This is a genomic window from Kribbella amoyensis, assembly GCF_007828865.1.
Taxonomy (GTDB): domain Bacteria; phylum Actinomycetota; class Actinomycetes; order Propionibacteriales; family Kribbellaceae; genus Kribbella; species Kribbella amoyensis.
This window is the reverse complement of the sequence record NZ_VIVK01000001.1, coordinates 4,018,898-4,073,068: the sequence shown is the minus strand read 5'-3', so window position 1 is coordinate 4,073,068 and position 54,171 is coordinate 4,018,898. Positions and strand designations below refer to the sequence as shown.

At 69.6% G+C, this 54,171-nt stretch carries 62 protein-coding genes, 2 tRNA genes and 1 pseudogene (2 of these 65 only partly in view); 24 read left to right on the top strand and 41 right to left on the bottom strand.

Annotated features, from left to right (window positions below):
• On the bottom strand, positions 1–396 hold the 5' portion of the coding sequence (gene tig, locus FB561_RS19320) for a trigger factor (protein ID WP_145808578.1). The gene continues 993 nt to the left of window position 1, outside the view; the window shows 396 of its 1,389 coding nt (coding positions 1–396); the start codon lies at positions 394–396; its stop codon lies off the left edge, out of view.
• A 78-nt stretch (positions 397–474) separates the two neighbouring features.
• Positions 475–547 (bottom strand) — tRNA-Pro (locus tag FB561_RS19315).
• A 122-nt stretch (positions 548–669) separates the two neighbouring features.
• Between FB561_RS19315 and FB561_RS19310 the strand changes: the two genes are divergently transcribed.
• Together FB561_RS19310 and FB561_RS19305 are read left to right on the top strand one after the other, a co-directional pair.
• Positions 670–743 (top strand) — tRNA-Gly (locus FB561_RS19310).
• Positions 744–1,163: 420 nt separating this feature from the next.
• Positions 1,164–2,336, top strand: a complete 1,173-nt coding sequence (locus FB561_RS19305) for an IS30 family transposase (RefSeq protein WP_420371353.1) — start codon at positions 1,164–1,166, stop codon at positions 2,334–2,336.
• A 194-nt stretch (positions 2,337–2,530) separates the two neighbouring features.
• On the opposite strand, the gene FB561_RS19300 is transcribed toward FB561_RS19305, so the two are convergent.
• Complete coding sequence (locus FB561_RS19300; RefSeq protein ID WP_145808576.1) at positions 2,531–3,103, bottom strand: GNAT family protein; 573 nt, start codon at positions 3,101–3,103, stop codon at positions 2,531–2,533.
• Between the two features lie 169 nt (positions 3,104–3,272).
• Here FB561_RS19300 and FB561_RS19295 point away from each other — a divergent pair, with 169 nt between their 5' ends.
• Positions 3,273–3,593 carry a hypothetical protein gene (locus FB561_RS19295; RefSeq protein ID WP_145808574.1) on the top strand — a complete coding sequence of 107 codons (321 nt, stop codon included), beginning with the start codon at positions 3,273–3,275 and terminating at the stop codon, positions 3,591–3,593.
• 94 nt (positions 3,594–3,687) lie between these two features.
• Positions 3,688–3,996, top strand: coding sequence for a hypothetical protein (locus tag FB561_RS19290; protein ID WP_145808572.1), 309 nt, complete (start codon positions 3,688–3,690; stop codon positions 3,994–3,996).
• Between the two features lie 42 nt (positions 3,997–4,038).
• Here the strand turns inward: FB561_RS19290 and FB561_RS19285 are convergent, their stop codons facing one another.
• Positions 4,039–4,305, bottom strand: coding sequence for a hypothetical protein (locus FB561_RS19285; RefSeq protein ID WP_145808570.1), 267 nt, complete (start codon positions 4,303–4,305; stop codon positions 4,039–4,041).
• A gap of 242 nt (positions 4,306–4,547) precedes the next feature.
• Between FB561_RS19285 and FB561_RS19280 the strand changes: the two genes are divergently transcribed.
• Entirely contained in the window at positions 4,548–5,216 is a 669-nt protein-coding gene (locus FB561_RS19280) for a class I SAM-dependent methyltransferase (RefSeq protein ID WP_145808568.1), read from the top strand.
• Here FB561_RS19280 and FB561_RS38265 read toward each other — a convergent pair.
• Both FB561_RS38265 and FB561_RS38260 read right to left on the bottom strand, forming a co-directional pair.
• Positions 5,213–5,506, bottom strand: a pseudogene (locus tag FB561_RS38265) (dihydrofolate reductase family protein); the annotation flags it as partial. The gene FB561_RS19280 and the pseudogene FB561_RS38265 overlap by 4 nt on opposite strands.
• A 24-nt stretch (positions 5,507–5,530) precedes the next feature.
• Positions 5,531–5,779, bottom strand: a complete 249-nt coding sequence (locus FB561_RS38260; RefSeq protein ID WP_202880671.1) for a dihydrofolate reductase family protein — start codon at positions 5,777–5,779, stop codon at positions 5,531–5,533.
• 143 nt (positions 5,780–5,922) lie between these two features.
• On the opposite strand from FB561_RS38260, the gene FB561_RS19270 reads away from it, so the two are divergent.
• Positions 5,923–6,156, top strand: a complete 234-nt coding sequence (locus FB561_RS19270) for a hypothetical protein (protein ID WP_145808566.1) — start codon at positions 5,923–5,925, stop codon at positions 6,154–6,156.
• Positions 6,157–6,161: 5 nt separating this feature from the next.
• Here FB561_RS19270 and FB561_RS19265 read toward each other — a convergent pair whose 3' ends face one another.
• Both FB561_RS19265 and FB561_RS19260 read right to left on the bottom strand, forming a co-directional pair.
• Positions 6,162–7,931, bottom strand: coding sequence for a vWA domain-containing protein (locus FB561_RS19265; RefSeq protein ID WP_202880670.1), 1,770 nt, complete (start codon positions 7,929–7,931; stop codon positions 6,162–6,164).
• Between the two features lie 4 nt (positions 7,932–7,935).
• The gene (locus FB561_RS19260) at positions 7,936–8,997 is read right to left on the bottom strand and encodes an AAA family ATPase (protein ID WP_145808564.1); all 1,062 of its coding nucleotides are present in this window, start codon (positions 8,995–8,997) and stop codon (positions 7,936–7,938) included.
• A gap of 430 nt (positions 8,998–9,427) precedes the next feature.
• Between FB561_RS19260 and FB561_RS19255 the strand changes: the two genes are divergently transcribed.
• From FB561_RS19255 to FB561_RS19245, 3 genes are all read left to right on the top strand, one after another.
• Positions 9,428–11,092, top strand: coding sequence for an ABC transporter ATP-binding protein (locus tag FB561_RS19255; protein WP_238334909.1), 1,665 nt, complete (start codon positions 9,428–9,430; stop codon positions 11,090–11,092).
• Positions 11,089–12,966, top strand: a complete 1,878-nt coding sequence (locus FB561_RS19250) for an ABC transporter ATP-binding protein (protein ID WP_145808560.1) — start codon at positions 11,089–11,091, stop codon at positions 12,964–12,966. The genes FB561_RS19255 and FB561_RS19250 overlap by 4 nt, the downstream gene beginning before the upstream one ends.
• 228 nt (positions 12,967–13,194) lie before the next feature.
• Positions 13,195–14,361 (top strand): AAA family ATPase, encoded by a 1,167-nt coding sequence (locus tag FB561_RS19245; RefSeq protein ID WP_145808558.1) that lies wholly within the window; start codon positions 13,195–13,197, stop codon positions 14,359–14,361.
• Here the strand turns inward: FB561_RS19245 and FB561_RS19240 are convergent.
• Together FB561_RS19240 and FB561_RS19235 are read right to left on the bottom strand one after the other, a co-directional pair.
• Entirely contained in the window at positions 14,306–15,199 is an 894-nt protein-coding gene (locus tag FB561_RS19240) for a DMT family protein (RefSeq protein ID WP_145808556.1), read from the bottom strand. The genes FB561_RS19245 and FB561_RS19240 overlap by 56 nt on opposite strands.
• Entirely contained in the window at positions 15,200–15,928 is a 729-nt protein-coding gene (locus FB561_RS19235) for a CDP-alcohol phosphatidyltransferase family protein (RefSeq protein WP_145808553.1), read from the bottom strand.
• 117 nt (positions 15,929–16,045) lie between these two features.
• On the opposite strand from FB561_RS19235, the gene FB561_RS19230 reads away from it, so the two are divergent.
• Positions 16,046–16,567 carry a DUF6609 family protein gene (locus FB561_RS19230; RefSeq protein WP_145808551.1) on the top strand — a complete coding sequence of 174 codons (522 nt, stop codon included), beginning with the start codon at positions 16,046–16,048 and terminating at the stop codon, positions 16,565–16,567.
• Positions 16,568–16,582: 15 nt separating this feature from the next.
• Here the strand turns inward: FB561_RS19230 and FB561_RS19225 are convergent, their stop codons facing one another.
• The 4 genes from FB561_RS19225 to FB561_RS19210 form a co-directional block, all read right to left on the bottom strand.
• On the bottom strand, positions 16,583–17,020 hold the full coding sequence (locus FB561_RS19225) for a nitroreductase family deazaflavin-dependent oxidoreductase (protein ID WP_145808548.1): 438 nt from the start codon (positions 17,018–17,020) through the stop codon (positions 16,583–16,585).
• A gap of 24 nt (positions 17,021–17,044) precedes the next feature.
• The gene (locus tag FB561_RS19220; RefSeq protein WP_170284712.1) at positions 17,045–17,422 is read right to left on the bottom strand and encodes an ArsR/SmtB family transcription factor; all 378 of its coding nucleotides are present in this window, start codon (positions 17,420–17,422) and stop codon (positions 17,045–17,047) included.
• Complete coding sequence (locus FB561_RS19215; RefSeq protein WP_145808546.1) at positions 17,419–17,856, bottom strand: SRPBCC domain-containing protein; 438 nt, start codon at positions 17,854–17,856, stop codon at positions 17,419–17,421. The genes FB561_RS19220 and FB561_RS19215 overlap by 4 nt, the downstream gene beginning before the upstream one ends.
• Positions 17,857–17,934: 78 nt before the next feature.
• Positions 17,935–18,135 (bottom strand): hypothetical protein, encoded by a 201-nt coding sequence (locus FB561_RS19210; RefSeq protein ID WP_145808544.1) that lies wholly within the window; start codon positions 18,133–18,135, stop codon positions 17,935–17,937.
• Between the two features lie 79 nt (positions 18,136–18,214).
• Here FB561_RS19210 and FB561_RS19205 point away from each other — a divergent pair, with 79 nt between their 5' ends.
• The gene (locus tag FB561_RS19205; RefSeq protein WP_145808542.1) at positions 18,215–18,658 is read left to right on the top strand and encodes a MarR family winged helix-turn-helix transcriptional regulator; all 444 of its coding nucleotides are present in this window, start codon (positions 18,215–18,217) and stop codon (positions 18,656–18,658) included.
• Positions 18,659–18,673: 15 nt separating this feature from the next.
• On the opposite strand, the gene FB561_RS19200 is transcribed toward FB561_RS19205, so the two are convergent.
• The 8 genes from FB561_RS19200 to FB561_RS19165 form a co-directional block, all read right to left on the bottom strand.
• Entirely contained in the window at positions 18,674–19,123 is a 450-nt protein-coding gene (locus FB561_RS19200; RefSeq protein WP_238334908.1) for a hypothetical protein, read from the bottom strand.
• A gap of 11 nt (positions 19,124–19,134) precedes the next feature.
• Positions 19,135–19,857, bottom strand: coding sequence for a class F sortase (locus FB561_RS19195; RefSeq protein WP_145808540.1), 723 nt, complete (start codon positions 19,855–19,857; stop codon positions 19,135–19,137).
• 10 nt (positions 19,858–19,867) lie between these two features.
• Entirely contained in the window at positions 19,868–20,992 is a 1,125-nt protein-coding gene (locus FB561_RS19190; RefSeq protein ID WP_145808538.1) for a hypothetical protein, read from the bottom strand.
• 307 nt (positions 20,993–21,299) lie between these two features.
• Entirely contained in the window at positions 21,300–22,511 is a 1,212-nt protein-coding gene (locus FB561_RS19185) for a PP2C family protein-serine/threonine phosphatase (RefSeq protein ID WP_145808536.1), read from the bottom strand.
• A gap of 45 nt (positions 22,512–22,556) precedes the next feature.
• Complete coding sequence (locus tag FB561_RS19180; RefSeq protein ID WP_238334907.1) at positions 22,557–23,465, bottom strand: Fpg/Nei family DNA glycosylase; 909 nt, start codon at positions 23,463–23,465, stop codon at positions 22,557–22,559.
• Between the two features lie 156 nt (positions 23,466–23,621).
• A complete protein-coding gene (locus FB561_RS19175; RefSeq protein ID WP_145808534.1) occupies positions 23,622–24,098 on the bottom strand; it encodes a ribose-5-phosphate isomerase in 477 nt (158 codons plus the stop codon).
• A 19-nt stretch (positions 24,099–24,117) separates the two neighbouring features.
• Positions 24,118–25,224 carry a serine hydrolase gene (locus FB561_RS19170; RefSeq protein WP_238334906.1) on the bottom strand — a complete coding sequence of 369 codons (1,107 nt, stop codon included), beginning with the start codon at positions 25,222–25,224 and terminating at the stop codon, positions 24,118–24,120.
• An 84-nt stretch (positions 25,225–25,308) separates the two neighbouring features.
• Positions 25,309–25,905 carry a mycothiol-dependent nitroreductase Rv2466c family protein gene (locus FB561_RS19165; protein ID WP_145808532.1) on the bottom strand — a complete coding sequence of 199 codons (597 nt, stop codon included), beginning with the start codon at positions 25,903–25,905 and terminating at the stop codon, positions 25,309–25,311.
• Between the two features lie 150 nt (positions 25,906–26,055).
• Between FB561_RS19165 and pepN the strand changes: the two genes are divergently transcribed.
• On the top strand, positions 26,056–28,629 hold the full coding sequence (pepN, locus tag FB561_RS19160; protein ID WP_145808530.1) for an aminopeptidase N: 2,574 nt from the start codon (positions 26,056–26,058) through the stop codon (positions 28,627–28,629).
• Positions 28,630–28,635: 6 nt separating this feature from the next.
• Positions 28,636–29,166 carry a hypothetical protein gene (locus FB561_RS19155; protein ID WP_238334905.1) on the top strand — a complete coding sequence of 177 codons (531 nt, stop codon included), beginning with the start codon at positions 28,636–28,638 and terminating at the stop codon, positions 29,164–29,166.
• Here the strand turns inward: FB561_RS19155 and FB561_RS19150 are convergent.
• Positions 29,163–30,302: a serine hydrolase domain-containing protein gene (locus FB561_RS19150; RefSeq protein ID WP_145808528.1), complete on the bottom strand. Its 1,140-nt coding sequence runs from the start codon at positions 30,300–30,302 to the stop codon at positions 29,163–29,165. The genes FB561_RS19155 and FB561_RS19150 overlap by 4 nt on opposite strands.
• A 427-nt stretch (positions 30,303–30,729) precedes the next feature.
• Here FB561_RS19150 and FB561_RS37935 point away from each other — a divergent pair, with 427 nt between their 5' ends.
• Complete coding sequence (locus tag FB561_RS37935) at positions 30,730–31,263, top strand: hypothetical protein (RefSeq protein ID WP_170284711.1); 534 nt, start codon at positions 30,730–30,732, stop codon at positions 31,261–31,263.
• 13 nt (positions 31,264–31,276) lie between these two features.
• Here FB561_RS37935 and FB561_RS19135 read toward each other — a convergent pair whose 3' ends face one another.
• The 6 genes from FB561_RS19135 to malQ all read right to left on the bottom strand — a co-directional run bounded on the left by FB561_RS19135 (position 31,277) and on the right by malQ (position 36,007).
• Complete coding sequence (locus FB561_RS19135; RefSeq protein ID WP_145808524.1) at positions 31,277–31,861, bottom strand: GNAT family N-acetyltransferase; 585 nt, start codon at positions 31,859–31,861, stop codon at positions 31,277–31,279.
• Between the two features lie 40 nt (positions 31,862–31,901).
• Positions 31,902–32,300 (bottom strand): DUF5130 family protein, encoded by a 399-nt coding sequence (locus FB561_RS19130; RefSeq protein WP_145808522.1) that lies wholly within the window; start codon positions 32,298–32,300, stop codon positions 31,902–31,904.
• The gene (gene ctaJ / locus FB561_RS19125; RefSeq protein WP_145808520.1) at positions 32,287–32,568 is read right to left on the bottom strand and encodes an aa3-type cytochrome oxidase subunit CtaJ; all 282 of its coding nucleotides are present in this window, start codon (positions 32,566–32,568) and stop codon (positions 32,287–32,289) included. The genes FB561_RS19130 and ctaJ overlap by 14 nt, the downstream gene beginning before the upstream one ends.
• A gap of 105 nt (positions 32,569–32,673) precedes the next feature.
• Positions 32,674–33,177 (bottom strand): hypothetical protein, encoded by a 504-nt coding sequence (locus FB561_RS19120; protein ID WP_145808518.1) that lies wholly within the window; start codon positions 33,175–33,177, stop codon positions 32,674–32,676.
• A 132-nt stretch (positions 33,178–33,309) separates the two neighbouring features.
• A complete protein-coding gene (locus tag FB561_RS19115) occupies positions 33,310–33,819 on the bottom strand; it encodes a lytic polysaccharide monooxygenase auxiliary activity family 9 protein (protein ID WP_272952548.1) in 510 nt (169 codons plus the stop codon).
• Between the two features lie 70 nt (positions 33,820–33,889).
• Positions 33,890–36,007, bottom strand: coding sequence for a 4-alpha-glucanotransferase (malQ, locus tag FB561_RS19110; protein WP_145808514.1), 2,118 nt, complete (start codon positions 36,005–36,007; stop codon positions 33,890–33,892).
• Between the two features lie 160 nt (positions 36,008–36,167).
• Here malQ and FB561_RS19105 point away from each other — a divergent pair, with 160 nt between their 5' ends.
• Positions 36,168–37,628 (top strand): glycerophosphodiester phosphodiesterase, encoded by a 1,461-nt coding sequence (locus FB561_RS19105; protein ID WP_145808512.1) that lies wholly within the window; start codon positions 36,168–36,170, stop codon positions 37,626–37,628.
• Here FB561_RS19105 and FB561_RS19100 read toward each other — a convergent pair.
• On the bottom strand, positions 37,620–38,615 hold the full coding sequence (locus tag FB561_RS19100) for a DUF2157 domain-containing protein (protein ID WP_145808510.1): 996 nt from the start codon (positions 38,613–38,615) through the stop codon (positions 37,620–37,622). The genes FB561_RS19105 and FB561_RS19100 overlap by 9 nt on opposite strands.
• A gap of 78 nt (positions 38,616–38,693) precedes the next feature.
• Between FB561_RS19100 and FB561_RS19095 the strand changes: the two genes are divergently transcribed.
• Positions 38,694–39,551 carry a mechanosensitive ion channel domain-containing protein gene (locus FB561_RS19095; protein WP_145808508.1) on the top strand — a complete coding sequence of 286 codons (858 nt, stop codon included), beginning with the start codon at positions 38,694–38,696 and terminating at the stop codon, positions 39,549–39,551.
• 4 nt (positions 39,552–39,555) lie between these two features.
• Here FB561_RS19095 and FB561_RS19090 read toward each other — a convergent pair whose 3' ends face one another.
• From FB561_RS19090 to FB561_RS19070, 5 genes are all read right to left on the bottom strand, one after another.
• Positions 39,556–40,020 carry a zinc ribbon domain-containing protein gene (locus FB561_RS19090; protein ID WP_145808506.1) on the bottom strand — a complete coding sequence of 155 codons (465 nt, stop codon included), beginning with the start codon at positions 40,018–40,020 and terminating at the stop codon, positions 39,556–39,558.
• 118 nt (positions 40,021–40,138) lie between these two features.
• The gene (locus FB561_RS19085) at positions 40,139–40,567 is read right to left on the bottom strand and encodes an OsmC family protein (RefSeq protein ID WP_145808504.1); all 429 of its coding nucleotides are present in this window, start codon (positions 40,565–40,567) and stop codon (positions 40,139–40,141) included.
• 22 nt (positions 40,568–40,589) lie between these two features.
• A complete protein-coding gene (locus FB561_RS19080; protein WP_145808502.1) occupies positions 40,590–41,009 on the bottom strand; it encodes a globin in 420 nt (139 codons plus the stop codon).
• Between the two features lie 15 nt (positions 41,010–41,024).
• Complete coding sequence (locus FB561_RS19075; protein WP_145808500.1) at positions 41,025–41,450, bottom strand: acyl-CoA thioesterase; 426 nt, start codon at positions 41,448–41,450, stop codon at positions 41,025–41,027.
• Entirely contained in the window at positions 41,447–41,902 is a 456-nt protein-coding gene (locus tag FB561_RS19070; protein WP_145813170.1) for an acyl-CoA thioesterase, read from the bottom strand. The genes FB561_RS19075 and FB561_RS19070 overlap by 4 nt, the downstream gene beginning before the upstream one ends.
• Positions 41,903–41,993: 91 nt before the next feature.
• On the opposite strand from FB561_RS19070, the gene FB561_RS19065 reads away from it, so the two are divergent.
• Together FB561_RS19065 and FB561_RS19060 are read left to right on the top strand one after the other, a co-directional pair.
• Entirely contained in the window at positions 41,994–42,752 is a 759-nt protein-coding gene (locus FB561_RS19065) for an SDR family oxidoreductase (protein ID WP_145808498.1), read from the top strand.
• 17 nt (positions 42,753–42,769) lie between these two features.
• The gene (locus tag FB561_RS19060; protein ID WP_145808496.1) at positions 42,770–43,225 is read left to right on the top strand and encodes a MaoC family dehydratase; all 456 of its coding nucleotides are present in this window, start codon (positions 42,770–42,772) and stop codon (positions 43,223–43,225) included.
• Positions 43,226–43,537: 312 nt separating this feature from the next.
• On the opposite strand, the gene FB561_RS19055 is transcribed toward FB561_RS19060, so the two are convergent.
• Together FB561_RS19055 and FB561_RS19050 are read right to left on the bottom strand one after the other, a co-directional pair.
• Positions 43,538–44,425, bottom strand: a complete 888-nt coding sequence (locus FB561_RS19055) for a GNAT family N-acetyltransferase (protein WP_145808494.1) — start codon at positions 44,423–44,425, stop codon at positions 43,538–43,540.
• A gap of 113 nt (positions 44,426–44,538) precedes the next feature.
• Positions 44,539–45,429, bottom strand: coding sequence for a GNAT family N-acetyltransferase (locus tag FB561_RS19050; RefSeq protein WP_145808492.1), 891 nt, complete (start codon positions 45,427–45,429; stop codon positions 44,539–44,541).
• 121 nt (positions 45,430–45,550) lie between these two features.
• On the opposite strand from FB561_RS19050, the gene FB561_RS19045 reads away from it, so the two are divergent.
• From FB561_RS19045 to FB561_RS19030, 4 genes are read left to right on the top strand one after another with little or no spacing between them, the layout of a single operon-like run.
• The gene (locus FB561_RS19045; RefSeq protein ID WP_145808490.1) at positions 45,551–46,450 is read left to right on the top strand and encodes an ABC transporter ATP-binding protein; all 900 of its coding nucleotides are present in this window, start codon (positions 45,551–45,553) and stop codon (positions 46,448–46,450) included.
• Entirely contained in the window at positions 46,443–47,342 is a 900-nt protein-coding gene (locus FB561_RS19040) for an ABC transporter permease (RefSeq protein ID WP_145808488.1), read from the top strand. The genes FB561_RS19045 and FB561_RS19040 overlap by 8 nt, the downstream gene beginning before the upstream one ends.
• A complete protein-coding gene (locus tag FB561_RS19035) occupies positions 47,339–48,256 on the top strand; it encodes an ABC transporter ATP-binding protein (protein WP_145808486.1) in 918 nt (305 codons plus the stop codon). The genes FB561_RS19040 and FB561_RS19035 overlap by 4 nt, the downstream gene beginning before the upstream one ends.
• Positions 48,253–48,969 (top strand): ABC transporter permease, encoded by a 717-nt coding sequence (locus tag FB561_RS19030; RefSeq protein WP_145808484.1) that lies wholly within the window; start codon positions 48,253–48,255, stop codon positions 48,967–48,969. Before FB561_RS19035 ends, FB561_RS19030 begins: the two co-directional genes overlap by 4 nt.
• Positions 48,970–49,430: 461 nt before the next feature.
• Here FB561_RS19030 and FB561_RS19025 read toward each other — a convergent pair whose 3' ends face one another.
• Genes FB561_RS19025 through FB561_RS19015 form a run of 3 tightly spaced genes read right to left on the bottom strand, consistent with a single transcriptional unit; the run spans position 49,431 to position 52,592 of the window.
• Positions 49,431–50,180: an SDR family oxidoreductase gene (locus tag FB561_RS19025; protein ID WP_145808482.1), complete on the bottom strand. Its 750-nt coding sequence runs from the start codon at positions 50,178–50,180 to the stop codon at positions 49,431–49,433.
• Between the two features lie 34 nt (positions 50,181–50,214).
• A complete protein-coding gene (locus FB561_RS19020; RefSeq protein WP_145808480.1) occupies positions 50,215–51,435 on the bottom strand; it encodes an acetyl-CoA C-acetyltransferase in 1,221 nt (406 codons plus the stop codon).
• Between the two features lie 11 nt (positions 51,436–51,446).
• Positions 51,447–52,592 carry an acyl-CoA dehydrogenase family protein gene (locus FB561_RS19015; RefSeq protein WP_145808478.1) on the bottom strand — a complete coding sequence of 382 codons (1,146 nt, stop codon included), beginning with the start codon at positions 52,590–52,592 and terminating at the stop codon, positions 51,447–51,449.
• Positions 52,593–52,662: 70 nt separating this feature from the next.
• On the opposite strand from FB561_RS19015, the gene FB561_RS19010 reads away from it, so the two are divergent.
• The gene (locus FB561_RS19010; RefSeq protein WP_202880669.1) at positions 52,663–53,262 is read left to right on the top strand and encodes a TetR/AcrR family transcriptional regulator; all 600 of its coding nucleotides are present in this window, start codon (positions 52,663–52,665) and stop codon (positions 53,260–53,262) included.
• 80 nt (positions 53,263–53,342) lie between these two features.
• Here FB561_RS19010 and FB561_RS19005 read toward each other — a convergent pair whose 3' ends face one another.
• A complete protein-coding gene (locus FB561_RS19005; RefSeq protein ID WP_145808474.1) occupies positions 53,343–53,900 on the bottom strand; it encodes a YceI family protein in 558 nt (185 codons plus the stop codon).
• A gap of 130 nt (positions 53,901–54,030) precedes the next feature.
• On the opposite strand from FB561_RS19005, the gene FB561_RS19000 reads away from it, so the two are divergent.
• On the top strand, positions 54,031–54,171 hold the start of the coding sequence (locus tag FB561_RS19000) for a MarR family winged helix-turn-helix transcriptional regulator (RefSeq protein WP_145813169.1). The gene runs 318 nt beyond the window's last position; only the first 141 of its 459 coding nucleotides appear in the window; its start codon is at positions 54,031–54,033; its stop codon lies beyond the right edge, outside the window.

The window sequence follows — 54,171 nt, the reverse complement described above, 5'->3', positions numbered from 1 at the left end:
CGCGATGTCCTCGACGCTGGCCTCGAGCCCGGCCAGGTCCGGCAGGGTGATCTCCGGCCGCACCTCGACCTCGGCGGAGAACTGCAGGCTCTCCTTGTCGTTGAACTCGGTCACGTCGACCTCGGGCCGGCCGATCGCCTTGACCTGGTTGTCCTGCACCGCCTGCGAGTACAGCTTCGGCAGCGCGTCGTTGATCGCCTCCTCCAGCACCGGGGCGCGACCGACCCGCTGGTCGATCACCTGCGGCGGAACCTTGCCCTTGCGGAAGCCCGGGACCACGATCTGCTGGGCGATGCTCTGGTACGCCGCGTCGAGGCTCGGCTTGAGCTCCTCGAACGGCACCTCGACGATGAGCTTGACCTTGGTCGGGCTCAAGGACTCGACGGTGCTCTTCACGGTGGCGGTTCTCCTTGATCGATGACATTCACAACGCGGCCAGGACAGCCCACGCTGCAGGGGTACTGCAGGGGTTTGTCGGGGCGACAGGACTCGAACCTGCGGTCTCCTGCTCCCAAAGCAGGCGCGCTAGCCACTACGCTACGCCCCGCAGTGACCGCACGAGTCTAGTGGACGCGGACCACTGCTCGCGCCCCCACCCTCCCAGACACCCGTTTTGAGTCCAACCACCCCGATGTGGAATCATGTGCGAGCACTCCGCAAGGAGCGCCCGCGGGTGTAGCTCAATGGTAGAGCCCCAGTCTTCCAAACTGGCTACGCGAGTTCGATTCTCGTCACCCGCTCCAAAGGCAAAGGCCCAGGTCAGGGCGGGTTCACGTGGTCGTCGCAACACCTCGATTTGAGGAGTTGCGGCGGCCATGTCGTTTTCGGAGGATCTTGAGCGTCACGGTGATGCTTTGGTGCGGATGGTTGATGCGGGGGTCGCGGTAGCGGCGGCGTGTGACGCGCTGGGAATCAAGCGGGGTCGTGGTTACGAGATCTTGCGAGCACGTGGTGGTGGGTCTGGCCGACGAACGGTCATCACCGACGCGGTGCGGGGGCAGGTGATCGCGGTGTTCGGCGAGTCCGCGAGCATCAACCGTGCTGCGATCGCCTGCGGGGTGAGTCATGGCACTGCCCGGCGGATCCTGGTCGCGGCCGGGCTGGTGCCCGCGGTGACGGCTGTGAGGGGCAAAGTGCAGGCGAGGGCGCGGTTCACCGGGTTGATCGAGTCGGGATGGTCGATCACGCGCGCGGCCCGGGAGGTGGGCGTGAACCGGCGCACCGGGCTGGATTGGTGTCGCGGAGTCCGCAAGGTGAACAACACGCGGATCCATCCCGGCGGGCGGGTCGTGGACTCCGGCGCCGCTGCCCGGTATCTGACTTCCATGACCGGACCAGCTGAGGTTGTGATCAGTGACCGTTACCTGTGCCTGGATGAACGGCTGGCGATTGCCGACGGGTTGATCAACAAGCTCACCCTCACCGCGATCGCGGCCGGCATCGGTAAGAACAAGTCCACGGTCTCTCGTGAGGTCCGTGCACACAGCATCGAAGGGCTTTACCTGCCGTACCAGGCCCACCGTGACGCTGCGGCGGCCCGGGCCCGGCCCAAGGCCTCGAAGCTGGTTACCGACGCCGCGCTGCGTGACCGGGTCGAGCTGGGCCTGGAACGGAAGTTGTCACCGGAGCAGATCTCGAACAGGCTCGTCAAAGACTTCCCCGATGACGAGAGCATGCGCGTGAGCCACGAAACGATCTACCAAGCGCTGTACTTCCAGGCCCGCGGCGGCCTCAAACGCGAAGTCCAGACCGCGCTGCGCACCGGCCGGACCCGCCGCCAACCCCAACGACAGCCCGGGCAACGCCGGCACCGGTTCGTCGACGAGATGATCATGATCTCCGAACGGCCGGCCGAGGCCGAGGACCGCGCGGTCCCCGGCCACTGGGAAGGCGACCTGATCATGGGCGAGAACAACCAGTCCGCGATCGCGACCCTGGTCGAACGCGCCACCCGCTACACGATGCTGGTCCACCTGCCCGGCGGCCACGACGCCGAACAGGTCCGTGACGGCCTCATCGCGACGATGCAGACCCTGCCCGAACACCTGCGCGGCTCGCTGACCTGGGACCAGGGCAGCGAGATGGCCCGCCACAAGCAGTTCACCATCGCCACCGACATCGCCGTCTACTTCTGTGACCCACACTCACCCTGGCAGCGCGGCACCAACGAAAACACCAACGGACTGCTCCGCCAGTACTTCCCCAAAGGCACCGACCTGTCCGTCCACGGACCCGCAGACCTCGAACACGTCGCCCAAGAACTCAACGCCCGACCACGCAAAACGCTCGACTGGGACACCCCAGCCGAGCGCTTGCGTGATCTACTCACCACCTAGAAACCAAGGCGGTGTTGCAACGACCCCTTGAAACTGCCCAGAGGCACGATCCTCCATCCTGGGCCTTTCCCTTACCTGAGGCGCTCCCCCCGCCTCGTGCGATCAGCGTGCGACTGGCCGGTCAGCACCGGGTCCCCGTCGTCGCCTTCCAGCTATCAGGCAGAGGCGGCAGGCCTGGGGTATCGGGCTTGCGTCTACAACTCGTCCTTGAGCCACAGCGGAGCTTGTCCAAATGTTTCCCGATGCTGCTGTGACTTCTCCGTCAAGAAGCATGCAAGGAGTACCTGAGGCGTCAGCTCGGCGCGGGTTTTGTCATCGCCGACGACGATCCTCGCCTCAGGTACAGGGTCCCAGCCGGAATTCCTGGCGTAGAACCCTTGGCTTTCCGGCTCACAGCAGATGAGACCCAGGTCCGCATCGCTTTCCTCAATCCAGCGACTCGCCTTCTCCACAAGCTTGCCTGCCCAGCCCTCGCGGCGGAAGGGCGGAAAGGTGAGCACACTAGTGGGAGCGTAGGCCCTGTATGTCACGCCTTCAGGCGTCACGTCACGATGCACAACCTCTAGGTGACTGACGACGAGGTCACCGGCGATGTACAGCATGTGGTGCGGGTCGTATTCCGGATTCGTGATCCAGTCTCGATGCCGGAGGCTGCCTGTGAAGCCATCAGGCCAGACGATCCGGAGAAAAGACAGAACCTGATACTTCAGTAAAGGCGGCAAGGCTCCGTCGTCGAACTCAACGAGTTGAACCTCCTCGGAAGACATGCAGCCGAGTCTCCGGTCGTGTTAACCATCTGTGCAATCCAATTCGACGACCTCGAGCCTGCGCCTTCCGTCGAAGCGGGCCACCGACCGACCGCGTGCCATTAGCCGCTCAGGGGGTGTTGGGCGGCGTCATCCTCCTAGCCGCAACTGCGGGTCGTAACCTCCGCAGATGGAACTAGATCCGCCCAGGCTCGTCGATCGGTGGCCGAAGCTCGGCCGGCAGCTCAGAGAGGCGCTCGTCCGCGACGACGAGGCCGGCCTGGCGAGTCAGGTAGACGGGCTGCTCATCCTCGAAATGTGCAGCTGCGACGACGACTTCTGTCAGAGCTTCTACACCCAACCGGCGCCCAACGGGGCCTACCCCGCGGACCGGCACCGCAACTGGTACCCCGAGGATGACCAACCGGGATGGAATGGCCATCTGATCCTCGACGTGGTCGATGAACGCATCGCCTTCGTCGAGGTGCTGCACCGCCCGCCGCTCGATTGAACTGGTCACAGAAGCCCGAGGCCGCGGGCCTTCGTCACGCCGGGGACCAAGTCCAGGGCCTCGACGTGCCACCCGCGTCAGCGACGATGACCAGATGGACTCACCGATCGCGACGGACTGCCTGGTCGAGGTCGATCTGCGGCGATCCGGATTCATCGACTGGAACTACTCGTCGGGTACTGGCGATATCGCCGAGCTGATCCTGTATCCACTCGCATGGCTTCTCAACTGGCTCACCCATCTGATCGTGTTCCGCGGCGGCTGGACGATCCGCGTCTATCGGTCCGGCAGCGGCAAGACCCGCTACCGGCGCAAGACCACAGCGCTCGCGGACGTAGAGCGCCAGATGCGGCTGGCCCGAGCGACCCTCGATCCGTCCCGGACAACACGTAGCCGGCAGTGACACGATCGCGGATGGAGACTTAGTTTGTGCGCCGTGAGCCAATCACCTGAGCGTTTCACGATCATTCCGGACGACTATCACGTGCCGTACGCCGGTACCGCCGAGGACGGGCGGAAGTTCTTCCTCAGTGACGAACTGTTCAGCGACGAATCTGGCTATGTCGGGCTGTTCCTCTGGAAGGCCGACGGGACGTACGACGAGGTCAAGGTCGACGAGGTAGGACGCACCAGGGGCGTACCTCCGGGTCAGGCTGCCTCGGCCGGCGCGGATGACCTCGTCGCCGCGCGCCTGGCCGAACTCGGGAAGCACGTGCTGGAGCCGATCGAGGTCGAGCCGTTCACCGAGGAGGGTCAGCGGCGTGACCTTCGGCTGGCTGGGCAGCGAGTTCGAAGGCGTCTACTCGATCAACATCGAACCAGGAGACTTCATCGCGTACTACGAACCCTGGGACGGCCTCCACTACGACACGTAGCGCGTCGTGGCCCGCGACTCCACCAAGCGCCATGACGTCCATTTGATCCCGCCAGAATGGGGCGCGGAGGAGGTGCTTGATGACGGTTGCTCGTTATGACGGGTTGGCTGATTGGTATGACGAGGCTAATGCGGGTGCGGCCGAGGCCAATCGGGAGCCGTTGGTGGATTTGTTGGGGTCGGGTGGTGGGCTTTGTCTGGATCTTGGGTGTGGGACTGGGCAGAATTTGCAAACCTTGCGGAGTACCGGGCGTACCGTCGTCGGGCTTGAGTACTCCGCGGATCAGCTGCGGCTTGCCCGGGGACGTGCCGGGCGTGGTGAGGTGCTGATTCAGGGCGACGCCGCCGTACTGCCGTTTGCCGACGGCGTCTTCTCCACGGTCGCGGCCCTGTGGCTCTCCACCGATGTCGACGACTTCGCCGCTGTCCTGGGTGAGGCGGCTCGCGTACTGCGGCCGGGTGGGGTCGTGGTGTTCTACGGTGCTCACCCGTGCTTCAACGGGCCGCATACCGAGGGTCGGGCCGATGAGGGGCGCATCGTTCATCCGACGTACCGCAGAGTCGGTTGGCATCCGCCGGCGCCTTGGTGGGGTGTCGGCGGGATTCGGCAGCGGCTTGGGATGCGGCATGTACCGCTGGCCGAGTTGCTCAACGCGTTTGCCGAGGCGGGCCTGGTGATCACACGGACCGTGGAGCCGCGGAGCGAGCCGGTGCCGTGGGTGCTGGGTCTGCGTGCCGAGAAGCGTTAGCTGGTAGGTCGGCCAACGCGGTAGGTGACGAGGAGGTGGCCGCTCGGTGAGGTGGTACCGCGGATCGTTTCCAGCTGGATGGGCGGCAACTCGTCGAACAGGCGTTTCCCGTTCGCGGCGATCGTCGGGGCGATGACGAGCCGGAGTTCGTCGACCAGGCCGGCGGCCAGCAGCGTACGAGTGACCGAGATGCTGCCGTGGATCCCGACGTCGCCGCCCGGCTGGTCCTTCAGCTTCCGGACGAAGCCGACCAGGTCGCCGTCGATCACGGTCGAGTTGGCCCATTCCTGGTCGAGCGGCGTGGACGTGGCGACCTACTTCGGTGCGGCGTTGACGAAGGACGCGAAAGGCTCGATCTCGCTGGTCGGCCAGAATCCGGCCCATTCGTCGTAGGTACGCCGACCGAGAATCACCGTGTCCTGACTGGCGATGAGCTCGGCCCCGCTGGCGTCCGTCTCCTCGTCCCACCCGGTGAGAAACCGATCCGGAGCCTCGGCCACTCCGTCGAGCGACAGGAAATACCCGGCGACAACCTTACGAGCGGACCGATCCTCAACCGCCATGAAGCACTCCTTCAGCAGAATCACACGGACGAGTTACTGCTCACGGTAACCATTCGCGCGGTGGTCGAGCAGATGGTGGATGGTGCGAACTGGCGGACGCGGGCAGACTGTGGGGAGATCAGTTTCCGGGGGTTGGAGGGGGTATGGGGCGGAAGGCTTGGGGTGAGTTGAGTCCGCAGGAGCAGAAGCTTGCTGTGGCTGGTGGGGCTGTTGACGGGGTGCTTCGGCTGATCGCGCTGGTGGATCTGAAGCGGCGGTCGGCCGGCGAGGTTCGGGGGTCTCGTGGGGTTTGGGCTATCAGCGTCGGGTTGGTGAACTCGATGGGCCTGGTGCCGATCGCCTACTTCCTGTTCGGACGGCGCAAGGCGCACCCGTAGTCAGCTCACGCGGAAGACCGGACCCCTCGGGGTGAAGGGCAGGGTCGCTCCGCGGGATACCAGCCAGGCATGCGGCCGCCGGATGCGGACCACGTCGCACTCGCCGTCGGTGATGACCAGGATCGGGCCGTCGGGTGGGAAGTCGGGGGCGCGTTCCAGCAGGTCGATGCCGGGTGGAGGACGGTGCCGCCGCGCCCGCGAATATGGACGCGGCCCGCGATGTCGTCCACCAGGACGTACCCCGCGTCGTAGGCGGCCGCGTCGCAGTACACGACGCGGGCGGCGGGGACGTCGCGGGCGCGGGAGTACGACGCGATCGCGCCGAGCGCCTTGCCGAGGAGCTTGTGGTCCATCGAGCCGGACGTGTCCAGCACCACCCCGTACGTCGGGAGCCGCTCCAGCGCGAGCGGGCGGACCCAGGCCGGTCGCGGGATGTCGGGCGTACTCGCCTGCCTGCGTGAGGCGCGGGCGTACGTCCGAGTGGGCGTCGCGGACGGTACGTACTCCTCGAACCAGCGGGCCAACTCCGCGTCCCAAGCGAGCGGAGGGTGTTCCAGGGCGCGGATCTCCGCGACAAGTCCCGCGGGCAGCAGGCCGCGGCTGGAATCGTGGTACGCGAGTCCCGTGGTCAGCGCGCGACGGTAGATGTCGTCGAGCCCCGCACCACGCACACCCTCCCCCGGATGCGGCAGCGGCTCACCGAGGACGTCACCGAGCCCCACACCGCGCATGGTCGCCAGCTTGCGGTAGCGGCGCAGGTCCTTGGCGATCCGGTCGTACACCGCTTCCGCCGACAGCCCCTTCAGCTCCGGATCGTGCAGCGCGCCGTCGGGCATCACCCCGACACCCATCTCCAGCAGCCAGCCGTTGATCACCAGGTCCGCGGCCACGTTCCACAGGTACGGGTCCCGCCAGGCCACGCGGTCCCCGTGGCGCAGTGCGGCGTGCAGCATCTCGTGCGCCATCACGAACCGCCACTCCGCCGACGTGAGTCCGGCCAGTGGGTTCACGTAGATCTCGCCGGCTGCCGCGTTCACCGCGGCCACCTGGATGTCCCAGTTCCGGGCCAGCTCGACGTTCGCGACCACCTTCATCGACGCGGCCAGCGCGCCCAGCAGCGGGTACGACGCCACGAACCACCCGAGCGCGCCCGTCCATACCTCGGTCCGCTCCCCCGTGTCGGTCAGTGAGGACCGCGCTCCACCAGCGACGTCCACGGCCGCCGTCGCCGCAGCGGAAAGTCCCGCGGCGAACCGGTCCGTCCAGTTCATCGGACGACCCCAGATCCGCTTCAGGAGGATGTCGCTCGCTCCCCCGGCGACCCCACCTCGCGCGTACTCCTCCGGTACGGTGTCCGACCGCCACCGCCGGACCAGCTCGTCCTCGTCGGTCTCGGGCAGGACGACCGGGAGTTCGACCACCGGGCGACCGAGCTTCAACGTCGTGAGGAACCGGTTCACCGCGACGCAACAGGCCGCCGCGGACGCGTGATCGGGGTCGGGCCGGTTCGGATCGGTGTGGTCCAGCCCGAGGTGGATGAGCAGGTGCGCGAACACCCACGTCCACTCCTCCGGCGTCGCCCGGCGGGTCCGGTGGACGTGGATCATTCCCGAGCTGTCCACGATCGCCCACCCGTCAGCAGGGACCAGGTCGCTGCGGGCCGGGTCGTACCGGCTCATCGGGCCGAACAACGGGTGCGACTCGACCACGGACCAGCCGGCCGTGATCGCCTCCCAGCCCGGGTCCCGCTGCTTGGCCTGGCGCCGGCGGGCCACGGTCTCAGCTCCGGGCGGCGACAAGCCGCGGCAGGTCCCGGGTGACCTCGACCAGGAACCAGGTCGGCAGGACGGCGCGGCCGTCGTCGTCCGAGGCGATCACCAGCTGCGCGACCTCGAGCGAGATCTCCGCCAGCTCGACCAGCAGCGCCTTGCCGCGGTGCGCCAGCTGCCGGGCGGCCGCACTGCCGGACGCCTTGTCCGCGGGCAGCTCCTTGACCAGCCGGGCCCGGAACGTCTCGGCCAGGAAGTACAGCAGGTCGCGGTCCTCGGGCGCGGCCGGCCAGCCGGTCTCCCCCTTGAGCACCGCCTCCAGCCCGTACGCGTTGCGCACCGTCTTCACGTAGGCACGGAACGTGGACGCGTGCGCGGCCGTGACCGTCCCGAAGGCAAGGATCCGCAGGGTCTCGTCGTCGATGCCGTCACCGTACGAGTGCAGCGCGTCGGACAGCATGTGCCAGGACCGCGGCGAGGAGAACGGCTCCTCCGTCTTCGGCGGCGCGACCCACAGGTGGTCCGGCCGGTTCCGCAGGTACTCCAGGACCCACGGGTGGATCCCGGCGCCGCCGGCCCAGCGGATCCAGTCGGACGCCGACGCCCGCAGGTGGACGTGCACCAGCCGGTTGACCAGGGCGGACGCCATCGGACGGGCCAGCGCGTTGTCGGTGGCCCGGTTCCCGGCGCCGATCACGACCGAGCCCTCGGGCAGCTCGTACTCCCCGATCCGGCGGTCCAGGATGAGCGAGTAGAACGCCTTCTGCACCTCGGCCGAGGACGCGTTCAGCTCGTCCAGGAACAGGCAGTACGGCTCGTCGCGGGCGATGCTCGTCGGCGGGGCGAACCGGCTCCGGCCGTCGACCAGCTGCGGGACGCCGATCAGGTCCTCCGGCGCGAGCTGGGTGCCGAGCAGCGTGACGCACTCCAGGCCGAGCGACTCGGCGAACGACCGCACCAGACTGCTCTTGCCGATCCCGGGCGCTCCCCACAGGAACACCGGCCGGACGACCGCGACGTGCAGCAACACCTCGGGCAACGACCCCGGCGTCACGGTGACAGCAGCCTGCATCCAGTCCCTTCTCCCCTTGCCTCGGCCAGCAGGATCCCGCGCGGATCGCTGTCCTGTCACCTGATTTCCGGCCGCCGACTGATCATGGTTCGTAATCAGTGTGAACCCGGTCACCGCGCCGGACCGGATTTGGTCATTGCACAAAGCTGTAATTGTTCACCGGGGAATGGAAAGGGCAGGACAAGCGCTTACCTCTACGCGATACTGGAAGACGCGCCGTTTTCCGGTCGCAGGTCATGTCTGCCGCTCGTCGGCCGGTCATGCCCTCCAACTCCCGAGCATGTTGGGAAGTGCGCCCGTCCAGATGCCCCCAGATCAACGCGTCCAGAAACCCTCGATCGCGTCCTCTTCCAGCCGAGCCCCCGAGCGTAGCCGCAATCTCTGGCGGTTGCGCCCCTATTTGAAGCCCCACAAATGGCGGCTGTCGATCATGTTCACGACAGCCATGCTGGGCGTCGGCGTCAGCCTCTCCATCCCCCTCGTCACCCGAGCGATCATCGACGGCCCGGTCACCCGCCGCGAGCTCAGCCTGCTGGTCCCGCTCGCCCTCCTCGCCCTCGGCCTCAGCATCGCCGAGGTCATCCTGGTCTGGGCCCGCCGGTGGGCCCAGTCCCGCACCGTCAGCGACCTGGAGGCCACCCTCCGGCACGACCTGTACGTCCGGCTGCAGTCGCTGCCGATGGAGTTCCACACCCGCTGGCAGAGTGGCCAGCTGCTGTCCCGGGTCACCACCGACCTGTCCACCATCCGCCGGTTCATGGGCTTCGGCCTGCTGTTCCTGGTGATGAACATCCTCCAGCTGGTCGTCGTCACGATCCTGCTGCTGCAGCTGTACTGGCCGCTCGGCATCGTCGTCCTGCTGGCCGCGGTACCGATCATCACGGTGTCGCTGAAGTTCGAGCGCAAGTACCTGGTCATCTCCCGCACCGTCCAGGACCAGCAGGGCGACCTGGCCACCCAGATCGAGGAGTCCGCGCTCGGGTTCCGGGTGATCAAGGCGTTCGGCCGCCGTCAGCACGTCCAGCAGCAGTTCGACGACGGCGCCAAGACGTTGTACGGCACCGAGGTCGAGAAGGTCCGGCTGGCGTCGAGGTTCTGGAGCTTCCTCGGCGTGATCCCGAACCTGACCCTGGTGATCGTGCTGCTGCTCGGCGCGCTCGCGGTCGGCCGGGAGTCGATCACCCTCGGCACCCTGGTCGCCTTCATCACGCTGATGCTGTCGCTGATCTGGCCGGTCACCTCGCTCGGCGCGATCCTGGCGATGGCGCAGGAGGCGATGACCGCGGCGGACCGGATCAGCGAGATCCTCGACACCTGGTCCACCATCCAATCCGGACCGGAGGAGCTCGAGCACCCGCGCGGCCACCTGCGGTTCGAGAACGTCGGCTTCCGGTTCTCCGACGACACCGCGGAGGTGCTGCACGACGTCAACCTCGACCTCACGCCCGGGACCACGCTGGCCCTGGTCGGGGCGACGGGGTCCGGCAAGACCACCCTCACCTCGCTGGTCCCCCGCCTGTACGACGTGACCGCCGGCCGGATCACGATCGATGGGCACGACATCCGCGACCTCACCCTGCCGTCGCTGCGCAGCGCGGTCGCGTCCGCGTTCGACGACCCGACGCTGTTCTCGATGAGCGTCCGGGAGAACCTCACCCTCGGCCGGCCGGACGCGACCGAGGCCGAGGTCCAGCAGGCGCTCCAGGTAGCCCAGGCCCAGTTCGCCAACGACCTGCCCTGGGGCCTGGACACCCGGGTCGGTGAGCAGGGCATGTCGCTGTCCGGCGGTCAGCGGCAGCGGCTCGCGCTCGCCCGGGCGGTGATCGCCCGCCCGGCCGTCCTGGTGCTCGACGACACCCTGTCGGCGCTGGACGTGCACACCGAAGCACTGGTCGAGGAGGCGCTGCGCAACGTACTCGCCGACACGACCGGCATCGTGGTCGCGCACCGGGCGTCCACGGTGATGCTGGCCGACAAGGTGGCGCTGCTGGAGAACGGCACGGTCACCCACGTCGGTACCCATCAGGAGTTGCTCGCCGAAGTCCCGGCGTACCGGCTGCTGCTCGCGGCCGAGGAAGAGGAGGTGCACGCATGACGACGACCCAGCAGACACCTCCGGCCGAGGACGAGCGGGACGAGGAGAAGAATCCCGAGCAGTCCTGGCGGGGGGTGTTCGAGGACGAGGGCGACCGGGAGTTGTCGAGGGCAACGACCATCCGGTTGAAGGAGGACTCGCGCAAACTGCTCGGCGAGCTGCTCCGCCCGTACCACAAGATGATCTGGCTGCTGGTCGTGATCGTCGTGGTCGAGAACGCGGCCCGGCTCGCGGTGCCGTACCTGGTCCACCTCGGCATCGACAACGGCATCCCGCCGATCCTCGCCGGGGAGGGCGCCACCACGCTGATCACGGTGGTGATCGGCGTGTTCGCGATGGCGCTGCTGCAGGCGTTCGCGCGGCAGGTGTTCCTGATGCGGTCGGGGCGGCTCGGGCAGACGATCCTGCTCGGGCTGCGCCGCCGGGTGTTCGACCACTTCCAGCGGCTCAGCCCGTCGTTCCACGACAAGTACACCTCGGGCCGGGTGATCTCGCGGATGACGTCCGACGTGGGCGTCATCGACGAGATGCTGGCGAACGGGTTCGACGGCCTGGTGACGGCCCTGCTGACACTGATCGGTACGTCGATCCTGCTGCTCACGCTGGATCTCAAGCTCGGCCTGCTGGCCCTCCTGTCGTTCCCGGTCCTGCTGCTGATCACCGCCTGGTTCCGGCGCCGGTCGGCGGTCGTCTACCGGCGGACCCGGGAGACCGTCGTCCTGGTCATCGTGCACTTCGTCGAGTCGATGACCGGGATCCGCGCGGTGCAGGCGTTCCGCCGGGAGCCGCGGAACGAGGAGATCTTCCACGGCGTCAACGACAAGTACCGCGAGGCGAACCTGGAGTCGTTCCGGCTGAACGCGATCTTCATGCCGTCGATCAAGGGCGTCGGCAACATCACCATCGTGGCGATCCTGTTCTACGGCGGGTACCAGGCGTACCACGGCCACGTCACGGTCGGCGTGCTGACCGCGTTCCTGCTGTACCTGCGGCAGTTCTTCGAGCCGCTGCAGGACATCTCGCAGTTCTACAACACCTTCCTGTCCGCGAGCGCGGCGCTGGAGAAGCTGTCCGGCGTCCTCAACGAGAAGCCGGACGTGGCCGAGCCGGAGGAGCCGGCCGAACCGGCGAAGAAGGCCCGCGGGCACCTGGAGCTGCGCAACGTGCAGTTCCGCTACGTCGACGGGGTCCCGGTCCTGCCGGGGCTGGACCTGGACGTACCGGCCGGGCAGACGCTCGCCCTGGTCGGGACGACGGGTGCGGGCAAGACCACGATCGCCAAACTGGTGGCGCGGTTCTACGACCCGACCGGTGGCCAGCTGCTGCTGGACGGGATCGACCTGCGGCAACTGACCGAGGACGACCTGCGTGAGCGGGTGGTGATGGTGACGCAGGAGAACTTCCTGTTCACCGGCACGGTCGCCGACAACATCCGCTTCGGCAAGCCGGACGCGACGCTGGAGGAGGTGGTCGAGGCGGCGAAGGTGATCGGCGCCCACGACTTCATCACCCGGCTCCCGGAGGGCTACGAGACCCAGGTGGAGAAGCGCGGCAGCCGGTTGTCCGCGGGGCAGCGGCAGCTGGTCGCGTTCGCCCGCGCGTTCCTCGCCGACCCGGCGGTACTGATCCTCGACGAGGCCACGTCCAGCCTGGACATCCCGAGCGAGCGGCTGATCCAGCGCGCGCTCCGGACCATCCTGGCCGACCGGACCGCGATCGTGATCGCGCACCGGTTGTCCACCGTCGAGACCGCCGACCGGGTCATCGTCCTCGAACACGGCCGCATCATCGAGGACGGCGCCCCGCAGACCCTCGTCACCACCGGCGGCAACTACGCCGACCTGCACCAGGCCTGGGAGGACTCGCTGGCCTGATCCAGTGCCGCATCTCAGGGGTTGACCTCCGAGGTCGAGGGATGGCCCACCGAATTTCGGTGGGCCATCCCTTCATTTCCGGGGTTAACCCCTCAGATGCGCCGGCCGGGGGTTGGGTGCCGCAGATGCGCCGGGGGGTTGGGGTGGCGCAGATGCGCCGGGCGGGGTTGGGTGCCGCAGTTGGGCGGGCGGGGTTGGGTTGTCGGTGGGTGTCGTTAGGTTGGCCGTATGTTGCGGACGGTGGCGGTGGAGAACTACCGGTCCTTGCGGCGCGTGGTGATGCCGTTGGGGCGGCTTAGTGTCGTCACCGGGTCGAACGGGTCGGGGAAGTCGAGTCTGTACAAGGCTCTGCGGTTGCTGGCCGATGCCTCGCGCAACGGTGCGGTCTCGGCCCTGGCGCGGGAGGGTGGGCTGCAGTCGACCTTGTGGGCGGGGCCTGAGCAGCTGGGGAGTGCGGTACGGCGGGGCGAGCATCGCGTCCAAGGGACGGTGCGGTCGGGTCCGGTGAGTCTGCTGCTCGGGTTCGCGTCGGACGACTACGGGTACGCGATGGACTTCGGGTTGCCGACGCCGCCGGCCGGGGCGTTCGCGCTCGATCCCGAGATCAAGCGGGAGGCGTTGTGGGCCGGCCCGTTCTTCCGGCCCGCGTCGTTGCTGATGGATCGGCGCGGCTCGGCGGTCCGGATCCGCAGCGACAGCGGTGAGTGGGAGGACGGCGGGCACGCGCTGCAGCCGTTCGACAGCATGCTCAGCGAGTTCGCCGATCCGCTCCGCGCGCCGGAGTTGCTGCGAGTCCGGGAGCGGATGCGGTCCTGGCGGTTCTACGACCACCTCCGGACGGACGCGGCCGCACCCGCTCGGCAGGCCCAGGTCGGGACCCGGACCGTCGTGCTGGACTCCGAAGGCGCCGACGTGGCTGCCGCGCTACAGACGATCCTCGAGATCGGGAACAAGGGCGCCCTGCACGAGGCGATCGAGCACGCGTTTCCCGGCAGCCGGCTGGAGATCCGGGTCGACGGTGGCCGGTTCGAGCTCGCGTTCCACCAGCACGGGCTGCTCCGGCCGCTCTCCGGGGCCGAGCTGTCGGACGGGACCCTGCGGTACCTGCTCTGGGTCGCCGCGTTGCTGAGTCCGCGGCCGCCCGAGCTCCTGGTCCTGAACGAGCCGGAGACGAGCCTGCACCCGGACCTGCTCCCCGCGTTGGCGAATCTGGTCGTCACCGCCGCGACCGACACCCAGGTCATCGTGGTCACGCACTCGCGGCCGTTCCTCGCCGCGTTGCAGGTCGGGGCCGAGGACCTGCACCCGATCGAGCTGGTGAAGGAGTTCGGCCAGACCGCTATCGAGGGTCAGGGCCTTCTGGACCAGCCGCCGTGGAAGTGGCCGACTCGGTAGCCGGATCCTTCACCGACTCGAACCGAACCAGGATCAGCGCGCCGATCGCGGTCAGTACGAAACCGCCCACGGCCCCCAGGGACCAGCCGTCGCGGACCGCGTCGTCGAGGACGAGGACGCCGACCACGGCCGGGGTGATCGTCTGCAGCGCGATCATCGGAGTGGTCGCGAGCGTGACCGAGCCGCGTTGCAGGGCGAGCGAGTACAGGACGAAGGCGAGCGCACCGCTCAGCAGCAGCGTGTACGTCGTCGGGCTGGCCAGCAACGCGCCGATCGAGCCGTCGTCCAGCAGCCGCGCCGAGATCGCGACGCCGGCATAGCCGAGCCCGGCCAGCAGACCGAGGACGGCGGTGGCGCCGCCGTGTTCGGAGCGGCTGGCGATTCCACCGAGCACCCCGATCACGACCAGCCCGACGATGAGCCCGACGGTCAGGCCGTGGTGCCGCGCGGTCTCCCCCGCGTGCCCGGCCGAGACGGCGAGCAGACCGAGCCCGACGCAGACTCCGACCACCGCCGACCACTCGATCGCGGACAGCTGGTCACTCATCAACCGGGTCGCGAGCAACGCGGTGACGACCAGGCTGGCCGCGATCCCCGCCTGCGCGAGGTACAGCGGCAGCAGCCGGAGCGCGACGAAGTGCAGCCCGAACCCGGCCAGGTTGAGCACCAGCGCGGCCAGGAACGCGGGCTGCTTCAGCAACGCGACGACGAACCCGGCCAGCCGGCGCGGATCCAGCTCGGACCCGGTCGGGACCTTGCGGGAGCCGACCGCCTGCAGGATCGCGGCGATCCCGAAGAGCACCGCCGCACCGAGCGCGGCGCCGAGACCCAGTACCACCTAGGCGACCCGTCGCCGCGGCACCCAGAAGGTCAGATAGAGGCTGAGCGCCGCGTAGTACACCAGGTACGCGAGCGAGACGGCGACCACGATCGGGTTCGGGTCGGGCATCTGCGCCAGCAGCACGGCGTACGACCCGAGCCAGATCGCAGTGGTGAGCAGGTTCATCGAGCGGAACGCCTTGGTCCGCGACGGGTACACGTACTTCACCGGGACGAAGACCAGCACCGAGCAGGTCAGCAGGATCACGCCGGTCGCGGCCGGGCCGAGTCCGAGGATCACCACGTAGAAGGCGACCACGTTCCAGTAGCTCGGGAACCCGAGGAAGAAGTGGTCGTCGGTCTTCGCGTCGGTCCGGCAGAACTGGTAGCTGGAGGCAAGCAACGGCAACGCCGCCAGCACGGCGCCCCAGGTCCCGTTCGGCAGGTAGCCGCCGGTCCAGAGCAGCACGATCGGCGCGAACGCGTAGGTCAGGTAGTCGACGATGTTGTCCAGCATGGCGCCGTCGAACCACGGGATGGTTTCCTTCACCCGCAGCCGGCGGGCCAGCATCCCGTCGGTTCCGTCGATCACCAGCGCGGCGAGGCCGAGCCAGAGCGCCCGGATGGTGTCGCCGTCGATGGCGGCGATCACGATCAGCAGCGCGAGCACCGTTCCGCTCGCGGTATAGGCATGCAGTGCCAGTCCGGCCAGACGCAGCCGCGTCGACCCGACGAACGGTTCCCGCACCGCGTCGTGTGTGGTCAGTGGGACTCCCAGAACTCGGTCGACGCGCTGCGCCGGACTTCTCGGGCCCCAGAATCTCACAGCACCAGGGCGCACCCTGGCAGCACGTACCCTTCGGCGGTGGATCTCTTCACCGACGTCGCCGGGATGGCGCGGACTTTTCCCTTGATGCGCGGCGGCGGAGCCCTGCTCGTGCTGGTCGGTCTGGGCCTGGTGGTGGGCGGGATCGGCGGTCGCCGGTGGCTGTTGCCGGGGCTGATCACCGGTGCCGCGCTGGCCGTCCTGGTGATGATGGTGGGCGGGATCACCAAGACCGTCTTCGACGGGCTGGGCTACCCGGCGATCTACCAGTACATCGCGTTCGGTGTCGGCGTGGTCGCCGAGGTCGGGCTGGTGAACCTGGTGATCGCGAAGGTGCCGGACCGCGAGTCCCGCGAGTTCTGGCTGTGGATCCTGTTGGTGGTCGGGGTGCACTTCCTGATCCTGGCCGTCTCGCACGGCCCGATCTGCGGCCTGCTCTGCATCCTCAACGCGGGGCTCGGCCTGCTGGTGCCGGCCATCCCCTACCGGGCTTCGTGGATCGCCGACGGTGCCTTCAAGGTCACCGCCGGCGGCACGATGGTGTGGCTCAGCTACCTGTGACCACCCCGGAGCCTGCTACTTGGCCGGCTCGAGCAGGAACTGCGGGATCTTGCGGCTGGTCTTCAGCTGGTACTCGGCGTAGTCCGGGTACGCCTCGACCGAGCGCTTCCACCACAGGTCGTACTCCTCGCCGTCGATCTCGCGGGCGACGTACTGCCCCGACTCGGCGCCGTCCTGGACCGTGACGTTCGGGTCGGCCTTCAGGTTGTAGTACCAGACCGGGTGCTTCGGGGCGCCGCCGAGCGAGGCGACCGCGACGTACACGCCGTCGTGCTCGACGCGCATCACCGGCACCTTGCGGATCTTGCCGGACTTGTTGCCGCGCATCGTCATCAGGACGACGGACATCCCGTTGAAGCCGGCCGGTTCGGTCGTGCCCGCGGCCTCGATCTTCTCGACGGCCTCGCGGACCCAGTCGGACGGGCTGGGGGCGTACTCAGTTTCGGATGACATGTCATCGATCCTACCGTTGACATGTCACCCCGCTGTCTCGCGCGCGTCGTGTTCGACCATCGCCTTGAGCGTCGCGAGCCGCTGGTCCCAGCGGGCGGCCACGGCGTCCATCCAGCGAGCGGCCCCGGTCAGACTGGCCGGCTCGAGCTCGAACAGTACGTCCCGGCCCGACTTCTCACTGCGTACGACGCCCGCTTGTTTGAGGACGGCCAGATGCTGGACGACGGCCTGCCGGGTGACGGGCAGTTCCCGCGCCAACGAGGTCGCCGTGGCCGCGCCACGCTCCGCCAGCAACGCCACCACCTGCCGCCGGGTCGGATCCGCCAACGCGGCCAGCACCGCGCCGGTCTCCCCCGAGTCCCCGGTCGCAGCACTCGGAGGTGGGTCGGGGCGGTTCGTCACAGCTCCTTGGCGAGAACGGTGAGCTCAGCGAGGCCGCCGTCCCAGCCCTGCTCAGCGTTCGCCGCGTGCTCGGCCCGTTGCCGTGCCGGAAGATCCAGCCGGTCGAAGCCGCTCTCGACCACGGTCAGCCGGGTCCCCTCGCCTTCAGGGGTGAGCGTGAACTCGACCTGGTTCGAGTTCCCCGGCGCCGGATCGACGTCCGGCTCCACCGCGTACCGATAGGCGAACCGTCGTCCCGGCTCCACCTTCTCCACGAACCCGCGGAACTCCCCGTGCTCGTCCCACCGCAGGACCAGCCGGCCGCCGGGTCGTAGCTCGAGCTCGGCACCACCGAACGCGTACCACCGGGCGAGCTGCTCGGGCTGGGTCAGCGCGTTCCAGACCTGATCAGGTCGCGCCTGCACGTACACCTCGCGCTCGACACTGGCGATCATGGGCTCGCTCCCCTCGGTCGGCATCACCCGGCCAGCATGTCATCGGGGGCGGGCAATGTGCAACTCGCTACTTGCACATCATCGACCAGTGGGAGCCTGCTCCCGGACCGCGCGGGCCTGCTGGTTCCGGGCCACCCGGGCGGCCCGCTCGCGCTCCATCCGGCGGCGTGGATCCTGGGCGTCGGACAGCGAGGCCGGGCCGGCGACGTGCAGGAGCAGCCAGGTCAGCCGCCAGCGGATCCGGTAGCCGAGGCTCAGGCCCTCGTTCTTGTCGCTCATCACGCGCTCTCCCATGATTGGTGTGGCAATAGTTTGTGCACCAAGTGTTAGTGTAGTCAACGTCCGAAGGGAGAGATCTATGCCGCAGTCCGACGAGGTGGACCTGCTCGCGCTGGACCGTCAGGTCTGCTTCGCGCTCGCGGTCGCCTCCCGCAGCGTGATCGCGCTGTACCGGCCGTTGCTGGACCCGATGGGGCTCACCCACCCGCAATACCTGGTGATGCTCGCGTTGTGGGAGGAGTCACCGCTGTCGGTCAAGCAGCTCAGCGGGCTGCTCCAGCTCGACCCGGGCACGCTGTCCCCGTTGCTCAAGCGGCTCGAGTCGGCCGGCTACGTGACCCGGCGCCGCGATCCGCGCGACGAGCGGTCGCTGGCGGTCGAGCTGACCCCGGCCGGCCGGGAGCTGCGGACCGAGGCGCTGAAGATCCCGCCGGCCATCATCGACCGGCTCGGCATGACGATCGGCGAGCTGGAGAGCCTGCACAAGAACCTCACCCGCGTCATCGCCGCGGCAACGGTGTGAGCCCGATCCGGGGGATCAGGGGCCGACGCACTCCTGCAACTGCGCGGCGGTAGCGATCTTCGCCTCGATCCAGCGGCGCCGGAGGAAGTGGGCCTTGAGCAACCGATGCACCCCGTCCAGCACCACCAGCCGGCCGCGGTACGCGACCAGGTGGATCGGGAAGTCGAGATCGGCGTCCATCACCCGCTGGTAGTGGTCGCGGTAGTTCATCGGCGTGACGGCGACCTGGTTCGGGGTGACCTTGAACCGTTCGCCGTGCAGTTGCCACAGCGGCAGGTCGAACAGCCAGACCAGGTCCGCGACCTCGACCGGTTCGACCCGCAGGTCCAGCGCCCAGAGCCGGCCGAGCTTCCACCGGGTCGGCGGGAACACCTCGCGCACCGAGGCCGGCATCATCGCGACCAGGTCCTCGAAGGACACATCCGGCGCACTCCGGTCCGCGCTCTCCACGCCATCGATCGCCACGACGCAGGAGATTACGCCATCGGGCGGGCGACCACGACCACGTTGCTGAGATAGACCTGGCCGTTCCAGTCCTCACAGGTGACCAGGACGAGCCGGCCCTTGACCTGCTGGTCGAACAACTCCCCGGCATGCGCGGCCAGCGAACGCTTCCGGTACGTCGTGACGCTGGTGACCTGGTACCGCAGAGTGCCGCGCGCCGTCGTCACGGTGACGGTGGTCCCGGGGCGGAGCTGGTCCAGGTCGTCGAAGGCGCCGCCACCGTTGTGGACCGTATGGCCGGTGATCACCGCGGAGCCGCGGGCAGCACCCGGCTGCGCGCCACCCGACCACCAGCCGACCTTCGTCGCGTCGGCGGGTGGGATGAGCTGACCGTTGACGGCCTTGATTCCGACGACCGGAGCCGTGATGCCCAACTGCGGAAGGGAGATCCGGGTCGGACGCCCGGGCCGGGCCGACGTCGTTGCCGGGGTGCCCTTCCTGGTCCCCGCGGACGAACTCGCCGATGGCTGGTCCGGCTTCTCGGCCGGTGACTCGGACGGCGGGGTGAGCAACGCCTTCGGTCCGCCGGGGCGGGCGGACGGAGACGCCGACGGGCCGGGAGTCGGCGAGGCGCCGGCCTGATCACGGCCGAACTGGACGCCGGCGCCGATCCCCGCGACCAGCAGCCCGGCGACCGCGAGCAACCCGCCCCACCGCAGTGGGGCGGGTCGTCCGCGACGCCGAGCTGAGGTCATGCGTTGTGCCTCAGACGCTGTGCTTCCCGCGACGGCGCAGCGTGAAGGCTGCACCCGCGGCGAGCATCACGCCACCGGCGGCCATCAGCACGGTGCCGACCGTACCGAGCGGGTTGCTGTTGCTCGCGGCAACAGTCCGGCCCCCGGCCAGACCGGCGTCGACCTCGGTCGGTACGCCTTCGGTCGGCGTGTCGGAGTCCGACGGACCCGGAACGCCGGCGGTGCCGGTCGCCGTGGACGTGGGCGTTCCCGACGTCGGCTCGGTGGTGGACGGCGAGGTCGGCCCGGTCGTGGACGGCGAGGTCGGCTCCGTGGTCGACGGCGACGTGGGCTCGGTGGTGGACGGCGAGGTCGGCTCCGTGGTCGACGGCGACGTGGGCTCGGTCGTCGACGGCGAGGTCGGCTCCGTCGTGGACGGCGAGGTCGGCTCGGTCGTCGAAGGCGACGTGGGCTCCGTCGTGGACGGCGAGGTCGGCTCGGTCGTCGAAGGCGACGTGGGCTCCGTCGTGGACGGCGAGGTCGGCTCGGTCGTCGAAGGCGACGTGGGCTCCGTCGTGGACGGCGAGGTGGGCTCGGTCGTCGGCGGGGTCGTGGGCGGGGTGGTCGTGGTGCAGCCCTCGACCCAGAACACCTTGTGCTTGGTGTCGTTGCCGATCGAACCCGGAGCGTTCACGGTGAGCTTGACGTGGTACCCCTGCTTCGGGTGCGGCTCGCCGCTGAACTTCAGCGTGTACGTCTCCCGGGCGTCGAGGTCGTTGCCACCGCCGGCCGGGTCACCGCCGATGAAGGGGGTGAGGTCACCGGAGACGACCTGCAGACCGGCGTCCGCGGTCGGCGCCTGGTCCTCGAAGGTGACCTTGGCGTTCAGGTCGCCCTGGTCGAAGTTGTAGAACTCGACGACGAACGTGCAGCCCTGGTGCGGGTTGTTGTCCGGCGGACCGCTCTGCAGGTCGACGCCTTCGATCTTCACGGTGCCGTTGTTGCCCGGCGGGTTACCGCCCTTGCTCGTCGCGGCCGACTGGTCCGCGGAGGCCGCCGGCGCCGCGACCAGCGCCGCCGCCCCGAGGAGCAGGGAAAGCGCACCGGCCCCGGCAACCGCGCCGGCGATCCGGGAGCGCACACCCGATGTGGTCATGTCCATTCCTTGTCAAAGTGAGTCGTGCGGATGAGGGAGTGTCCACAGGAAGACCGCGGGGCGCCCGGTCGTCCCCTCGCCGTTGCTAGCTGAACGGGGACCGCGGCGATGATCGCGCGCAAGGGCCGCTTCTGGGGGGTGGGGACAGCGCGGCCGCCGACGAGAACCGGGAAGTACCGATGCCGTGGAGGGCCGTGCGACAAGTGAACGGTGTGCGGAGCGGCGCAGACACGGCGACATGCTCCCACATTCACCATTCACCCGCACAAGGCCTTGTGATGACCAACCGACGAACTGTTACGAGAGGTCAGCTCGTCCGGCCCAAAGCGGCCCGCCGGCGCCGTCGACGGTGCCGTGGAGCGGGCTTGGCGACGGGGACCGGTGGCGGCGCCGACTCGGTGAGCGCGGCCCGGCGATGGATCACCACGATCGCGCTGTCGTCGCCGGGACCACCGATCTCGCGGACCAGTTCGGCCGCGGCGCCCTTGAAACCCTGTGACACCAGGCGTTCGGCATGACCGGCCAGCCGGTCGGTGCCGCGGCCGATGTCGCGGATCGGCGTCTCCACCATGCCGTCGCTGTAGAGGAACAGCGCGTCCCCGGATTTGAGCTGGCCCTTGTTCACCTGGAACTCCGGGGACTCGAGCAGCCCGAGCAGAGGGCCGTCGCTGTCGCGGGTGGCCCACCGGCCGGACCACGCGTCGAACTGGATGGCGGGCGGATGACCGGCGGTCCGCAGTTCGAACTCGCCGGTGCTCAGGTTGACCGCGACATGGACGACGGTGGCGAAGTCGTCGTCCCAGTCCTGGCGGCGCAGGTACTGGTTCGCGGCCGGCAGGAAATCCGCCACCGGGACCACCCCGAGCAGACCGCCGAACGCACCGGCGAGGAGCAGCGCCCTGGTTCCGGCATCGATTCCCTTGCCGGAGACATCGACCAGCGCGACCTCGACCTGGTCGTCGCCGCGGGTCGCCGCGACCACGAAGTCGCCGGAGAACTTGGACTGGCCGGCCGACCGGATCGCCGACTCGGCGAGCCAGTCGGGCGGCAGGTCGGGCAGGTCGCCCTGCGCGGTCAGCAGGTCGCGCAGATCGATCAGCATCGACTCGCCCCGGGTGCCCGAGACCCCCAGCCGGCTGCGCACCTTGGACCCGGCCAGCACGATCCACGCGGCCAGCCCGAGGACGACGACGAAGCCGACCTTCGGCAGGCCGGCGGCCCGCCCGGACACGACGTACGCGCCGAGCACCAGCGCGACCAGCGTCACCACGAGCATCTGCCGGAACCGCAGGAGCAATCCCCCGAGCAACAAGGGAATGATCAGCGCCGAGGTGGGTATGTAGGCGGGTAGCGCCCACGACAGGACGCAGATCGCGACGGTGAAGAGCAGCAACAGGATCATCGCCAGCGGATGCGAGCGATGTGCCCGGCGGACCAGACCGCGGCGGGCACGACCCAGCCACGAGCGGGCCCGCAGGCCGACCCGTCGCAGCCCAGCCATCATGCCGCTACTACTCATGGTGAGACGAAGATAACGGCACCCGCTGGTCCGCGCATCACGTCGTCACGACTTCTTGTCCGACGACCTTCGTGCCCCGCCGCGACGACCGGTTCCGGCCGCCGTCTTCCGGACGGGCTTGGCCGCCGGCGGCTTGCGGGTCAGGCCGGTGCGCTGGCACTTCGGGCACCAGAACAGGTTGCGTCCGGCCAGCAGTTCGGTCCGGATCACCGAGTCGCAGACGTGGCACCGCTGCCCTTGCCGGCGGTACACGTACACCTCGCCACCGTGATCGTCGCGGCGCGGATCGCGACCCATCGCCTCGGGGGTGTGATCGTCGGTGACGGTGTCGATCCGGCCGGTCTCGACGCCGTACTTCATCAGGTCGAGCAGGTCGGTCCACATGCCCTGCCACTCGCGTTTGCGGACCAGGTGGCCCGGCGTCATCGGATGCAGCTTCGCGCGGAACAGCACCTCGGCCCGGTACACGTTGCCGACGCCGCTGAGCACCTCCTGGTCCATCAGCAGCTGGCCGATCGGCAGCTTGCTGCGCTGGATCCGCTTCCAGGCCAGGTCGGGATCCGCGTCGTCACGCAGCGGGTCCGGCCCGAGCCGCGCGATCAACGCCTCGCGTTCGCCGTCGGTCAGCACCTCGCACACGGTCGCTCCGCGCAGGTCCGCGTACGCCGCGTCGTTCTGCAGCCGGAGCCGGACCTGGCCGACCGGCTCGGGGATCGGCGCGGTCCCGAAGTCGACCTTGCCGATCAGGCCGAGGTGGATGTGCAGCCAGCCGGCGCCCTCGAACTCGGCCAGGAAGTGCTTGCCGTGGGCCTCGGTCTGCCGCAGCACCCGGCCGTCGAGCAGCGCGGCGCCGTCCAGGAACCGGCCTTGCGGACTGGACGCGCGGACCACCCGGCCGCCGAACGTGTCCCAGACGTCGTTCGCGAGCCGGTGCAGGGTGTGACCTTCGGGCATGATTCCTCTTGTGGGTACTACGGGTTCAGGAGCCGGGAAGGGCCGGGGTGCGCCGACCCCGGCCGTGGTCGGGACCGGCCGGTCGATGCGCGCCCGGGACGTCTCCCGGCCACGCCCCGAGCCGGCCGATCGGCAACGGAGGAAACGCCCGCGGGATCAGGACGATTCCGGCAGCGGCGGCAGCTCGCCGGTCTCCTCGTAGCCGGCCAGCATGTCGATCCGGCGGGTGTGCCGGTCCTCGCCCGAGTAGGCGGTGGCCAGGAACGTCTCGACGAAGCCGGTCGCCTCGGCCTCGGAGTGCATCCGGGCGCCGACGCTGATCACGTTCGCGTTGTTGTGCTCGCGGCCCAGCTTGGCGGTCTCGGTGCTCCAGGCCAGCGCGGCCCGGACCCCCTTCACCTTGTTGGCGGCGATCTGCTCGCCGTTGCCGGAGCCGCCGATCACGATGCCGAGGCTGTCCGCGTCCGCCGCGACCGCCTCGCCGGTCCGCAGACAGAACGGCGGGTAGTCGTCGACCGCGTCGTACACGGCCGGGCCGTGGTCGACGACGTCGTGCCCGGCAGCCGTGAGGTGCTGGACCAGGTGGTTCTTCAGTTCGAAGCCGGCATGGTCGGAGCCGATGTGCACTCGCATTGGGGCAGTCTCCCACCCCTCACTGACAGTCCGGCACGCCGGGCAGCTTGTCGGACCCGGAGCCGACGTACACGTTCGTCACGTAGCCGCCGTACTTCGGCAGGTACGCCCACCACTCGCTCGACCGCGGTGACCCTTCCACGAGCTCACCCTTGCGCTGACACGAGACGAGTACGTCCACCCCGGCCGGGAGTACGCCGAGCACCTGGCTCGAGGTGGAAGCCTCCGAGCGCACCCGGACCCCGGAACCGCTCGTCGTCACCCACGTCCCCTCGGCCCGGATCCCGCCGGGCACGGTGAGGGACCGGGTCAGCCTGGTCAGGTCGGAGTACGCCTTCCCGTACCCGGTGCCGTCCGGGTGCAGGGTGTACACGGCAACGATCGTCCGGTCGTCGGTCCCGACGGTGCCCGTGGTGTGCAGGGCCTCGCTGGTCAGGTCGATCCCGGCCGCCCGGGGCGTCGCCGAGGCGCAGCCGCCCGAGTTCGTGAATCCGGACCAGCCCTGCTTGACCCGGAACGCCAGGTCGAACACGGCCGCGATCCCGAAGTACTGGTCGAACCCGTCGGTCCCACAGCGGGTCGCCTGACCGAGGTTGCCGAGGACGTACTCGCGGACCGGCGCGGGTGCCTGCTCGAGCAGGTACCGGTAGATCCGCACCGTGTCGGCCGCCGTGATCGCGACATATCCCCAGAATCCTGGATGCGTGGCCGGTGGACGCTCCGTGTGGGTCAGGCCGAGCCGCGCCACCATCCGGTCGACGATCGCGCCGCCGCCCCGTTCCTCCCAGTAGTAGCTCGCGGCATCGTCGTCGCTGCTCCGCAGCATCACGTCGAGCCGGGCCCTGTCCGCCGCCGGGATGTCGTACCGCGGGCCGCGGTCGGAGAGGAAGTCGAGCACGATCAGCAGCTTCACCACGGATGCGGACCGGAACTGCAGATCCGGGTTGAGCTGCTCGGTGAACTCACCGGTCTCCCGGTCGAAGACGACGACCCCGGCGGTCACGCCCGGCGGAACGACGGCCGCGTCGGTCGAGGCCGACGCGGCCGTCGTCATCCACATCACTCCGGACCCGGCCAGGACCGCGGACAGACCACTGCGCAGGAACTTCACAGGCCACCCACTCACCGTCGGCGAACGTTGCTCGGGGAGCCACCCTCACGCAGCCCGGCCGCTGAGTTCAACCCTTGTACGCCAGGCCGAAAGATCAGTTCAGTCGAAGACCGGGCCGCGGTCGCGGGTCCGCTTGATCTCGAAGAAGCCCTCGGTCCCGGCCACCAGCCGGACCCCGTCCCAGAGCTTGCCGGCCGCCTCGCCCTTCGGGGCCGGGGTGACCACCGGGCCGAAGAAGGCGGTGCCCTCGACCGAGATCACCGGGGTGCCGACCTCCATCCCGACCAGGTCCATGCCGGCGTGGTGCGACTTGCGCAGCGCGTCGTCGTACCGGTCGGAGTCCTTCGCCTCGATCAGGGCGGCCGGCAGACCGGCCTCGGCGAGCGCCTCGGGCAGGACGGCCTCGTCCTTGGTGCCGCGGCCCTGGTTGTGGATCCGGGTGCCGAGCGCGGTGTACAGCGGGCCGAGGACCTCGTTGCCGTGCGCCTGCTCGGCCGCGATCAGGACCCGGACGATGCCGAGCTTGCGCAGCCAGTTGGCGTCGTGCTCTTCGCGGTCTTCGTTCAGGACGGCGAGGCTCATCACGTGCCAGGTCGTCTTCACGTCCCGGACCTGCTCGACCTCGAGCATCCAGCGAGACGTCATCCAGGCCCAGGGACAGGCCGGGTCGAACCAGAAATCGGCGGAGGCAGTCATGACTTCGATCGTACAAAGTGCAATCACCCCGGTCACCGCCGGGCGTGGCGTGCTCACCCACCGGCAGGGCACGGAAACGCTTTGGCATCGGTGCCGAAGTCGCGGGGAAACCCTCGGGCAACGCCGTGGCCAGGTGCATAGGATGCCGACATGCCTGGAACCAACCTGACGCGCGACGAGGCGCGGACCCGTGCGGGCCTGATCAGCGACGTGAGCTACGCGATCGAACTCGACCTGACCACGGCCGCGACCGGCGCCGCGACCTTCGCGTCGACCACTACGCTCACCTTCGGCGCCGAGGCCGGTGCCAGCACGTTCGCCGACCTGATCGCGGCGGGGGTGCGCGAGGTGACGCTGAACGGCCGCTCCCTCGATCCGGAGACCGTGTACGACGGGTCCCGGATCCAGCTGGACGACCTGCGGGAGCGCAACGAACTGCACGTGGTCGCCGACTGCATCTACTCGCGCACCGGTGAAGGGCTGCACCGCTCGGTCGACCCGGCCGACAAGGAGACCTACCTCTACACCCAGTTCGAGGTTCCGGACGCGCGCCGGGTGTTCGTGACGTTCGAGCAGCCCGACCTGAAGGCCCCGTTCAGCTTCACCGTCACGGCCCCGGCCCGCTGGGTCGTCATCTCGAACGCGCCGACCCCCGAGCCGACGCCGGTGAAGGGCGTCGACGGCGAGGAGTTCGCGACCTGGACCTTCGCCCCGACCGAGCCGATGTCGACCTACATCACCGCGGTCGTGGCCGGCCCGTACCACGTCGTCACCGATGTCTACAAAGGCCCGAACGGCACGTACCCGTTGTCGCTGCTGTGCCGCCCGTCGCTCGCCGAGGCGCTGGACGCGGACGACGTGTTCGAGGTCACCAAGCAGGGCTTCGAGCTGTTCGAGCGCGCCTTCGGCCGGCCGTACCCGTTCCACAAGTACGACCAGGCGTTCGTGCCGGAGTACAACATGGGCGCGATGGAGAACGCGGGCTGCGTGACGCTGCGGGACGAGTACATCTTCCGCAGCCGCACCACCCACGCCGAGCTCGAGGCGCGCGCGAACACCGTGCTGCACGAGCTCGCGCACATGTGGTTCGGCGACCTGGTCACGATGACCTGGTGGGACGACCTGTGGCTGAACGAGTCGTTCGCCGAGTGGGCCTCGCACTGGGCGCAGGCCGTCGCCACCGAGAAGTACAACGGTGCCTGGACAACGTTCTGCAACGCCCGGAAGAACTGGGCCTACCGGCAGGACCAGTTGCCGTCGACGCACCCGATCGCCGCGGACATGGTCGACTTCCACGCGGTCGAGGTGAACTTCGACGGCATCACCTACGCCAAGGGCGCGTCGGCGCTGCGGCAGCTGGTCGCGTTCGTCGGCGAGGACACCTTCGTCGCCGCGCTGAAGGAGTACTTCGCCGACCACGCCTTCGGCAACACCGAGCTGACCGACCTGCTGAAGCCGCTGGAGAAGGCGTCCGGCCGGGACCTGGACGACTGGACCGAGCGCTGGCTGCGGACCGCGGGCGTGAACACGTTGCGGGCCGACTTCAGCGTCGACGACTCCGGCGCCTTCACCGCCTTCGCGATCGAGCAGACCGCCGCGGCCGACTTCCCGGTCCTGCGTCCGCACCGCCTCGCCGTCGGCCTGTACCGCCGCACCGACGAGGGCCTGGTCCGGACCGAGCGGTTCGAGGTCGACATCGACGGGCCGCGGACCGAGCTGGCCGAGCTCGTCGGCGCGACCCAGCCGGACCTGGTGCTGCTCAACGACGACGACCTGACGTACGCGAAGATCCGGCTGGACGAGCGGTCCCGGGCCACCCTGGTCGAGTCGATCGACCAGCTCACCGACTCGCTCGCCCGGGCGCTGGCCTGGGGCGCGGCGTGGGACATGACCCGCGACGCCGAGATGCCGGCCAGCCAGTACGTCGGCATCGTGCTCAAGGGGATCCGCGCGGAGACCGACCTGACCGGAGTCCGGTCCCTGCTCGGCCAGGCCACGTCGGCGATCAACAGCTACGCCGCACCCGAGCACCGCGCCGAGCTGCGGGCGCAGTACGAGCAGACCCTCGTCGAGCTGCTCACGACGGCCGAGGCGGGCAGCGACCACCAGCTCGCGTTCGCCCGGGCGTACATCGGCGGCGTCTTCTCCGCCGCGGGCGCGGACCGGCTGGCCCAGTGGCTGGACGGGGCCGACCTGCCCGAGGGCCTGGTCGTGGACACCGATCTGCGCTGGACCCTGCTGGTCGCGCTGGCCCGGCTCGGCCGGGTCGACGGCGACCGGATCGACGACGAGCTGACCCGGGACACCACCATCACCGGTCAGGAGCGGGCTGCCCAGGCCCGCGCCGCCCGGCCGACCGCCGAGGCCAAGGAAGCCGCCTGGCGGATCGCGGTGGAGTCCGAGGACACCCCGAACGAGACGCAGTTCCGGACCATCCTCGGCTTCCAGCAGCCGGGGCAGGAGGACCTGCTCCGGCCGTACGTCGGCCGGTACCTGGCCGCGGCGAAGGACGTGTACACCCGGCTCGGTTCGTCGATGGGCGAGAACGTGCTCGTCTACCTCTCGCCGCGGAACCTGCCCGAGGAGCCGACGCTGCGAGCGCTGACCGAATGGCTCGACACCGAGGCCGGCTCGGTCGACGCCCCCACCCTGCGGTACGTCGGGGAGGCACGCGCCGACCTGGTCCGGGCGCTGGACGCACAGCGGTGTGACGCTGCAGGGTAGATCCCCGTGGCTTCTCCTGATCCGTCCCTTGCCGGTGCCGCCGCGGTCGCGCTGACGGGACTGGCCGAGGCTTATCGACCTCGGCCGGTCACCCCGTTGGTCCCGTGGCGGTTCCCGCACCGTCTGGTGAAGCCGTACGTGCTCACCGCCCGCGGCCGTTCGTGGGACGACGACATGGTCGAGCTCGCCCGGTCCGCGGCGACCCGTCAGCTCGAGTTCGACGACGCGATGGGCGCCGTCGGACTCGGCGTGGTCGTGCTGCACCTCGGCGACGACGCGACCTCGCTCGTCGTCCAGAGCTGGGCGCGGGACTTCCAGTCCAGGCTGAGTATCTTCCGCGGCCTGGACGTGGACGACCTGCGGCCGGCGCCGATCGGGGCCGCGCCCTCGGTGTGGGAGCTGGAGGTGCTCAGCTACGAGCGGGCGTCGTACGTCGCGCACATCCTCACCGGCGGCCTGGACGTCGAGGCCTGGCTGGACGACGCCCTCGACACCCGCCCGGCGCCCAAGCTCGACGGCATCCCGTCCGGGACCTAGCGGCAGAGCCAGCGGTCGATCAGCCGGGTGGCGGCGCGGTCCTGGGCGAACGCCACCTCGACCGAATCGAACAGCTGCGTCGACATCGAGACCACGGCGCTCCTCCGGCCGCCCGTGAGGACGCCGAGCCTGGTCTTGTAGCCGATCTGGTCACCGCCCGGGATCCAGACCGTGCCGCCGCAGCTCAGGTCGCGGGCGAACAGGCCGAGCCCGTACCGGGCACCCGGCCACAGCTCGTTCGTGCTGTCGTCGACCGGGACCGTCCGGGTCATCTCGCGCAGCTGAGCCGCCTGCAGCAACCGGCCACCGAAGAGGGCCCGCTGGAACCGGTCGAGATCCGCGAGCGTGGAGATGTACCCACCCGAGGCGTCGGCGTCGATCAGCTCCGTGGTGTCCGTGTACGGCTCCCCCGCCGCGAACCGCGTGTACCCGTTGGCGTGCGGGAGCGCGATCCCCGGATCGGTGCCCGGGAAGTACGTGTGCCGCAGGCCGAGCGGGCGAACGACGCGCCGGTCCACCTCGGCGTACCAGGTCCGGCCGGTGACCGCCTTGATCACCATCCCGACCAGGTTGTACCCGGTGTTCGAGTACGACCACCCGGTCCCCGGGGCGAACTCTGGGGCATGGCTGAGCCCGGCCCGGACGACGTCCTCCTCGGTCCGGACGTCGTACCGCTTCTCGTGGTACTCCGCGGCGTCCGCCATGCCGGGGAAGTTCCCGTCGTAGATCCCCGCGGTGTGCTGGAGCAGCTGCCGCACGGTGATCAGCCGGCCGTCGTTCCCGTGGCCGCGGACGAACCCGGGCAGCCACTTCTCCACGGTGTCGTCGAGGCCCATCCGCCGTTCGGCGACGAGCTGCAGGACGACGGTCGCCACCAGCGTCTTGTTCGTACTGCCGATCCGGAAGTGGCCGTCGGACCGCGGCGCGCGGCCGGTGCCGAGCTCGGCCTCGCCGCTCACTGCCGACCTCGACCGGCCGGCCCCGTCCGTCACCCGGGCCAGGACGCCGGTCACACCGACGTCGCGGATCCGGTCCGCATCGTGCTGCAGGGTCGATCCGCGGGACGCCACCGCCGGTGCCACCGGGATCAGGGTCAGCGCCGCGAGCAGGACGAGCAGCCGGGTTCTCCGTCGCATGGAAATGCCTTCCGTCAGGTGAAGAATTCCCGCTCACGCTGTCAGCCGGTGCATCGCGTCACCATCGCTCCTGGTCCCGGACCGTGGTAGCGCGGACGCTACCGGTGAAATTCAAACGGCTGACCCAGCGCGTTGCGTCGTGGTCCGGTTCCGGTCCGCGATCGCCTGTCGGGAAAGAGATTCTCGGCACTTGAAAACTGCTCATTTTTCCTGGGTTCCGGCCTAAACTTGGCGCGCAAATTCCACCGACAAGGCTGGGGAGGCCTTTGTCGTGACACAAGTTGATCAACACAAACCGCCCACCCGGTCCGCCCGGCGTTCGGCGCATTCAGCTCGCCGCGGCCATCGCGCGGAGCCCCCGGGTCGATCGAGCCGCCCGAACCGGTCGCGCAGCGCGATCGGGGCCGCCGTCGTCGGCGGTGCCGCGATGGCCGCCGCGTTCGCGTACATCCTGACCAACGGCACCTCGGCCCCACCGGCCGATCCCGGCGCCGCGGCCGGCCGGGACGTGACCGTCACGTCCACGCCGCCGAGCGCCGACCCGGCCCCGACGGTCCCGACGGTCCCGACCCCGAAGGCGGACCGCAAGCCACCCGCGCAGCGCGCCTCGCCACCGGCGGCGAACACGGGCGCGGAGACACCGACGTTCAAGGCCGGCCAGTGGATCGCCGTGCTCGACAGCTACCCGACTGACGCCGGGATGGCCGCGGACCAGGTTGCCAAGGACCTCGCCGCCGACCTGATCGCCGCCGGTGTCCCGGCCAAGGCGATGCTCGCCGGCGGCCAGTACCCGGGACTCGCGGGCGGTGACCAGCAGCCGATGACGAACACCTGGGTCGTCTACCTCGGCCCGTACGCGTCGTCCGAGGCCGCGAACGCCCTGTGCGTCTCGCCAAAGACCCAGCGCGTGCACGCGAACGTCGCCTGCCCCGCGTACGAACCGGCGACTCCGCTCGGCTGATCCGCCCGCACCGTCAGGGCCGCTCGACCTCGTCGGACGAGAGCCGGGCGTGCAGGTGGGAGTCGTGCCGGGTGCCGTCGCTCTCGACGTAGTAGTCGCGCATGGTCCCCTCGAGCAGGAAGCCGGCCCGGGTCGCGACGCGGCACGAGCCGATGTTGACGAGGGCGTGGTCCAGCGAGAGCCGGTGCAACCCGAGTCCGCCCTCGGTGGGAGCCGTGAACGCCCAACGCGCCGCCGTGTCCAACGCTCGCGCTCCCAGCCGGCGACCACGGGCCGCCGGGCTCACCCAGTACGCGACCACGGCCTGGTCCGGAATCCGGTGCACGTCCCGGACCGTCACGGATCCGAGCAGCTCGCCCGTCGCCGAATCCGCGATCGCGAACACCGCGTTCCCCCGCGCCCACCCGTCGATCCGGGTCGCGAGCCACTTGCGTCCACGCTGCTCGGCCGGCGTACGGATCACCGCGGTGCCGGCTGTCCAGCGGAGGATGCCGGGATCGGCCAGTGCCGCGCCGACGCCGGCCTCGTCGGCCGCGGTGAAGGGTCGCAGCGAGAAGTCGCCCGCGGCGACCTCGGTCGGTTCGAGCCTGATCGTCACTCCGCTGTTCTACCTCGTCGCGCGAATCCAGGCTGTGGAATTACTGCTTGTGCGGCTCGTTCGAGTGCAGCAGCGGCGGCTGGTGGGCGTGCTCGCCGAGCTGCTGGACGCCGGCGACCAGACCGCCGGTCAGGTCGCCGGCGGCGAACGAGGTCTGCATCGTCAGCGCGGCCAGGCCGGCCGAGGTGTCGGACAGCTGGCGCTTCGAGGTGGCGCCGGTGACGATCTCCAGCCGGCGGCCGGCCGGGTCGACGAACACCAGCACCGAGCGGTCCGGGTCCGGCAGCTCGTTCAGCAGCTCCAGCGCGAACGGCCGGGTCTCGGAGTCGGCGCCGCCGACGTAGATCGAGAAGGACAGCCCGGAGGCCGACTCGGCGTGCCGGACCGCGCGCTCGAGGTCGAGCAGCTGGTCCGGGGTGAATGCGTCACCAGCTGGCACTTGCGCCTCCGGTCGTGCGGGCGACGCCGGTACCGGCGGTCGCGGTGGTGGTCGGGCCGGCCGGCAGCTCGGGCAGGCTGGCCGGGTCCGGCTTGGTGGTCTCGGGTCCGTTGATCCAGACCGGCGGGGCCCACCAGGACAGGCCGGGGCGGTAGCGCGGGCCGTCGGCGATCGAGGACGCGAACACCAGCAGCGCGATCACCGCGATGATCAGCGCCGGGAGGCCGACGAACACCAGCAGGGTGTGGCCGGAGAGCTGTGAGATCACGCCCTGAAGCCTAGGCCATCGGCCCGGGCGCGAAGTCGCTGCCCCTGGGACGCGACCGCGCCCGCCCCGGGGCCTCGACCGGGGCGGGCGCGGGGGTCACGACGGTCAGCAGCCGCCGCAGTTGTAGTAGGTGATGTCCCAGTGGTTGCCCTCGTCGGCGTAGACGTTGCCGGATCCGGACCGCCACTGCGCGGCCCCGTCGCCGCGGTCGGCGATCCGGGTGAAGGTGCCGCGGATGTAGTTGCCGACACAGGTGTACTTCGAGATGTCGACCTTGTACCCGTTGCGGTGGCTGTAGGTGCCGCTGGCGTGGCCGACCTCGGTGCCGCCGGTGATGTTGACCGCGCAGCCGCTCGCCTGCTTCAGGGTGCGGACGCCGTACACGGTGCTGTCGTTGATGTTGGTGAACGACGTACAGGTGGAGACGTTCCAGTCGGAGCAGTTGCCGGTGGACGACCAGGTCAGGCCGGCCGCGCGGAAGATCGAACTGGCCTGGCTGTGCGTCATCTTGGTGACCGCGGACGCCTGCTGGACCGCGACCACGCCGGGCAGCAGCCCGACCAGCACGGCCACGACCGGGATCAGGACGCGACGGACGACAGTTCTCATGGGGACACTCCTCGAAACTCTGGGCGGAAGGTTTCAAGGGGTGCCATTCCCGGGGAGGTTATTGACCAAACGTGAACGGGCGATGACGGTCCGGAGCTGGATCGGGGGCGGCCGATCCAGTTCCGGATCCCCTCAGAAAGTGACGTCCGAGCACTGGTAGAAGGCGTTCGCGGTGTCGCTGATCGTCCAAACGGCGAGGATCATGTGCCGGCCGGTCCGATCGGGGACGGTCCCCTGGTGGGCGACGTCGTTGGCGGGGCGGCTTCCGTTCAGCGGGACGGTCAGGAACGGCGTCAGCTCGAGCGCCGAGCGGGTCAGCGGAGCGTTCGGATCCCAACCCTGCTGAGTGATGTAGTACTTGAAGTCGGTGGTGCTGTGCGGTGCGGTCAGGTGCCAGCGGAACGTGTAGCTCTGGCCGGACGACAGCTGCGTCGCCGGCCACGCGCCGCCGCGCTGGTCGTCCAGCTCGGCGAACTGCGCCAAACCGGCCGAGCACAGCTTGCCGTCGGCGGGACCGCTGTCCGGGAAGCCTTTCGGCCCCTCGGTGCTCTGCGGTTCCCACTGGATCTGGCCGCAGTTCTGCACCGCTCCGTCGGCGCAGTTCTTGGCCCTGCTGGTCGGTGCGAGGCGCCTTCGCGACAATAGGTAACAACCGTTCGAATGTATTGTCAACGGCTCGTGAGCGAGTGCTTACATTCCGTGCTGCGTCCGGTCAGTGCCCGAGGACGCCGATCAGCCGCCGCAGCCTGGTGTTGTTCGGCAGGTCCTCGACCAGGACCGGCAGCCCGTCGGGCCCACCGAGCGGGATCCGCCAGTTCGGGTACTCGTCGGTCGTGCCCGGCTGGTTCTGGGTCCGCCGCTCCCCCACCGCATCGGTCAGCGCGACCCCGACCAGCTTCGCCGGCGTGTGCGCGACGTACCGATGCAGCGCCTCCACGATCCGCTCGACGTCTCCGTCGTGATCGCTGAGCAGGTGACGCTCCCGCAACGCGTTGAGCCAGGAGTCCCGCTCCGCTTCGTCGACCGCCAGCTCCTCGGCCACCGGCCGGGTCAGCAGGCCCAGGCGGTGCCGCAGCTCGACGTGGTCACCGGCCAGGTACCCCGCGGTCGGCGGCAGGTCGTGCGTCGTCACCGTCGCCAGGCAGGCCTCGCGCCACCGCTCGGGCGCCAGCGGGTTGCCCTTGGCGTCCCGCTCGAACCACAGCACCGACGTACCGAGGACGCCGCGCTCGGTGAGGTAGTCGCGGACCCACGGCTCGACCGTACCGAGGTCCTCGCCGACCACGACGACCCCGGCCCGGGTGGCCTCCAGGACGAGGATGCCGATCAGCGCCTCGTGGTCGTACCGGACGTACGTGCCCTCGGTCGGGCGCTCCGGCGAGGTGACCCACCAGAGCCGAAACATGCCGAGGATGTGGTCGATCCGCAGCCCACCACCGTGCCGCATCACCGCGCGGACCAGGTCGCGCCAGGCGGCGTACCCGGTCTCGGCCAGGGCGTCCGGGCGCCACGGCGGCTGGGACCAGTCCTGGCCCTGCTGGTTGAACGCGTCCGGCGGCGCGCCCACGTGGATCCCGGCCGCGAGCACGTCCTGCAGGGCCCACGCGTCCGCGCCGTCCGGGTGCACGCCGACGGCCAGGTCGTGCATGACGCCGAGCGACATCCCCGCGTTCCGCGCGCGGGCCTGGGTCCGCGCGAGCTGCTCGTCGAGCTGCCACTGCAACCAGCAGTGGAACTCCACCGCGTCCGGGTGGTCATTGCGGAAGGCAACAACCTGGGCGGACGCCGGGTCGCGCAGTTCCTCCGGCCACTTGCTCCACTCGGGCCCGTGCTCGTCGGCCAGCGCGGCCCAGGTGGCGAAGTCGATCAGCCCCTGGCCCTCCCGGTCGCAGTACGCCCCGTACTCCGCGATTCGGCCGATCGACGGCCGGACCCCGAACAGCAGTTGCAGCGCCTCCCGCTTGGCGGCCCACACCGTGTCCCGGTCGAGCGCGGTGGCGTCCTCGTTCAGCGCGCGGGACTGCAGCCCGAGGGTGCGGACGCGGTCCCGCTCGGCCGGCGCGAGGTCGCCGTACTCGTCGATGTCCTCGATCCGCAGGTAGATCGGGTTCGCGAACCGCCGGGACGCGGGCAGGTACGGGGACGGCTCCATCCGGCCGGCCGTCTCCGCGGCGTGCAGCGGGTTGACCAAAACGAACCCGGCGCCGAGGTCGGTCGCGGACCAGGCGGCCAGGTCGGCCAGGTCGTGCAGGTCGCCGATCCCCCACGAACGCCGCGAGCGCACCGAGTACAACTGCAGGACCCAGCCCCAGGTGCGCTGCAGGTTCTCCGGTTCGAGCCGCTTCGGCGTGACGATCAGCGTGCCGGTGTGGACCTCCTGGCTGGTGCCGATCCGGGCCCGCAACCGGTGGTACCCGAGCGGGAGATCGCCGGGCAGCTGGAACGTCGCCTCGCCGACCTGCTGGCCGTCGACCCACTCCGGTTCGACCCAGTGCTCCTGCTGCGGGATGTCCCGGCGCTGGCCGCCGTCCTCCAGGTCGACCCACACCTCCGCGGCCGACCCGTGCGGCAGGTGCACCGCGAACCACGGCGTCCAGCCCTCGCGCATCACCAGGGTGGCGGGCAGGACCCGACGCCAGCGGGTCAGCCGGTGCTCGGCGAGGGCCTGCGCCGCCTTGGCCGGTGTGGACGCGTCCACACCGAGCGCGGCCAGCACGGCCGACACCACTTCGCTGGAGACCCGGACGTGGTCGCCCTGCCAGTCCCAGTACTCCGTCGCCACACCATGCGCGACGGCCAGTTCGACGAGGGCCGCGGTGGGAGCTGTCACGCGTGCGAGTCTGCCGTATCAACGGCTGCGGGGCAGAACGCCGCGCGCCGGGACGGGAACATCGGTCACCAGCTGCGAGCGACCGTGCACGGATCCAGCCTTGTCGTGATCGTCCGCTCTGCCTCTACTCTTCCCCGGTGGGGAGTGGAGGGGGCACCGGATGAGGATCACGCGACGGACGACGCTGGGTTGGCTGGGCGGGCTGACCGCGGTCGCCCTGACCGGCGGATGCCGTGGCGCGAGCGCAGCCGATCCCGGTTCGTCGCAGCCGGTCTACGGCCTGACCGACTGGGTCTCCGATCGCGGTGACCACTACCTGATCGGACACCGGGGCGCCGGTGACGTCTTCCCGGAGCACAGCATGGAGTCGTACCAGGCCGCGGTCGACTGGGGTGCGCGGGCACTGGAAGTGAGCGTCGGACTGACCGCGGACAACGCCCTGGTCTGCCTGCAGGACCAGAGCCTCGAACGGACGACCAACCTGACCGGCGCTCTCCGCGGGACGAGCCTGGCTCCACTGCGCAACGGGTGGCTCGACATCCCGCGACTCGGTCCGGCGTGGCAGTACAAGAAGTTGCGGGTGCCGCTGTTCGAGGACGTGCTCAAGCGGTTCGGTGGGCGGGTGATCCTCTGTGTGGACGCGCGCGACGACCGCGCGTACGAGCCGATGATGTCGATGATCGCGCGGAACCGGCTGGAGACCTCGGTCCTGGTGCGGACGACGTTCCGCAGCATACGACTCGGCGAACTCAAGAAGCAGGGCCTCGGTGTCCTGGCCTCCGCGGCTGGCCCGGCCGAGCTCACTGGGGAATCCGTGCAGACCGTGGCGAGCCTGTTGTCACCGCGGACCGATGCGCTCGTCCTGCCGACCACGGGAGTCTCTGCGGACCTGACCGAAGTGGCGGTCGCGGCCGGCGTACCGGTGTGGGCGTCGCCGATCCACCGACGGTCCGAGCTCGAGCGGTACCGGGCGCTCGGGGTGGCCGGTGCGGTCACGCCCGACCTCGGGTACCTCAACGGCACCACCGAGATCGCGACGTCGGACCAGTGGGCTCGCGGTGCCGCCGTGGCCGGGGAGCTGACCAGGGACCCGGCCGACGACCGGTACGCGCTGCGGTGGAACATCGACGCCTCGGTCACGCTCGGCGCGAAGGACGTGCAGCACTTCGTCACGCTCGGGAACCTCGGTCCCGTGACCGCCTCTGCGTACGCGGTGGAGTTCGAGGCGGCGTACGACGTGCTGCCCGCCGAGGAGACCGCGAACCTCACCCTCGCGTTCGGGCACCAGGACGACCGGTACTACGAGCACCGGCTCGGTACGTCGGACGGGTATCACGCGATCCTCCAGGCCGACGGCGAACTCGGTCTGTACGCGCACCGCGTCGGCAAGGGGCCCGGGACGAAGCTGGGGACCAAGCGGACCGCGGCTCCGGTCCGGAAGAAGTGGATGCGGTTCCGGCTCGAGGTGACGCCGACGCAGCTGACCTGGATCCGGCAGGACGACGCGGCGCGGATCACGGTCACGGACCCGGCGTTCCGTGGTGGCTACCTGCACCTCGGCCGCGCGTCGACGGACGGCGCGTTGTCGCTGCGCGGGCTGAAGGTCGTCCGGTCAGGTTGACGGCAGCCGACGACGGGACAGCAGCATCACCGCCGTCAGCAGCGCCCCGCTCGCGATCACCAGGCCGATCGCGACACCGGCCAGGTTGTCGGTCAGCTGGTAGAGCGACAACGGCCAGATCACCAGCAGGATCGAGCACCCGATCACCAGGTACGCCGAGGCGCGGCGGCGGCCGTACATCACCAGCAGCGCGACCGGCCCCGCGGTTCCCACGGCCAGCGCCATCACCTCGCCCCGGTCCTGGACCAGCCAGCAGATCGACGAGCTGAACATCGCCGCCCCGGCCAGCGACCACGACGTCACCTGGTCGCGGACCAGGCCGAGCGCCCCGAACACCACGGCGACCAGGATGAACCCGGTCGCCGCGATCCCCGCGCTGCTCGTGTGCACGCTCTCCGCCGGCGTGAACACGTCCGAGGTGAGCACGAGGACGCCGACCGCGAGGATCGCGAACGTTGCTACGAGCAACGATGGGCCGCGGAGCCACCAGACCCCGGCCCCGGCCAGGACCAGTGCGACCGCGACCCCGGCGATCCGGCCGGACGCGTCCTCGATCGCGACGTAGGTGGCGAACCCGGCCACGCAACAACCGAGCGCGGCCAGCGAGGAGCTCAACTGGTCGCGCCGGCGGAACACGGCGAGCAGGACGGCGGTGCCGAGCAGAAGCACCGCAGCCGCCGTACCGGTCGATATCCGGGCACCGCGGCCCATCTCGCCCCAGTTCGCGACCGTGAGAAGAGCCACAGCCCCGAGGAGTAACGCTCCGCCGATGTACCCGAGCACCTCGGTCAGCGCTGATCCGCGGTTCGGTTCCGGGGGCGCCACGGGCTTGCTCGGCGTACTCGGCGGCGTACTCACCGCAGCGGATTCGGGGGGCTCCACGCTGGAATCGGCCGTGGCCGCGGATCGCAGGGCGTCGGCCTGGTACTGGCGCAGGACGCCGGCACTCACCAGCCTTTTCAGCTCGTCATCCAGCCGGCTCGGCATAGACCGCTTTCTCCCTCGCAACGTAGGTCTTCGGTGATGCGGCGATTCAGGCGGTGGTCACTACAGTAGGGCGGCGATATGCCTATTCTGCTCAGCTACCCCGTGTCCCTGCTCAGTCACCCCCTGCTCACCGCCCTGTCCCTGCCGGAACAGTTCCCCACGTTCTTCCGGCGTGGCAACGACGGGCAGCTCGAAGTGACCGACCAGATCGTCATGGTGCCGGCCCGGATCGCCGGTCTGATCGTGGCGTTCTTCGTGGTCCGTCTGCTGCTGCACAAGCTGATCCGCCGGTTCGCCCGCCGGACCGGGGCGGGCGCGGTCGCGGGGGTACTCGCCCGGTCGAAGCGTGGTCAGGTGTTCGTCGAGAACACCCTCGCGAACGAACGCCGGGCCCAGCGCGCGGAGACGATCGCGTCGTTGCTCTGCAGTGCCGTGACCATCGTGCTGACCGCGGTCCTGGTGGTGATGGTGCTGGCCGAGCTCGGCTTCAACATCCTGCCGGTCGTCGCGTCCGCGAGCATCATCGGCGTCGCGCTCGGCTTCGGCGCACAGACCCTGGTGAAGGACTTCCTGGCCGGGATCTTCATGATCTTCGAGGACCAGTACGGCGTCGGCGACCTGATCGACATGGAGAAGGCCACCGGCGTGGTCGAGGCCGTCGGCCTGCGCGTCACCCGGCTGCGCGGCGAGGACGGCACCATCTGGTACGTCCGCAACGGCGAGGTCTTCCGGGTCGGCAATCTGACCAACCGCGATCCCGACGCCGGGTCCACCGGTGTCGGTTCCGCCGCGGAGAAGGCCGACGAGAAGTCAGAGGACCAGGCCGTCGAAGCCCCCGCCGAGCAACCTCCGGCGACCGCTACGGCAGCCGCCGCGACCACGACGGTGACTGAGTCCCCCACTCGTCCGGCCGGTGGTCACACCCCGGTCGACTGACAGGTCAGCGGAAGATCGGGCGAGCCGGAAGCGTCGCCGGGGCGCCCTCGCAGATCCAGCCGCACTGGAGCTCGCAGAGGAAGCCTCCGCCGCACAGGAGCATGCAGCGGTTGTAGCACTGGCCCCCGCCGAACTCCTCCTCGCGCGCGACCGACCTGACGCCGCCACCGCGCGAGTACTGGCCGCCGCACCCGCCTCCGCAGCCCCCGCCGCATCCGCAGCCGGAGGAGGACGCCGAGCGAACCGGTTGGGGCGTCAGGTCCGCGTGGCAGTGCTTGCAGCGCCGGGCTTCAGGGTGGATCTGCTCCCGGCAGTACGGGCACGTCCCGCCGTGCTCGGGCCCCTGCGCCTCGAGTCGCGAGCCGCAGTGCTTGCAGACCACCGCGTCGGCCCGGATCTCTTCCTTGCAGTACGGGCACTGCTTGGTACCCGGTGACTGCTCCGTCCCCGTTGACTGTTCCGTCGTCATGAGAGCCCCCCTCTCATCTCTGACGGTAAGCCGTTCACCCTCCGGGTGGAAGCCCCTCACACAACGCGAACGGCGCCGCCCCCCGTCCTGGGGATCCGGCGCCGTTCGCACAGCTGGGTCAGGCGGTGAAGGTGACGTCCAGGGTGATCGGGACGGCGGCCAGGGCCTGGCTGACGGGGCAGTTCTTCTTGGCGCCCTCGGCGAACTCGGCGAACTGGTCGGCGGTCAGGCCGGGGACCTTGCCGTTCACGCTCAGCTTGATACCGGTGATGCCCTCACCCGGCTGGAAGGTGACGTCGGCGGTGGTGTCCAGGGACTCCGGTGCGTTCCCGGCCCCGGCGAGCGCGTGCGAGAGCGCCATCGAGAAGCAGGTGCAGTGCGCGGCGGCGATCAGCTCCTCCGGGCTGGTCCGGCCGTCGGCCTCGTTCGCCCGGGACGCCCAGGTCACGTCGTAGGTGCCGATCCCGGACGACTCCAGCGCGACCTGGCCGGCGCCCTCCATCAGCGAGCCTTCCCAGTGCGCCTTCGCGGTACGAGTGGTTGCCATGCTCGTTGTCTCTCCCAAGAAGTCAGGTGCCGGACACGTCGATCGCGCCCGGGTACTGCGGTTCGTCGGTGTTCACCATGCTGTGTGCCGCCATCACCATGTACGTCCAGATCTCCTCGTCGCGATCGGGCGGCAGCGCGATCTCGTCGAGGGCGGCCCGCATGTGGCCGAGCCAGCGGTCCCGTGCGCCCGGGGTGACGGCGAACGGGTGGTGCCGCATCCGCAGCCGGGGGTGCCCGCGCTGCTCGGAGTAGGTCCGCGGGCCGCCCCAGTACTGCTCCAGGAACATCCGGAACCGGACCTCGGCCGGACCGAGATCCTCTTCCGGGTACATCGCGCGCAGCTCCGGATCGGCGGCGACGCCGCGGTAGAACGCCGCCACCAGCCGGTGGAACGTCTCCGCCCCGCCGACGGCGTCGTAGAAACTCTTCGGCTCACTCATCAGGTCCCCAGTGTCTCAAGACGCGCCAACGTGCCGGACGAGGGCTGCCCGCTCCGCCTCGCTCAGCGGCCGTTTCGTGTGCGTGTCCGCCGTCACCGCGACCAGGACCGAGGTGGCCCGCGCGTACACCACGTCGGCCTCGCCGCTGCGGTCCACGATCCGCGAGCCGAGCGTGTACGACGAGCCGCCGACCGCGTCCACCCAGACGTCCACGGCGTACGGCGGGTGCCGGAGCAGGATCGGCCGCAGGTAGTCCACCGTCTGACTCACCAGCACACACGGGTACTCGGCGAAGAACCCGCCCGCCGGGGTCGCGAGCAGCTCGGCCAGGAACGCGATCCGGGCCTCCTGCAGATAGTCGAAGTACCGGACGTTGTTGACGTGGTCGTAGGAGTCGATGTCGGACCAGCGGACCAGCACCGGGTACGAGAACGTGCTCACGCGCCCACCAACTTCGCCAGCACCTCGCGCTCCTCGGGGGTGATCCGGCGCAACCGGTCGGCGCCGAAGTCGAACGGGACCAGCCTGGTCCACGCCTGCACGTAGGTCCGGCGCGGCTCCAGGTCGAGGATCTCGTAGCCGATCGTGAACGAGGCGGCCCGGATCTCGCTGATCCACAACTCGATCCGCACCGGCTCGGGGCGGTACCGCAGCGGCGCCCGGTACTGCACCTCGTGCCGGGCCACCAGCAACCCGGTCTCCAGGTCGTCGGCGCCGAGGTCCTTCGCGGTCCGGAACAGGAAATCGACCCGCGCGTCCTGCAGATAGTCGACGTAGCGCCCATTGTTCACGTGGCCGAGCGCGTCCAGGTCACCCCAGCGGAGCGGACAGTGGTAGACGTGGCGGTTGCGGCCCCTGTCGTGATCATCGCTGTGATCATGCACACGGTGCATCATCGCATCCGGACTCCACCGGGTGTGATCGAACGTGGGTAATGTCATCCCGGGCAACCGCCTGGTGGGCCGAGCAGAGAGGCAGGTCGAGATGAGCGAGCAGCAGCGGGTGGCGATCGTCACCGGAGCCGCCCGGGGAATCGGGGCCGCCGTGGCGAAGCGGCTCGCCGCCGACGGCAACGCGGTCGCGGTCCTGGACCTGGACGAGGCCACCTGCGCGGAGACCGTCGAGGCGATCACCTCGGCCGGGGGGCGGGCGCTCGCGGTTGGCTGCGACGTCAGCAAGTCCGGCCAGGTGAGCGCCGCGGTCGAGCGAGTGGTCGCCGAGCTGGGTGCCCCGACGATCCTGGTGAACAACGCCGGCGTCTTGCGCGACAACCTGCTGTTCAAGATGTCCGAGGACGACTGGGACACCGTGATGCAGGTGCACCTGCGGGGCAGCTTCCTGATGTCGAAGGCGTGCCAGGCGCACATGGTCGAGGCGGGCTACGGGCGGATCGTGTTCCTGTCCTCCACCTCCGCGCTGGGCAACCGCGGCCAGGCGAACTACGCCTCCGCGAAGGCCGGTCTGCAGGGGCTGGCCAAGACGCTCGCGTTCGAGCTGGGCAAGTTCGGCATCACCTCGAACGCGATCGCGCCCGGCTTCATCGAGACCGACATGACCGCGGCGACGGCGGCCCGGGTCGGGATGGACTTCGAGGAGTTCAAGAAGTTCAACGCCGAGAAGACCGCGGTGAACCGGACCGGCAAGCCCGAGGACATCGCGGCCGCCGCCTCGTACTTCTGCGGCGAGGAGGCCGGCTTCGTCTCCGGCCAGGTGCTGTACGTCGCGGGCGGACCGAAGAACTGACAGGAGCTGGACGAACCATGCCGCAGTCCTTCACCGGGGTCGACGAGGTCGTGCACGCGATCGGCACCCGGCTCGGCGAGACCGAGTGGCTGGAGATCACCCAGGAGCAGGTGAACCAGTTCGCCGAAGCCACCGGCGACCACCAGTGGATCCACGTCGACGTGGACCGCGCCGCGGCCGGCCCGTACGGCGGCACGATCGCGCACGGCTACCTGACCCTCAGCCTGATCGCCCGCTTCGGCGACGAACTCTTCGCCGTGTCCGGCGTGACCGCCAAACTCAACTACGGCGTCAACAAGGTCCGCTTCCCCACGCCGGTCCCGGTAGGAAGCCGGGTCCGGGCCTCGGCAACCCTCGCCGGCGCCACCGAAACCCCGACCGGCGTCCAGGTCTCCCTCCAATGGGTCATCGAACTGGAAAACACCACCAAACCGGCCTGCGTAGCCGAAACCGTCGTCCTCCTCGTCCCCTGAGGTCGCGCCCCGGAAGCCAGGAGTAGAACGATCCGCTGTCTTGGGCGAAGCACGCCAGCAAGCTGGCAGTGTCGGTAGGGGCAGTCGCGACCTGCAGCCCCGGCGGTGCTTGATCGCCGACTCCAAGCACCCCACCTGATCCGGCGCAGCGCCGCCCACCCCCAGACTCCCCCCAGCTTGCTGGCATACCCGACCCGGCACCACGCTCACGTCGGTGATCCCGCCCACCCACGTACTTCTGCCAGCTTGCTGGCGTGCCCGGCCCACCGCCGCGGTCGGGTGGGCGACCACGCTCAGGTTCGCCTCCGAAATTCAGAGGTGGGTGATGAGGACTTTGTGGGTTGCTGTTCGGGTGTAGCCGAGCCAGTGGTTGACGGCGATCATCGGGGAGTTGCCGTCGTAATTGGCTGTGTGCATGCCGACCACGCCCGCTTCGGCCGCGCCGTGGAGAGCCGCGCACTTGACCAGCTTCGCCAGGCCCAGGCCGCGGCGGTCCGGCAGGGTGGCCGTCATCTGGGACCAGACCTTGTGGTGGTCGCCGTTGCCGAGGGTGAAGGCGACGACCTGGTCGCCGTCGAGGACGGCGACGCTCAGGTCCAGGACCATCCCCGGGAGTTCCCACACGCCCGCCAGCCAGTCCTCGTACGGGCGGGTGGTGATGTTGGCGTCGCCCGGTTTGGTGCGTTGGGCAACTTCATCGGCCGCGTACACCTGCCGCGGATCCAGCGAGTCCAACGGCGCGAGCCGGAGTCCGTCGGGGACGGGCGGGAGCTCGGGCGCCTTCTGCGGATCCATCTCCGCGTAGTGCACCAGCCGCGTCTGCCGGTACCCCCAGCGGCTGGCCCAGGCAGCCGCATCGGGATCCGCGAACACCCGCGCACTCACCGCGCCGGCCCGCCTCAGCTCTTCGTGCGCGAGCTCGAGCAGTTCCCCGCCGGCCCCTCGACCCCGATAGGCCGGGTCGACGATCAACCGCAGCTGCCCGTCCAGCGGATCGGAGCCGCCGATCAACCCGGTGGTGGCCCAGCCGACCACCTCGCCGTCCGCCACGGCCGCGAACGTCCCGGCCCCGGGCGGCACGATCCGGTCGCGCAGCCGGTGCCGCAACTGGGTACCGGTCACGACCAGGTAGGGAGCAAAGAGCTTGTGCAGGACGACCGCCGAATCGACGTCGTCCAGGACGGCAGGCCTGATTTCCACCGGACCCCTCCTTCACCGAAGTACTCCGGAAGATACTCCTGCCTCGGCGAAAACTGGTACGGACCGGTTGCCAACGGACGGTCAAGAGTTCGTAACGCGCCCGCACCTCCCGATCAGAGCGGGCGCACCAACCCGGTCTGGGTCGCGATCCGGCGATACCCGAGCCAATTGTTGATGGCAAGCATCGGACCGTTCGAGTCATCGTTCGACGTGTACGCACCGGTGATCCCGGCGGCCGCGCACCGGCGCAGCGCGACCGACTTCACCAGCTTCGCGAGCCCACGCCCCCGGTACGCCGGGACGGTGCCCGTCATCCCGGCCCACGCGCGATCCACGTCGGTCTCGACCGCGGTGAACGCCACCATCTCGTCACCCGCCATCGCCGCGACGCTGAGCCCTTTGTCCAGCCCGGGCGCCTCCCAGACGTCCTTCAGCCAGTCCTCGTACGACACCGCGTCCATCGGCGCGTCACCCGGCTCGTCCAGCGAGGCGATCGTGTCGGCCGTGTACGCCTGCCGCGGATCCACTTCGTCCAGCCCGGCCAACCGGATGTCCGCCGGCGTCGACGGCTGCTCCGGCAGGTTCCGCGGATCGGCGCCGGCGTAATGCATCTGCCGACTCGCCTCGTACCCGTGCCGGACCGCGAAGTCGACCGCGTCCGCATCCGCGAAGATCCGGGCCCGCTGCGCTCCGATCCCACCAAGGTGCTCGTGCACGCGGTCCGACAGCGCACCGCCGATCCCCTGCCGCCGATGGCCCGGATGCACGTAGATCGCCACCCAGGCGTGGCCCGGCTCGCTCGTCCACGTGTTCAGCCCGGTCGCGCCCCAGCCGACCACCTCGTCGTCGGCGACGGCCACCAACTGAAGGCACTTCTCCCCCGGAGTACGCACGGTGATCATGTGCCGCGCGCTCGCCGGTGACATGACGGAGTACGAGTAGACCGCGCGGCGCAAGGCGGAGAGCGCCGTGGCGTCGTCCGGTTCAGCGAGCCTGATGTCCATGCGCCGGACCATAGCCACCCCGGCCCGGACCGGCCATCCAATAACGATCGGTGGGTACTTGGGATCTGATCGCAAGGGTCGGCGATTCTGCGATGGGCGGGCCGGGGTCTAGGGTTGCGGGGTGCCCGTGATCGCCACCACCGCGCTGACCAAACGGTATCCGCGAGTCACGGCGCTCGACGAGCTGACCGTCGAGGTGGGGTCCGGCGTGACCGGACTGGTCGGAGCCAATGGGGCCGGCAAGTCGACCCTGCTGAAGATCCTGCTCGGACTGATCGCCCCGACCGCCGGAAGTGCCATCGTGCTGGGACACGACGTGGTCACCGGCGGCGAGGCGGTCCGGGCCCTGGTCGGCTACATGCCCGAGCACGACTGTCTGCCGCCGGACGTGTCGGCGACCGAGTTCGTCGTCCACCTGGCCCAGATGTCCGGCCTGCCCGCGACGGCCGCGCGCGAGCGGGCCGCGGACGTGCTGCGCCACGTCGGCCTGGACGAGGCCCGGTACCGGCCGATGGGCGGGTACTCCACCGGCATGAAGCAGCGGGTCAAGCTGGCCCAGGCGCTCGTCCACGATCCCCAGCTCGTCCTGCTCGACGAGCCGACCAACGGCCTGGACCCGAGCGGCCGGGACGAGATGCTCGCCCTGGTCCGCCGGATCGGGACAGAGTTCGGCATCCCGGTGCTGATCACGTCGCACCTGCTCGGCGAGCTGGAGAGCGTCTGTGACCACATCGTCGTCCTGGACGGCGGCCGGCTGCTCCGCTCGGAGTCGAAGGCGGCGCTCACCGGTGAGACCGGCGTCCTCGCGGTCGAGGTGCGGGACCTGAGCGGCCGTGACCGGCTCGGCGCCGCGCTGGCTCGCGCCGGTGCGCGGGCGCGGGCCGACGGACCGCTGGTGCTGGTGGAGATCACCGGCGAGGAGACGTACGACGTGGTCCGCGACGCGGTGGCCGACCTCGGCCTCGGCCTGGTCCGGATCGAGCCGCACCGGCACCGGCTGGAAGAGGTCTTCAGTGTCTGAACCGATCCCGCAGCCGCCGCGCGCCGGTGTCATCCACGACATCGGTTACCGGCACTACGACGGGCCGCGGCTCGGCCGGGTCGCGATCAGCCGGGCGCTGATGGTCTACAGCCTGCGGAACGCGTACGGCTTCGGCCGCAGCGGTAAGTCGAAGACGATGCCGATCCTGCTGCTCGCGGTGATGATCGTCCCGGCCGCGATCACGGTCGGCATCGAGAACATGATGCGGTTCGACGAGCCACCGATCGTCCCCGTCGATTATGTGTTCCTGCTCCAGCCGGTCATCGCCCTGTACCTCGCGGCGCAGGCGCCCCAGCTGTTCTCCCGCGACCTGCGGTACCGCTCGATCGTGCTGTACCTGGCCCGGCCGCCGCGACGGACCGACTACGCGCTGGCGAAGTTGACCGCATTGACGCTCGCGCTGCTCGTCCTGATCGGGCTGCCGCTGGTCGTGCTGTACGTCGGCGCGCTGCTGGCCAAGTACAACTTCGTTGACATGAGCAAGCAATTCGCCACTGGCCTGGCCGTTGCCGTGCTGGTGTCCGTGCTGCTCGCCGCGATCGGCGGACTGATCGCGGCTGCCACCCCACGCCGGGGCTTCGCGGTCGCGGCGATCATCGCAGTACTGATCGTGTCGTTCACCGCGGTCGTCACCACCACCGCGATCCTCAACACCGAAGGCGACATGTCCAGCGCCGCCGCCCGGTACGCGAATCTCGGCTCGCCGTTCTCGCTGGCGCAGACGGTCGGCACGTTCCTGCTCCGCGACCACAAGGCGGACTGGATGCCGACCACCCAGCAGGGCCTGGTGTTCACGGCCGTGTACGTCGCCCTGGTCGGGCTGTGCGTGTGGGGCGTGAACACGCGGTACGCGAAGGTGGCCCGCGGGTGAGCCTGGTCCGGATCGCGAAGGTCTCCCGCTGGTACGGGAACGTGGTCGCCGTCAACGACGTGTCGATGTCGATCGGCCCGGGCGTCACCGGCCTGCTCGGCCCGAACGGCGCGGGCAAGTCGACGCTGATCACGATGATGGCCGGCTTCCTGCCGCCGTCGACCGGCTCGGTCACACTGGACGACGTCCCGATCTGGCGGAACGAGCGGGCGTACGCGCAGATCGGCCTGGTCCCGGAGACCGAGGCCGTGTACGACACGTTGTCCGGCGCCGACTTCGTCCGGGCCAACGCGGAGCTGCACGGCCTCGCGAACGCAGGCGCCGCGGCGGCGACCGCGATCGCGACGGTCGCGATGGAGGAAGCGGCCGGCCGGCGGATCGCGACGTACTCGAAGGGGATGAAGCAACGGATCAAGATGGCGGCCGCGCTGGTCCACGAGCCGTCGGTCCTGCTGCTCGACGAACCGTTCAACGGGATGGACCCGCGGCAACGGCTGCACCTGATGGAGTTGCTGCGCAAGATGGGTGCGGAAGGCCGGACCGTGCTGTTCAGCTCGCACATCCTCGAGGAGGTGCAGCAGGTCGCGACGCACATCGAAGTGGTCGTGTCCGGCCGGCACGCGGCGTCCGGCGACTACCGGGCGATCCGTACCCTGATGACCGACCGCCCGGTGCTGTACCGGATGCGCACCAGCGACGACCGCCGGATCGCGGCTGCCCTGATCGGCGACCCGTGCACCACCGGAGCCGATCTGGACGCGGAAGCCCTGCACGTCCAGGTGGCCGACTTCGAACGCTTCAGCAAGCTGGTCCCCGGGCTCGCGCGCGAGCTGGGCATCCGGCTGCACGAGGTGTCCCCCACCGACGAGTCGCTGGAGAGCGTCTTCTCCTACCTGGTCGGGGGCAAGCGATGAACCGGACGATCGCGCGCCTCACCCTGGCCACGCTGTTCGGGCACCGGCGCGGGGTGCTGTTGTTCATCCTGCCCGCGGTGTTCGTCGGGCTGTGCGTCCTGCTCGCGCTCACCGTGGACGACAAGGACGGCCTGGCCCCGGCGATGCTGCAGCAGTTCGGGCTCGCCGTGATCCTGCCGCTGGTCGCGTTGATCGCGGGCACCGGCGTGATCGCCACCGAGATCGACGACGGCTCGATCGTGTACCTGCTCAGCAAGCCGATCCAGCGCTCCACGATCATCCTCACCAAGGTCGCCGTCGCCGTCGCCGTGATCCTCGCACTCGGCGCGGTCCCGATGGTGCTGGCCGGGATCGTCCTCGACCCCGGCGACGTGCGGACCGCGCTCGCCTTCGGGGCCGGCGCCCTGGTCGCGGGCATCGCGTACACCGCGATCTTCGTCCCGCTCTCGGTGCTGTCCGGGAACGCGGTCACCATCGGCCTGATCTACACGCTGCTGTGGGAGAGCGTGATGGGTCAGTACGTCGACGGCGCCAAGGTACTGTCGGTCCAGCAGTGGTCATTGGCCGTGGTCGAGCATCTCAGCAACGTCCCGACCATCGAGGCGGCGACCGAACTCCCGATCAGCCTGATCCTCCTGGTCGCGGTCACGGCAGCCGGTCTCACCCTGGCGATCACCAAGCTCCGCACCCTGGTCCTCTCCTCGGCGGAGTGACTCAGCCGTAGGTAGCAACGGCGGCGTTGGCCAACCGGAGCAGAGCCGCTCCCACTCGGCCCGTACGTCGACCGTACGGCGGACCGTCGTCCCCGCTCTTGTGGAGGCGTACCGCAGTCGCACGGCGGCAACGCGCTGGACATCCCGATGGCCACCACCCGGACCAAGAGCTGGGCCGCGGACTGGAAGGGGTACCGCGATCGCTCGCCCACCGCACCTGCGCCGCCAGGCGACTTTGTGCATGTACCGGTCGGGTGGCCGCGCTTGAGGTGGCTGGTTGGTGCTCAAGGTTGGCTGGTCTCGGGGGCGTTGGCGAGTTGTTTGATGGATGGCGTGTTGTAGCGCGTTATCGGTGAGGGAATCCCGTCGGCGATGAAACAACCCGCCAGCGGCGGCCGGTCGCCGCCGACGCCCCGGCGTACGACCGGCTGGCCGCTTGGATGGGACGGCAGCCGTAGGAGCTACTGGACGATGCCGCCGTTGAGGGTCAGGCCGCCGTCGATGGTGACGGTCTGACCCGTGATCCAGGACGCCTCGTCGCTGAGCAGGAACCACACCAGCGACGCGACGTCCTCGGGCCGGCCCAGCCGCTTCAGCGGGTACGCCGCGGCGACCTCGTCCTCGCGCCCCTGGTAGAGCGCGCCGGCGAACTTGGTCTTCACCACCGCGGGCGCGACGGCGTTGATCCGGATCGCCGGGGCCAGCTCGATCGCCAGCTCCATCGTCACCCGGGACAGCATCGCCTTGGTCGCGCCGTACCAGCCGATCCCGGGTGACGGGGCCAGGCCGGCCACCGAGGACAGGTTGACCACGGCACCACCGTGCGCGCCCATCCAGGCGTCCCGGCAGGCCTTCACCCAGGCGATCGCGGCCAGCACGTTCGTGTCGACCATCTTCGCCGCCACCGCGCTGTCGACGTCGAGCAGCGGGCCGTAGATCGGGTTGATGCCGGTGTTGTTGACCAGCAGGTCCACCGACCCGTACGTCGCCAAGACGGTCTCGATCACCTGGGCGCGGTGCTCCGGGTCGGCGGCCTTCCCGGCGACGGCAAGCGCGTTCTCCGCCCCGCCGAGCGTCTCGACGGCCGCGTCCAGCGTCTCCTGCGTGCGCCCGGTGATCACCACCCGGGCGCCGGCGGCGACCAACCGCTGGGCCACGGCGAGGCCGATCCCGCGGGACGCCCCGGTGACGATCGCGGTCCGGCCCTTCATCGCCGTCCTCGCCGGGCCGTGCGTACGCCGCTCATCAGCTGAGGCGCTCCAGGATGACGGCCATGCCCTGCCCGCCACCGACGCACATCGTCTCCAGGCCGAACTGCTTGTCCTCGAACTGCAGCCCGTTCACCAGCGTGGTCATGATCCGCGCCCCGGTGGACCCGAACGGATGGCCGAGCGCGATCGCGCCGCCGTGCACGTTCAGCTTGTCCTCGTCGATCCCGAGCTCCCGGGCCGAGCCGAGCACCTGGACCGCGAACGCCTCGTTGATCTCGACCAGGTCGATGTCGCCGATGCTCATCCCGGCCCGGGCCAGTGCCTGCCGGGTCGCGTCGACCGGACCGAGCCCCATGATCTCCGGCGAGAGACCGCTGACCCCGGTCGCCACGATCCGGGCCAGCGGGGTGAGACCGAGTTCGCGGGCCTTGGTGTCGCTCATGATCACCACCGCCGCGGCGCCGTCGTTCAGCGGGCAGCAGTTGCCGGCCGTCACGGTGCCGTCGGGGCGGAACACCGGCTGCAGCTGGCTGACCTTCTCCAGCGTGGTCCCGGCCCGCGGCCCGTCGTCCTTGCTGACCACGGTCCCGTCCGGCAGCGTCACCGGGGTGATCTCGCGCTCGAAGAAGCCGTTGCCGATCGCCTTCTCGGCCAGGTTCTGCGAGCGGACCCCGAACGCGTCCTGGTCGGCCCGGCCGATCCCGGTCAGGGTCGCCACGTTCTCCGCGGTCTGGCCCATCGAGATGTAGATGTCCGGGATCAGCCCGTCCGCCCGCGGGTCGTGCCAGGTCTCGTTGGTCTCGGCGTACTTCTCGGTCCGCTGCACCGCGTCGGCGAACACCTGGTTGAACGACGACGGGTCCCCCACCCCGGCCGAGCCGAAGTTCTGGTACCGCGAGACGCACTCGACGCCGGCGCTGACGAAGATGTCGCCCTCGCCGGCCTTGATCGCGTGGTACGCCATCCGCGCGGTCTGCGTCGACGAGGCGCAGAACCGGTTCACGGTCGTCGCCGGCGTGCTGTCCCAGCCGAGCTGGACCGCGACCCGGCGGGCCATGTTGCCGCCGTGTTCGTCGTGCGGCTCGGCGCAGCCCAGCATCAGGTCCTCGACCTGGTCCCCGGTGAGCCCGGCCTGGTCCACCGCCGCCTTGATCACCTGGACGGCCAGGTCGTCGGGCCGGAGGTCCTTCAGCGACCCCTTGTACGCCCGGCCGATCGGCGAACGCGCGGTGGAGACGATGACTGCTTCGGGCATGGCTGTCCTTCCTAGAGGCCGAGGTCGCGGCCGATGAGTTCCTTCATGATCTCGTTCGAGCCGGCCCAGATCTTGGTCACCCGGGCGTCCCGCCAGGCCCGCGCGACCCGGTACTCGTTCATGTACCCGTAGCCGCCGTGCAGCTGGACACACGCGTCCAGGATCTCGTTCTGCACCTGGGCGCTCCACCACTTCACCTTGGCCGCGTCCACCGCGGACAGCCGGTCCTCGTCGTGCGCGACGATCGCGTTGTCGACGTAGGCCTGGGTCACCTCGGCCTTGGTGACCAGCTCGGCGACCAGGAACTTGTTGTACTGGAACGAGCCGACCGGCTGACCGAACGCCTTGCGCTGCTTCACGTACTCGATCGTCTCGGCCAGGATCTGGGTCGCGTGCGCGATGTTCGAGACGGCGGCGCCGACCCGTTCCTGCGCGAGCCGCTCCATCATGTGGATGAACCCGCGGTCCACCTCGCCGAGCACGTTCTCGTCCGGCACGAACACGTCCTCGAAGAACAGCTCGGACGTGCCCGACTCGGTCTGCCCGACCTTGTCCAGCTTGCGACCGCGGGCGAATCCGTCCATCCCCGCCTCGACCGCGAACAGCGTGATCCCCTTGGCGCCCTTGGCCGGATCGGTCCGCGCGGCGGTGATCGTCAGGTCGGCCATGTCGCCGTTGGTGATGAAGGTCTTGGACCCGTTCAGGATCCAGCCGCCGTCGGTCTTCTTCGCCGTCGTCTTCAACGCGGCCAGGTCGGACCCACCGGAAGGCTCGGTCATCCCGATCGCGGCGACGAGCTCACCCGAGCAGAACCGCGGCAGCCAGCGCTGCTTCTGCTCCTCGGTGCCGAGGTCCACCAGGTACGGCGCGGAGCAGTCGTAGTGGATGCCGAAGCAGCTCGACAGCGACGCGGAGACCTTGGACACCTCCTCGGCGAACACCGCGTTGAACCGGTAGTCGCCGACACTCGACCCGCCGTACTCCTCCGGCACGTCCAGCCCGAGGAACCCCTGCTTCCCGGCCTCCAGCCAGGCGGCGCGGTCGATGGTCTTCTCCTCGAGGAACTGCTCCATCCGTGGGACCAGGGACCGATCGCAGTACTCCTTGGCGCTCGCGCGGAACGCGTGGTGGTCCTCGTTGAAGATGATCCGTTCCATGGGCTGGCCTCCCCGAGCAGCGATCACTAAGCGCTTGCTTAGCTTCGCCAATCCAGGGCAGAGTGTCAACGTGTCCGCAGTCACCAGCCCCCTCGTCTGGGAACACGTCCAGCCGGCCGCCGCCCGTCGCTTGCTCACCGGCGCGATCGACGCGTTCGCCGAGCGCGGCTTCCAGGCGACCACGACCCGCGACATCGCGTCCCGGGCCGGCATGTCCCCTGCCGCGCTCTACGTGCACTACCCGTCGAAGGAACGCCTGCTCTTCGAGATCAGCCTGTACGGCCACCGCGCCGCCCTCGACGTCCTGCGGGCCGCCGGCACCGACGGATCACCAGAGGAGCGGCTCCGTGGAATGGTCGCGGCGTTCACGGCCTGGCACGCCGAGCACCACACGATCGCGCGGGTCGTGCAGTACGAGCTGGCCGCACTGACCCCGGAGCACCTGGCCGAGGTCGCCGTGATCCGGCGCGCCATCTCGGCCGAGGTCGAGCAGGTGCTGGCCGACGGCGTCGCGGACGCTTCGTTCGCGGTCGACGATCCCCCCGGGACGACGCTCGCGGTGCTCTCGCTCGCGATCGACGTGGCCCGCTGGTACACCCCGCACCGCGGCGATCCCGTGGCCCTCGGCGCGCTCTACGCCGACCTGGCCCACCGGATGGTCCAGACCTGACCCCGGACAAGCCGAAGGCCCCCGGCACCGTTACTCGGTGCGGGAGCCTTCTCGGCAGCTCGGACGGGAGCGGCCGGAGGTCAGACCTGCAGCGCGGCCTGGATGTCGAGGTGGATGTCCACCTTGTCGCCGATCAGGAGCTTGCCGCCCTCGAGCGGGATGTTGAAGTCGACGCCCCAGTCCTTGCGGTTGATCTGGGTGCTCGCCTCGAAGCCGATGATGGTCTGGCCGTAGGCGTTCTGGTCCACGCCGAGGAACTCGACGTCCAGCTCGACCGGCTTGGTGACGTCCTTGATGGTCAGCTCGCCGACCAGGACGTAGTCGTCGCCGTTCGGGCGCAGCTCGGTGCTGGCGAAGGTCATCTTCGGGCTCTTCTCGGCGTCGAAGATGTCGCTGGAGCGCAGGTGGGCGTCGCGCTGCTCGCTCCGGGTGTGCACGGAGGCCAGCTCGATGGTGACGGCGGTGGTGGACTCCTCGAGCGAGTCCTTCACGACGATCTCGCCGGCGAACTCCTGGAAGGTGCCGCGCACCTTGGTCATCAGGTGCCGGACGGTGAAGCCGATCTCGCTGTGCGCGGTGTCCAGGACGTACGTCCCGCTGACGAGGCCGGGGACGGAGGTGATGGCGGTGGTGCTCATTTCTGGTGGTTCCCTTCGGGAGGTCGGGGGGCAGCCGTCGAAAGAAGTTCAACCTTCAATCAATGACCTTGACGATAGAGATGAACGGTTTAAAAGTCAACTACATTCCCGGTACACTGATCGGGTGACGATGACGACTGGGACCCGGTGGCTCGACGCCGAGCAGCAGGTGGCGTGGCGCGCGTACCTGCTGGGCACTGCGCGCCTGATGGCGAAGCTGGACGACGACCTGCGCCAGTTCGGCCTGGGGCTGAACGACTACGAGATCCTG

What these genes read in the sequence shown, in the direction of transcription:
- FB561_RS19270 (WP_145808566.1), top strand. Translation starts at nt 5,923, where the DNA reads ATGGGGCGGAAGGCTTGGGGTGAGTTGAGTCCGCAGGAGCAGAAGCTT.
- FB561_RS19065 (WP_145808498.1), top strand. Translation starts at nt 41,994, where the DNA reads ATGAGCGAGCAGCAGCGGGTGGCGATCGTCACCGGAGCCGCCCGGGGA.
- FB561_RS19290 (WP_145808572.1), top strand. Translation starts at nt 3,688, where the DNA reads ATGGACTCACCGATCGCGACGGACTGCCTGGTCGAGGTCGATCTGCGG.
- FB561_RS19225 (WP_145808548.1), bottom strand. Translation starts at nt 17,020, where the DNA reads ATGTCATCCGAAACTGAGTACGCCCCCAGCCCGTCCGACTGGGTCCGC.
- FB561_RS19280 (WP_145808568.1), top strand. Translation starts at nt 4,548, where the DNA reads ATGACGGTTGCTCGTTATGACGGGTTGGCTGATTGGTATGACGAGGCT.
- FB561_RS19210 (WP_145808544.1), bottom strand. Translation starts at nt 18,135, where the DNA reads ATGAGCGACAAGAACGAGGGCCTGAGCCTCGGCTACCGGATCCGCTGG.
- FB561_RS19080 (WP_145808502.1), bottom strand. Translation starts at nt 41,009, where the DNA reads ATGAGTGAGCCGAAGAGTTTCTACGACGCCGTCGGCGGGGCGGAGACG.
- FB561_RS19190 (WP_145808538.1), bottom strand. Translation starts at nt 20,992, where the DNA reads ATGACCACATCGGGTGTGCGCTCCCGGATCGCCGGCGCGGTTGCCGGG.
- FB561_RS19070 (WP_145813170.1), bottom strand. Translation starts at nt 41,902, where the DNA reads ATGCACCGTGTGCATGATCACAGCGATGATCACGACAGGGGCCGCAAC.
- FB561_RS19005 (WP_145808474.1), bottom strand. Translation starts at nt 53,900, where the DNA reads ATGAGCACCACCGCCATCACCTCCGTCCCCGGCCTCGTCAGCGGGACG.
- FB561_RS19185 (WP_145808536.1), bottom strand. Translation starts at nt 22,511, where the DNA reads ATGAGTAGTAGCGGCATGATGGCTGGGCTGCGACGGGTCGGCCTGCGG.
- FB561_RS19090 (WP_145808506.1), bottom strand. Translation starts at nt 40,020, where the DNA reads ATGACGACGGAACAGTCAACGGGGACGGAGCAGTCACCGGGTACCAAG.
- FB561_RS19245 (WP_145808558.1), top strand. Translation starts at nt 13,195, where the DNA reads ATGTTGCGGACGGTGGCGGTGGAGAACTACCGGTCCTTGCGGCGCGTG.
- FB561_RS19250 (WP_145808560.1), top strand. Translation starts at nt 11,089, where the DNA reads ATGACGACGACCCAGCAGACACCTCCGGCCGAGGACGAGCGGGACGAG.
- FB561_RS19180 (WP_238334907.1), bottom strand. Translation starts at nt 23,465, where the DNA reads ATGCCCGAAGGTCACACCCTGCACCGGCTCGCGAACGACGTCTGGGAC.
- FB561_RS19020 (WP_145808480.1), bottom strand. Translation starts at nt 51,435, where the DNA reads ATGCCCGAAGCAGTCATCGTCTCCACCGCGCGTTCGCCGATCGGCCGG.
- FB561_RS19175 (WP_145808534.1), bottom strand. Translation starts at nt 24,098, where the DNA reads ATGCGAGTGCACATCGGCTCCGACCATGCCGGCTTCGAACTGAAGAAC.
- pepN (WP_145808530.1), top strand. Translation starts at nt 26,056, where the DNA reads ATGCCTGGAACCAACCTGACGCGCGACGAGGCGCGGACCCGTGCGGGC.
- FB561_RS19215 (WP_145808546.1), bottom strand. Translation starts at nt 17,856, where the DNA reads ATGATCGCCAGTGTCGAGCGCGAGGTGTACGTGCAGGCGCGACCTGAT.
- FB561_RS19025 (WP_145808482.1), bottom strand. Translation starts at nt 50,180, where the DNA reads ATGAAGGGCCGGACCGCGATCGTCACCGGGGCGTCCCGCGGGATCGGC.
- FB561_RS38260 (WP_202880671.1), bottom strand. Translation starts at nt 5,779, where the DNA reads ATGGCGGTTGAGGATCGGTCCGCTCGTAAGGTTGTCGCCGGGTATTTC.
- FB561_RS19015 (WP_145808478.1), bottom strand. Translation starts at nt 52,592, where the DNA reads ATGGAACGGATCATCTTCAACGAGGACCACCACGCGTTCCGCGCGAGC.
- FB561_RS19060 (WP_145808496.1), top strand. Translation starts at nt 42,770, where the DNA reads ATGCCGCAGTCCTTCACCGGGGTCGACGAGGTCGTGCACGCGATCGGC.
- FB561_RS19195 (WP_145808540.1), bottom strand. Translation starts at nt 19,857, where the DNA reads ATGACCTCAGCTCGGCGTCGCGGACGACCCGCCCCACTGCGGTGGGGC.
- FB561_RS19100 (WP_145808510.1), bottom strand. Translation starts at nt 38,615, where the DNA reads ATGCCGAGCCGGCTGGATGACGAGCTGAAAAGGCTGGTGAGTGCCGGC.
- FB561_RS19050 (WP_145808492.1), bottom strand. Translation starts at nt 45,429, where the DNA reads ATGGACATCAGGCTCGCTGAACCGGACGACGCCACGGCGCTCTCCGCC.
- FB561_RS19260 (WP_145808564.1), bottom strand. Translation starts at nt 8,997, where the DNA reads ATGCAGGCTGCTGTCACCGTGACGCCGGGGTCGTTGCCCGAGGTGTTG.
- FB561_RS19205 (WP_145808542.1), top strand. Translation starts at nt 18,215, where the DNA reads ATGCCGCAGTCCGACGAGGTGGACCTGCTCGCGCTGGACCGTCAGGTC.
- FB561_RS19085 (WP_145808504.1), bottom strand. Translation starts at nt 40,567, where the DNA reads ATGGCAACCACTCGTACCGCGAAGGCGCACTGGGAAGGCTCGCTGATG.
- FB561_RS19095 (WP_145808508.1), top strand. Translation starts at nt 38,694, where the DNA reads ATGCCTATTCTGCTCAGCTACCCCGTGTCCCTGCTCAGTCACCCCCTG.
- FB561_RS19300 (WP_145808576.1), bottom strand. Translation starts at nt 3,103, where the DNA reads ATGTCTTCCGAGGAGGTTCAACTCGTTGAGTTCGACGACGGAGCCTTG.
- FB561_RS19120 (WP_145808518.1), bottom strand. Translation starts at nt 33,177, where the DNA reads ATGAGAACTGTCGTCCGTCGCGTCCTGATCCCGGTCGTGGCCGTGCTG.
- FB561_RS19150 (WP_145808528.1), bottom strand. Translation starts at nt 30,302, where the DNA reads ATGCGACGGAGAACCCGGCTGCTCGTCCTGCTCGCGGCGCTGACCCTG.
- FB561_RS19105 (WP_145808512.1), top strand. Translation starts at nt 36,168, where the DNA reads ATGAGGATCACGCGACGGACGACGCTGGGTTGGCTGGGCGGGCTGACC.
- FB561_RS19030 (WP_145808484.1), top strand. Translation starts at nt 48,253, where the DNA reads ATGAACCGGACGATCGCGCGCCTCACCCTGGCCACGCTGTTCGGGCAC.
- FB561_RS19295 (WP_145808574.1), top strand. Translation starts at nt 3,273, where the DNA reads ATGGAACTAGATCCGCCCAGGCTCGTCGATCGGTGGCCGAAGCTCGGC.
- FB561_RS19255 (WP_238334909.1), top strand. Translation starts at nt 9,428, where the DNA reads ATGTTCACGACAGCCATGCTGGGCGTCGGCGTCAGCCTCTCCATCCCC.
- FB561_RS19165 (WP_145808532.1), bottom strand. Translation starts at nt 25,905, where the DNA reads ATGACTGCCTCCGCCGATTTCTGGTTCGACCCGGCCTGTCCCTGGGCC.
- FB561_RS37935 (WP_170284711.1), top strand. Translation starts at nt 30,730, where the DNA reads ATGGCCGCCGCGTTCGCGTACATCCTGACCAACGGCACCTCGGCCCCA.